Genomic DNA, 50,676 nt, shown 5'->3' with positions numbered 1-50,676 from the left:
CTTGTGGTGCCCCCGGCAGGAATCGAACCTGCGACCAAGAGATTAGAAGGCTCCTGCTCTATCCGCTGAGCTACGGGGGCGGACTCGCCCACGATACCGTGCCGAGTCACGCGGCCCGGTAGCGGCCGAGTCCGGCTCGGCACCGCGTCTCGTGCACGTCGCCCGGACTAGTCGCGGTGCGGTGCACGAAAGGCGGTGCGACACGTGGTGCATGCCGGGTTCCGCGATGGCCCGTCACGTCGGGCCGGTGGTCAGACCGCCAGTGCGAGGGCGCCCAGCAACCGGTCGAGCGTCGGCACGCCGGGCGAGCGGAAGACGACCTCGCCGTCGTCGCGCGTCACCACGAGGGTCGGCGTGCTGCGGACGCCGCGTCGTTCGGCCTGCTCTGGTCGGGCGGCGACGTCGGCCTCGTCGACCACGAGTGACGGGACGAGGGCCCGGGCCTCGGCCACGACCGCTCGAGCCGCGTGGCAGGGACCGCAGAAGGCGGACGTGTACAGCTCGAGCATCATGCCGGGCACAACGAGGAGGCGCAGGGGATTCTTCCCCCGCGCCTCCTGCGGTCTCGTGCGTCGTCGCGGCCGGGGCCGCCGGCGTCAGTTGTCGCGGTCGTCGTTGCGGTCTTCGGGGTCGTCGACCGGGTCGCTGTCCTTGGCGTCGAGCGAGTAGTGCACCTGCAGTTGCTCGCCGACCATCTTCGCTTCGGTGGCGGTGTAGACGATGCCCGTCTCCATGCCGTCGATCAGCACGAAGTCGGTGATCTGCTCGTCGTACGAGCCGTCGGTGCTGATGCGGGTGTCGGTGGAGCCGTCGCTCGGACCGCCGTCGAAGAAGACGACGTACTCGGAACCCTCGGCCACGGTGGGCTTGCTGTCTGTCATGCCCACAGGTCTACCAGGAGGCGCGGAGTCGGCGTCCAGTCTTCTCGCCCACCCGAGACCGAGATCGGTCCCGAGATAAGATAGCCAAGCTATATAGCTTGGCTATACACTGGGCGGATGACTTCTCAGCCGACAGACATCTTGGAATCCCTCCTGACGTCGACCCATCGCCTGACGCGGATCGCCGCGCAGGAGACCGGCCGCACCACCTCCCCCGCCGTCTGGCGCACGCTCTCGATCCTGACGACCGACGGCGACCTGCGCGTCGGCGACCTCGCCCGGGCCAGCCGCGTCTCACAACCCACCATGACCAAGCTCGTCCGCGGCCTCGCCGACGACGAGCTGGTCAAGCGCATCGCCGACACCGACGACTCGCGCGCCTGGCTCATCGCCATCACCGCCAAGGGCACGGCGGCCCTCACCGAGTGGCGAGGCCAGCTCGCCGACTCCCTCGGTGACCTCTTCGCCGACCTCGACGACGACGACTGGGACGTGCTCGAGCGAGCGACCCGCCTCCTGGCCTCGCGCTTCGGCACCCGCGCAGACGTCCGCGCCGACAGCGAGGCGGTGTTCGCATGAGCGCCGCGACCCCGACCGCGCACGAGCCGAAACCGAGCATCCTCAAGCAGCCGACGGCCGTCTGGGCCATCGCGTTCGCCTGCGTCGTCGCCTTCATGGGCATCGGGCTCGTCGACCCGATCCTCCCGGCCATCGCCGAGTCGTTGAAGGCCAGCCCCACGCAGACCGAACTGCTCTTCACCAGCTACCTCGCCGTCACGGGCGTGGCCATGTTCTTCACCAGCTGGGTCTCGAGCCGTCTCGGCGCCAAGCGCACCCTGTTGATCGGGCTCGCCCTGATCGTCGTCTTCGCCCTGTTCGCCGCCACCAGCGGCGACGTCTGGTCGGTCATCGGGTTCCGTGCCGGGTGGGGACTCGGCAACGCCCTGTTCATCTCGACCGCCCTGGCCACCATCGTGGGCGCGGCGTCGGGCGGGACGGCCTCGGCGATCATCCTCTACGAGGCGGCCCTCGGCCTCGGCATCGCCATCGGCCCCCTGATCGGCGGCCTGCTCGGCTCGGTCAGCTGGCGCGGACCGTTCTTCGGCGTCACCACGCTGATGGCGATCGCGTTCATCGCGATCGTGCTGTTCCTCAAGGGCGGCGCCACCGAGAAGGTCGCCCCGACCAAGCTCTCGGCACCCTTCCGGGCCCTGGGTCGTCCGGCGCTCGGTGCCCTCGCCGCGACCGCGCTGTTCTACAACATCGGCTTCTTCGTCCTGCTCGCCTACACGCCCTACCCCCTCGGCTTCGGCGCGCTCGGCATCGGGTTCACGTTCTTCGGCTGGGGCGTCGGCCTGGCCGTCACCTCGGTCTGGGTCGCGCCCCTGCTGACCGCGCGCCTGCGTCGGACGACCGTGCTGCGCATCGCCCTGCCGCTGCTGGCGCTCGACCTGGTCGCCGCGGCCGTGTTCGTCGGCACCCCCGCTGCCCTCGTGGTCTGCGTCGTGGTCGGCGGCCTCGTGCTCGGCGTCCTCAACACGGTGCTGACCGAGTCGGTCATGGAGGCCACCGACCTGCCCCGCTCGGTCGCGTCCAGCGCCTACTCGGGCGTGCGCTTCCTCGGCGGCGCGGTCGCCCCGCCCGTCGCGACCCTGCTGGCCGACACCATCGCGCCGAGCGCCGCCTACGTGTTCGCCGCCGCCAGCGTCACCGTCGCGTTCGTCGTCGTGGTCGCCGCCCGCGGTGCCCTCCGCCGCGTCGACGACGGCCCCGAACCGGCCCGCGTCGAAGCCGAAGCCATCGGAGCCGGCGAAGCCCTCTGAGCCGGGCGTCCCCCGCGTCCGCACCCGCGCCTCCTGGTCCGACCACGGGTCGAGCACAGGAGGCGCGGCCGCGGACGGGCACCGGACTAGACTCGCCCAATGGCTACGAGCAACGACCGACTGGTCTGGATCGACTGCGAGATGACCGGGCTCGACCTCAGCGTCGACGAACTCGTCGAAGTGGCCGTGGTGATCACCGACTTCGATCTGAAGCCCGTGCACCCCGGCTTCACCATCGTCATCAAGCCCGACCAGTCGGCGCTCGACAACATGGGCGAGTTCGTCACCGAGATGCACCGCTCGTCAGGCCTCATCGACGAGATCCCCGACGGCGTCAGCCTCGCCGAGGCCGAGTTCGAAGTACTCGAGTACATCCTCAGGTACGTGCCCACCGAACAGCACGCACCCCTCGCCGGCAACACCATCGGCACCGACCGGGCCTTCCTCGCCAAGTACATGCCCCGCGTCGACGGCCACCTCCACTACCGCAGCGTCGACGTCTCGTCCATCAAAGAGCTCGCCCGCCGGTGGTTCCCCCGCGTGTACTTCAACGCCCCCCAGAAACACGGCGGCCACCGCGCCCTCGCCGACATCCTCGAATCCATCCGCGAACTCGAGTACTACCGTCGCGCCGGCTTCGTCGCCGACCCCGGCCCCACCACCGACGACGTCCAAGCGATCTCGAAGGCCGTCGTGGACGAATGGGCCCCCCGGCTGTAGTAGAGTCTTCTCGTTGCGATCGCCTCGGTGGTCACACATGGTGGGTATAGCTCAGCTGGTAGAGCGCCTGGTTGTGGTCTAGGAGGCCGCGGGTTCAAGCCCCGTTACTCACCCAAATGGAAACCCCTGCCCTCCGATGGGCAGGGGTTTTTTTGGGCTCCTGCGCCTTCTTGTCTTGGATGCGCGAGCGCATCCAAGACGTCGCGGGTGGGGGACTTCGCTGCGCTCGTCACGGTCGGGGCATCGCGGTGGGACTTCGCTGCGCTCGTCACGGTCGGGGCATCGCAGGGTGGGACTTCGCTGCGCTCGTCGCGGTCGGGGCAGCGCCCAGCGACAGGCCGTGTGGGCGTGCGAGAGTGAGGGAGTGGACGACTCCCTCGAGCACGACGCCGACGAACCGCGCGACGACGACCGTCCGACGGGCATCGACCCCTGTGAGGTGAGCGCCGAGACGTTCGACTCGATGGTCGTCGACCAGCTCGACCTGCTGCCCGACGACATGGTCGACGGGCTCGACAACGTCGTGTTCGTCACCGAAGACCGCCCCGAGGACGGCACCCTCGACCTGCTCGGCCTGTACGACGGCGTCGCCCTCACCGAACGCGGCCAGTACGGCTTCGGCGAACTGCCCGACCGCATCATCCTCTACCGCGAACCACACCTCGCCGCCGTCGACGACCTCGAGCAGCTCGGCGACGAGATCCACGTCACCCTCGTTCACGAGATCGCGCACTTCTACGGCATCGACGACGACCAACTGCACGAACTCGGCTGGGCCTAGGCCTGCACCACCACGTCGGCCAGCGAGCGGGGGTCGTCGGCCGCCAGGTGCGCCTCCTCCTGCTCGGACCAGACGTCCCACCACGGTTCGTACGTCGCCCCGTCGCGGGCGAGCGCCCGGGCCCGCCGCGACCCCGCGTCGAGCTCGAGCCACACACGCACGTCCGCCAGGGCCGAGGAGGCGCGGGTCACCGCCCCGGCCCCCTCCACGACCAGCGAGACGGTCGGGTCGAGAGCCTCCCACCCGCCCGCACGGTCGGCGGTCCAGTCCCACCGACGCCACCCGGGGTCGACCGGCCGGAGCACCGTCGTCTCGACCGTCCGCGACGCGGCGGCCAACCCGTGCCAGCCCGGGTAGACGTCGTCGAGGTGCACCAGGCGCACGGGGCCCAGCCGGTCGGCGGGCCACGCGGCGGCCACCGCACGGCCGAGCGTCGTCTTGCCCGAACCCGACCGGCCGTCGATCAGCAGCACCACGCGGCGCGACCCGGCCCGCGCCTCCTCGGCCCGGCGCAGCAGGACGCCGACGGCGTCGTCGACGGCGACCCGCTCAGGCAAGGACGAACTCCCACGTCCCGGCCAGCACGGCCGCGGTGACCGACGTGGCGGCGATGACGACGCCGAGGGCGACCAGCACGCCGTCGCGCAGCCCGAACGTCGACGGGCGGGCCCACGTGCGCGGGGTGTCGGCGCCGAAGCCCTTGGCCTCCATGGCCGTCGCGAGCTTGCTGCCCCGTCGCACCGACAGCACCAGCAACGAGAACGCCTGCTGACCGAAGCGCCTCAGCGCGCCGACCGGGCCACCCGAGTCGGCGACGCCCCGGGCGCGACGGGCCCGGGCGAGCTGCCGCCAGTCGTCCATGAACAAGCCCACCAGCCGAAGCCCGGCGAGCCCCCCGAGCACGAACCGCGCCGGCAGTCGCAACACCTGACCGAGACCGTCGGCGAGGTCGGTCGGGTCGGTCGTCGCGAACAGGACGATGCCCGGCACGCCTACGGCGAGGATGCGCAGCCCGATCGCCCCGGCGAGGGCGAGCGACCCCTCGGTCACCGAGACGAGCCCCCAGTCGACGACGGCCGCACCGCCGTCGCGGCCGTAGAGCGCGATCGCCACCACCGACGTGGGCGCGGCGACCCAGAGCGGCGCGGTGCGGGCGAGCAACTGCCGGGCCGACAGACCCGCGAAGGGCAGCAGAAGGGCCTCGAGCAGCAGGGCCGTGCCCGCCGAGACCCAGTCGATCGAGAGCAGCAGGGCGAGCGCGAGCACGACCGCGGCGAGCAGCTTGGCGACCGGGTTGACGCGCCCGACGACTCCGGTGGCGACGACGGGAGTCAGCACGCTCATCGTGGCGTCCCGGTGGCGTCGACGCGTCGGGCGTGCGCGCTCAGGTCGAGGACGTCGTCGGCGAGCGCCTCGACGAACTCGGCGTCGTGGGTGACGGCGACCACCGCCCGCCCCTCGTCGAGCAGCTCGGCGAGCAGGGCGACGAGTTCACGCCAGGTGCGGGCGTCCTGCCCGAAGGTCGGCTCGTCGAGCACGAGCAGCGACGGGCGCGACGCGAGCACGGTCGCGACCGACAGCCGGCGCTTCTCGCCGCCCGAGAGCGTGAACGGGTTAGCACCGGCGAGGTGGTCGAGGCGCAGCCGGTCGAGGAGGTGGTCGACGCGCGAGGCGACCTCTCTCGGGGACGCGCCCAGCGCCTCCGGACCGACCGCCAGCTCGCGCCGGACGGTCGCCGTCAAGAACTGGTGCTCGGGGTCCTGGAAGACCGTGCCCACGCGGGTCAGCAGCTGCCGGGGCTTCCAGCGGATCGGCGACGGGCCGGCGCCGTCGGCGAACGACGGGCTGGCCTCGAGGCGCCCGCCGACGGGAGCGAGCAGCCCGGCGACGGTGAGCGCCACCGTGGACTTGCCCGACCCGTTCGTCCCGGTGACGGCGAGGGCGCGCCCCTCGGTGACGGCGAGATCGACGCCCGAGGCGACCGCACGCCCCTTCGGCCCGTGGTGCCCGACGGCGAGCTGGGTGGCGGTGAGCAGCAGGTCGCCCGTCGTGCGCGACCGGACCGGCCCGGGAGGCGCGGCGCCGGGGACCCACACCCCCGCGTCGACGAGGCGGTCGCGTTCGGACCGCAGCACGTCGTCGGGTCGGCCGTCGGCCAGGACTCCCCCACCCGCGTCGAGCACGACGACGCGGTCGACGACGGGCAGCCAGACCGAGACCCGGTGTTCGACGACGACCAGCGTCGCCTCGGTGTCGGCCAGGACGCGGGCCACGGCGTCGCGCACCTCGACGACGCCCTCGGGGTCGAGGTTGGCCGTCGGCTCGTCGAGCAACAGCAGGCCGGGCCGCATGGCGAGGGCGCCGGCCAGCGCCAGGCGCTGCTTCTGGCCACCGCTGAGCTCCGAGGTCGACGCCGACAGCGGCAGGTCGAGCCCGACCGCGTCGAGGGCATGGCCGACCCGGCGCCAGATCTCGTCGCGGGGCACGCCGAGGTTCTCGCAGCCGAACGCGACGTCGTCGCCCACGCGGGCGAGGACGACCTGCGAGTCGGGGTCTTGCAGGACGAGCCCGACCCGGCCGCGCTGGTCGGCGGGCTCCCGCCCGTCGACGAGCAGGTCGCCGGCCTCGTCGCCCTCGTCGTCGCCGCCGAGCACACCGGCGAGCCCGGCGAGCAGCGTCGACTTGCCCGCACCGGACGCACCGAGCAGCAGCACGCGCTCGCCGGGGGCGACTTCGAGGTCGAGCTGCGAGACGGCGGGCAGACGGCGGCCGGCGTGACGCCAGCCCCAGCCGCGGGCGGTGACGCGTGCGCCGCGGACCTCACCGTGGGCCGGACCGCGTGCGTCACCCGACCCGTGGGACACGGAGGACACGAGGAGGCGCGCCTAGACCCGGGCGTCCGCCGAGCGTCCCGAGGCGAACCGCGACAGCGCCCCGGTGCGGGCCAGGCCGCGGGCGGCCAGCCACGAGAGCAGACCGGCGATCACGGTGCCCGACACGACCGAGGTGACGACGTAGACGGTCTTCGACCCCGCGGCGTACGCGGCGGCCGAGGCGAAGCTGGTGTCCATCAGGCCGACGGCGAGGCCGGCGACGGCGCCGGCGAGCAGCACCGTGCCGAGCCGCCACGACGTGTAGAGGAAGACCGCGAGCACGATCTCGGCGCCGAGCCCCTGGACGATGCCCCAGATGAGCACCGAGAAGCCCCACTGCGTGCCGATCAGCATCGAGACCACGGCGGCGACCACCTCGGTGTAGACGGCGGCGCCGGGCTTGCGGATGACGATGCCGCCGAGCACGCCGGCGAAGAGCCAGCCGCCGTTCAAGATGCCCTCGAAGCCGCCCGAGAAGCTCAGGACGCTGTCGATGGGCGTGTAGGCCAGGCCCCAGGCCCAGAAGACGACGCCGGCGGCGACGCCGATGACGCTGGCGACGACGATGTCGACGACCCGCCAGCGGCGGGTCGGGGTGGTGCGGGCCTTCGGCGTGAAGCCGGTCGAGCTGTCGCGAGCCGCCGTGGAACGGTTTTCGGGCGTGGACGTGGACATCTGTTCTTCTCCTCCCTGCGCTGGCATGACCCAGATCAGGTTCGACGGTCGAAGCGTGGTTCGCTTCCTCTCAGCCCGGCTCACCGGACTCCCGTGTGTTGTGGGGACGATCATAGCGCCGGATGACGACCCGAGAACGGCCGACCTCGGGCCCTGCGGTGTCACGCTTGATACCATCCAGCCATGCCCATGACCCTTCGCCTCGACGACTCCGAGGCCGATGCCCTCCGCCGACGTGCCGCGCTCGAATCGCGGTCCATGCAAGACGTCGCGCGTCAGGCAGTCCGCGAATACGTCGAGAACCACAGCCGCGACGACCTCCTGGACGACGTCCTCGAGACCGAACTGCCCCGCTACGCCGAAGCCCTCCGCCGCCTCGGCGAATGATCCACCTGACCTTCGACGAGATGCTGCGAGTCGCCCGCCGGGCGATCGATGCCGAGGTGGTCGTCCGTGACGCCGGATTGCTCGAATCCGCCCTCGTCCGACCCCGCACCTCCGTCATGGGAGCCGACGCCTATCCCACCCTCGAGCTGAAGGCGGCGGCCCTGGTTCATTCTCTCGTCGGCAACCATGCGCTGGTCGACGGGAACAAGCGCCTCGGTCTCGCCGGTCTCGTCGCCTTCCTCGGTGTGAACGGTCGCCGCCTGACGATGACCAACGACAGCGCCTACGACTTCATCGTGGCGATCGCCGACGGCAGCCTCGACGACGTCGAGACGATCGCCGACTGCATCTCGTCGCACAGCGGGCCGAGGCCCACCCGAAGCCGCTGACGCGCGTCGGCGGCATGCCGACCCGGCCGGGGTCAGAGCCCGGCGGCCTTGCGGACGAGCGCGGCCACGGAGGCGCGGGTCGCGTCGTCGTCGTCGGTCACCGCGTACGAGGTGGCCCAGATCGACCCGTCGTCGAGTCGGGCGGCGTCCTGGAAGCCGAGCGTCGAGTACCGCGTGCCGAACTTGGCGCCCGGCTGGAAGAAGACGACGACCTTGCCGTCGGCGTTCGCGTACGACGGGAAGCCGTACCAGGTCTTCGGGGCGAGGCCCGGGGCGTGCTCGGAGACGACCTCGTGCACCATCTGGGCGATCGGCCGTTCGACGTCGGTCATGGCCGCGATGGCGTCCACGGCGTCCTGCGCCTCGGCGGCCGCCTTGTCGGCCACCTTCTGGCGCTTCGCCTCGGCCCGGAGCTCGGCGGCGCGCTGCTTCATCGCAGCCTTCTCTTCTGTGCTGAACCCGGCGTCCGCCATGGTCGTGCCCTTCTCGTGCCTGCGCGCTGTGGGTCGGCCCGGTCGGGTCGGCATGGGCCCCATGATGACAGGCAGGATGGTCGTCATGCACCTGAACACCACGACCACCGGCGACGGCGAGCGCCACGTCGCGCTCGTCCACGGGCTCGGCGCCGACGGGGCGACCTGGCGGCCGATCGTCGACCGGCTCGTCGCGACCGGGTCGTACACCGTCACCACGGTCGACCTGCGGGGCCACGGCGAGAGCGACCGGGCGTCGTCGTACCGGCTCGACGACTTCGCGGACGATCTCGCCGAGGCGCTCCCCCAGGGCCTGGACGGCGTCGCCGGGCACTCGTTGGGCGGCTCGGTGCTCGTCCGTGCCGTCGACCGGTTGCAGCCTCGCACGGCCGTCTACCTCGACCCCGGGTTCTCGCTCGCCCTGCCGACGCGGGGACTCGCCGGGCGGCTGTTCTGGGCCGTGCCGACCGTCACGATGGGTGTCGCGGCGCTCGCCCAGGCGCGGAAGGGCGCACGACTGCGGGCCGGGTACGACGACGCGACCCGCGCCTCCCTGGACGACGCCCGTGCCCGGTTCGACTCGCGCATGGCGACGGGGGTGTTCCGCGACGTGGCCTTCCACCCGGTGGAAAGGACGGCACCCTCGGTGCCTTCTGTCGTCGTGCTGTCGGACGACTCCCCCGCCGTCGTGCCCGAGCGTCTCGTGTCGGGCTACCAGCGCGCCGGCTGGCAGATCCGCCGCCTGCCGGGCGTCCACCACGACATGCAGCTCGAGGCCCCCGACCGCACCTTCGCGCTGCTCGCCGAACTGCTCTGACGTCCGGCGGCCGGTCACGCGGTGGGCAGGGCGCGTCCGTCGGCGTCGAGGTGGTCCCGCCACGACCGCGTCGGCGTCCAGCCGAGCAACCGACGGGCCTTGGCGGTCGAGATGCCCGAGGCGTCGACCCGGTCGAGCTCGCGCAGCTCGATCCGGTCGCCGTGGTGCTCGCGCACGGTGGCGGCGAGGTCGTGGCCGCCCGCGTTGTCGAACGCTGCGACGTAGAAGACCTCGTGACCGGGCAGGTCGCTCTCGGCGGCGAGCAGGAGGGCGTCGGCGAGGTCGTCGGCGTCGACGTAGCTGCCGAAGTTCGCGCTCTCGGGGTCGGCCCGACGCACCTGCGGCCCGAGGTTCGCCTCGTAGTTGGTCTCGTCGTGGACGGTGCTCGGGCGGATCGAGATCGCCCGCAGGTCGGAGCGCCGGACGGCGGCGTCCATCAGCTGTTCGCCGAACGCCTTCGACAGGGCGTAGGGGTCTTGCGGGTGCAGGGGGTGCTCCTCGTCGACGGGGACGTAGTCGGGCAGGAAGGGCCGTTCGGGGAAGAAGTTGCCGACGATGCTCTCGCTCGACACGTTGACGAAGCGCGGCACCCCGAACCGGACGGCCGCCTCGACCAGGTTGAAGGTCGACATCAGGTTGGTGTGGAAGACGACATGGGCCGGGTTCGCGGTCGGCTGCGGGATGGCCGCGACGTGCACCACGGCGTCGACACCCGCCACGACCGAGAACGCGGTGCCGGCGTCGGTCAGGTCGCCCATCACGTAGCGGCCGGGCTCGTCGACGCCCGTGTCGAAGACGGGCCGCGCCAGGTCGACGCCGAGCACGTCGTGGCCGGCGTCGACGAAGCGGCGGACGGCCGCCCGGCCGACCTTGCCGCGTGACCCCGTGATGACGACCTTCATGACGCGCTCCCTCGATCGAGGGATGCGCCGAGGGCCGGAGCATCCACGCCCGTGACGCTACGCCGCGTGGGCCCGAGGAGGCGCGCCCGCCTCGACCACCGACCCGCCCGGGCACGGCGCCTGTCAGGATGCAGCATGACCGTCGTCCGGATCGTCCTGCTCTTCGCCCTCGCGGCCGTCGCCGAGATCGGGGGTGCCTGGCTGATCTGGCAGGCCGTGCGCGAGAACCGGGGCTGGCTCTTCGCCCTGCTCGGCATCGTCTCGCTGGGCGCCTACGGCTTCGTCGCCGCGTTCCAACCCGACGCGAACTTCGGCCGGGTGCTCGCGGCCTACGGCGGGGTGTTCGTCGCGGGCTCGCTCGCCTGGGGCATCGTGGTCGACGGGTTCAAGCCGACGATGTGGGACTACGTCGGTTCGGCCGTGAGCCTTCTCGGGGCGGGCATCATCGTGCTGGCCCCGATCCTCACGGGCACGGCGAGCGCCGAGGCCGAGGCCTGAGCGGGGACGACGCGCCGCGGCGTCACGACGCGTGTCGGGCCGTCCAGTCGGCGAAGGGTGCCGTCGCGTTGTCGGCGTGACCCTGCTCGGACCGCAGGGTGCGCTCGTCGATCGGCTTGGCGTACTCGTCGTAGAAGGTGCCGAGGGTCATGAGTCGGTTGCCGTCCTCGTAGTGCTCGCCCTCCTGCTCGCGCGACACCGCGTAGACGACGCGGTCGGGTTGGGCGTAGTACAGGGCGCCGAGGCACATCGGGCACGGATAGGCCGTGACGTAGGCGTCGATGCCGCGGAGGTCGGTGATGCCCTGCTCGGCGGCGAGTCGGATCGCGAGGATCTCGGCGTGCGCCGTGGGGTCGCCGGTCTGCGCGACGTGGTTGGTCGCCTCGGCGATGATCTCGCCGTCGCGGACGAGCAGGCAGGCGAAGGGCTTGCCGCCCTCGTCGACGTTCTGCTGCGCGCGCTCGACGGTCAGGGCGGTGAAGGTGTCGTCTCGTTCGGTCATGCCTCGACAGTGCACCGTCGACCGGCCGCGGGCGCGGTCCGCGCCCGACGGTGCGGTTTCCGGCCCGACGACACGGCGTCCGGCTCAGGCCAGGGTCAGCTGCCCGTCGGCCTCGAGCCACTCGAGGCCCTCGACGACGGCCTGCACCGAGGTGTACCGCGGCGCGTAGCCGAGCAGGCGACGCGCCTTGGCGATGCTCATCGAGTGGCTGCGCGACGCGTGCTGCCACGAGGCGTCGGCGTGCTCGTCGGACGTCTGGTCTCGGAACTCGGCCCACGAGACGAACCGCAACCGCGCCTCCTGCCCGTAGTGCCGGGCGACCGCCTCGGCGAGCCCGCGCAGCGTGATCGCCCGGTCGCTGACGACGTGGAACGCCTCGCCCACGACCTGCGAGTGCCGCTCGGCGGCGAGCTGGAAGGCCTGCGCGACGTCGTCGGCGTGCACGTGGTGGACGGTCTCGAGGCCGAGGCCCGGCACGGCGATCTCGCGACCGGTGGCGAGGGCCTCCCACACGGTGAGGTCGAGGTTGCCGACGGCGTTGATCATCGGCCAGCCCGGGCCGGTGATGTGACCCGGGTGCAGCACGACGGACCGGACCCCGCCCGGACGTCGCGACTCGCGCAGCAGCAGCTCTTCGATCGCGGCCTTCTGCGTGCCGTACTCGCCGAACGGCGTGCGCTCGGCCTCTTCGGTGATCGGCACCTCGCGCGAGGGGCCGTGCACCCACACCGTGCCGCAGTGCACGAGCACGGTGCCCGTGCCCTGCAACGCGTCGACCATCTTGCGCGCCGACGAGACGGTGAAGCAGATCATGTCGACGACGACGTCGGCGCCGAGGCCGGCGATCTCACGCGCGAACGTGCCGTCGGCGTCACCCGCCTCGCGGTCGAGCAGGAGGCGCGTCACGCGTGACCACGCGGCGTGCCGTCGGTACGGCTCGGACTCGCCGCGGCTGACGGCGACCACCTCGTGGCCGGCCTCGACCAGTCGCGGGACGAGGAAGCCCCCCACGTGGCCGGTGGACCCGATGACGACGATCTTCACGAGGCCGAGCCCGAGATCGTCGACAGGGCACGGCAGGGAGGAGTGGTGGCGGCTCGTCGAGCGGCAGCGGAGGTCATGAACCGACGCTACCCGGCCCACCCGTGACGGGCGTACCCCGAACGGGGGTCACGAGGCGTCCCCCCAAGTGCCCACTGTGCCCGGGCCGAAGATTCTTCAGACTTCCTGTGAGGAGCACGGCGGCTCGTCGGATCACCGGGCGCGGCCCGCGACGAGCCACCGGCTCCCCGCGCGTCCCACCCGGCACGCGTGACCCGACGAGGAGAACCATGACCTTCACCGACCCCCGCCCGCGCGGCACCCGCCGCCGCGCCACCACCGTCTGCGTCGCGGCCGCCCTCACCCTGGGACTCGTCGCCGTGGGCTCCGGTGCCGCCGTCGCCGCGCCTCCCGGGGCCGCCCCGTCGGCGCCCGCCGCACCCGGCCGGCCGGGCCCGGCGCTGCCCGTCGTCGAGGGCGCGGTGATGAACTACGCCGTGAACGCCACCAAGGCGAACCCGGGCGCGACGAAGCAGGTCGAACGCGCGGTCGCCGCCGCGGGCGGCAGCGTGATCGCCGCCTACGCCGACCTCGGCGTCGTCGTGGCCCAGTCGAGCAACACGAACTTCGCGGCCTCGGTGCGCGGCGACAAGGCCGTCCTGTCGGCCGGAGCCACCCGCACCGCCGCCGTGGCCGAGACCGACCCGACCTACGGCGTGGGCACGACGGCCCCCGGTCCGGGCAAGCCCGTGAAGCCCGGCACTCCGGGCGGGCCCGGCACACCCGGCGGCCCGGGGCACCCCGGCGGACCGAGGGCCGCGACCTCGCCCGAGCAGCGGCTCGACGAGGTCACGACCGTCGTCGCCGACCCGCTCGAGGCCCAGCAGTGGGACCTCGCCGCGATCGGGGCCGACCGGGCGCACCAGGTCACCGACGGCAGCCGCGACGTGCTCGTCGCCGTGCTCGACTCGGGCATCCAGGGCGACCACCCCGACCTGCAGCCGAACATCGACGTCGCCGCCTCGGCGAGCTGCCTGACCGGCACGCCCGACCGGGCCTACGCCGCCTGGCAGCCGACCACGAGCGACCACGGCACCCACGTGGCCGGCACGATCGCCGCCGCCCGCAACGGCGTCGGCATCGTGGGAGTGGCCCCCGGCGTGACCATGTCGGCCGTCAAGGTCGTCAGCGACGACGGGTTCATCTACCCCGAGGCCGCCATCTGCGGCTTCATGCAGGCCGCGGCGACCGGTGCCGACATCACGAACAACAGCTACTACGTCGACCCGTGGCAGTTCTGGTGCGGTTCGGACGTCGACCAGGCGGCCGTGCTGACCGCCGTCGACCGCGCCGTGCAGTTCACCCAGAAGAAGGGCATCGTCAACGTGGCGGCGGCCGGCAACTCGTCGATCGACCTCGCGAACAAGACGGTCGACACCGACAGCCCGAACGACACCACGCCGACGACCCGCCCCATCGACTCGCGCTGCCTGGACATCCCGACCGAACTCGACGGCGTCGTCACCGTGTCATCGACCACGTCGGCCGGGGCGAAGTCGGGCTTCTCGAACTACGGCCAGGGCGTCATCGACGTCGCGGCACCGGGCTCGGCGATCCTGTCGACCGTGACCGGTGGCGGCTACGGCACCAAGTCGGGCACCTCGATGGCCTCGCCGCACGTCGCCGGCGTGCTCGCCCTTCTGAAGTCGACCCACCCGCGCCTGAGCGGCACCGCCCTGACCGGCCTGCTCGAGCGGCAGGCGACCGACACCCCGTGCCCTGCCGGCACCACGACCTGCACGGGCACGCCCGCCGACAACGGGTGGTTCGGCGAGGGGATCGTCGACGCCCTGGCGGCCGTCACGAAGTAGCGGACCCGGCCCTCGACGGGGCGTCCGCCCGGCCCCAGCGGCCGGGTGGGCGCCCCGTCCTCGCGCGGACGGCGCGGCCGTTCGCCCCTAGGCTGAGCGAGTCCCAATCGGAGGTTCGATGCACACCTGGCCCGGCAACCCCTACCCCCTCGGCGCGACCTACGACGGCAGCGGCACCAACTTCGCGATCTTCAGCGAGGCAGCCAGCAAGGTCGAGTTGTGTCTGTTCGACGACCACGGAACCGAGACGAGGGTCGAGTTCACCGAGGTCGACGCCTACGTCTGGCACGCCTACCTGCCCACCGTGCAACCCGGCCAGCGGTACGGCTACCGCGTGCACGGCGAGTACGACCCGGCGAAGGGCGTCAGGGCCAACCCGAACAAGCTGCTGCTCGACCCCTACGCCAAGGCCACCTGCGGCGAGATCGACTGGGACGAGGCGCTGTTCGCCTACACCTTCGGCGACCCCGACTCGCGCAACGACAAGGACAGCGGCCCGCACATGATGCTGGGCGTCGTCATCAACCCGTTCTTCGACTGGCAGGGCGACCGCGCCCCCAAGTACAGCTACGACGAGACCGTCATCTACGAGGCCCACGTCAAGGGCCTCACCGAGACGCACCCCGACATCCCCGAAGAAGAACGCGGCACCTACGCCGGCGTCGCGAACCCGGCGATCATCGAGCACCTCAAGAAGCTCGGCATCACCACGCTCGAGTTGATGCCCGTGCACCAGTTCGTGCAGGACAACACGTTGCTCGAGAAGGGCCTCAGCAACTACTGGGGCTACAACACCATCGGGTTCTTCGCCCCGCACGCCGCCTACTCTGCGACCGGTGACATCGGTCAGCAGGTGCAGGAGTTCAAGACGATGGTGCGCGTGCTGCACGAGGCCGGCATCGAGGTCATCATCGACGTCGTCTACAACCACACCGCCGAGGGCAACCACCTCGGGCCGACCCTGTCGTTCAAGGGCATCGACAACGCCGCCTACTACCGGCTGATGGACGGCGACCAGCAGCACTACATGGACTACACGGGCACCGGCAACAGCCTGAACGTGCGGCACCCGCACTCGTTGCAGCTGATCATGGACAGCCTGCGCTACTGGGTCACCGAGATGCACGTCGACGGGTTCCGCTTCGACCTGGCCGCCTCGCTCGCCCGCGAGTTCTACGAGGTCGACCGGCTCTCCACCTTCTTCGAGCTCGTGCAACAGGACCCGATCGTCTCGCAGGTCAAGCTGATCGCCGAGCCGTGGGACGTCGGCCCCGGCGGATACCAGGTCGGCAACTTCCCGCCGCAGTGGACCGAGTGGAACGGCAAGTACCGCGACACCGTGCGCGACTTCTGGCGCGGCGAGCCCTCGACCCTCGGCGAGTTCGCCAGCCGCATCACGGGCTCGGCCGACCTGTACGAACGCGACGGCCGCCGCCCGGTGGCGAGCATCAACTTCGTCACGGCCCACGACGGCTTCACGATGCGCGACCTGGTCAGCTACAACGACAAGCGCAACGACGCCAACGGCGAGAACGGCAACGACGGCGAGAGCCACAACCGCTCGTGGAACTCGGGCGTCGAGGGCGAGACCGACGACGGTGACATCCGTGCCCTGCGTGAACAGCGTCAGCGCAGCTTCCTGGCGACGCTGTTGCTCAGCCAGGGCGTGCCGATGCTGCTGCACGGCGACGAGCTGGGTCGCACCCAGGGCGGCAACAACAACACCTACGCCCAGGACAACGAGATCAGCTGGATCGACTGGCCGAACGCCGACCGCGAGCTGATCGAGTTCGTCGCCGAGGTCATCAAGCTGCGCCACGACCACCCGACCTTCCGTCGCCAGCGCTACTTCAACGGCCGACCCGTCACGAGGGGCGAGGGCGAGCCCCTGCCCGACATCGTGTGGTTGACCACCGAGGGCGACGCCATGCACGAGGGCGAGTGGAACGAGTCGTACGCCAAGGCGATCGGCATGTTCTTGAACGGCAACGGCATCCGCGGGCGCGACGCCCGCGGCGGCCGCATCACCGACGTCAACTTCGTGCTCTACTTCAACGCCAGCGCCGAGACGGTCACGTTCGTCCTGCCGCCCGACGAGTACGCCCAGGGCTGGGAGGTCGTCGTCGACAGCACCGTGACCGCGCCTCCGCCCCCGGCGAACGCCGCCCCCCGCACCCCGACGGCCACCCGGGCCGCCACCACCCCCCAACCGCCCTCGACACCGCAGGCCCCCGCGGCCCTGCGGGCCGGTGACCGACTCCCCGTGGTGGGTCGCTCGCTCGTCGTCCTGCGTGCCACGGCCGAGGAAGAACTGTGACCCGACACGAACCGACCATGCACCCGCGCTCGACGTACCGCCTCCAGGTGCGCGCCTCCTTCGACCTGGAGGCCGCCGCCGAACTGGTGCCGTACCTGCACGACCTCGGGGCGGACTGGGTGTACCTGTCGCCGATCCTCGCCGCCGAGCCGGGCAGCGACCACGGCTACGACGTCGTCGACCACAGCCTGGTCGACCCCGAGCGCGGCGGCGCCGAGGGGCTCGACGAGCTCTCGACCCGGGCCCACGCCGCGGGCCTCGGCGTGCTGGTCGACATCGTGCCGAACCACGTCGGCGTCGCCACGCCGAAGGCGAGCGTCTGGTGGTGGGACCTGTTGACCCACGGCCGTGAGTCGCGCTACGCCGACGCGTTCGACGTGGACTGGGCGGCCGGCGGCGGCAAGGTGCTGCTGCCCGTGCTCGGCGAGCCCGCCGCGTCCGACGGCTCGATCGAGGGCCTGAGCGTCGAGGGCGACGAGCTTCTCTACTACGACAACGTCTACCCGATCGCCCCGGGCACGAGTGCGCCCGGCGACGACGCGACCGCGGTGCACGCGCGCCAGGCCTACGAGCTGGTGCACTGGAAGCGCGCCGACACCGACCTGAACTACCGCCGCTTCTTCGCCGTCAACACGCTGGCCGGCATCCGCGTCGAAGACGAACGCGTCTTCGACGAGTCACACGCCGAGATCGGTCGCTGGTTCGCCGAGGGCCTCGTCGACGGCCTCCGCGTCGACCACCCGGACGGCCTCGCCGACCCGAAGGGCTACCTCGACCTGCTCGCGACCCTCACGGGCGACGCGCACGTCCTCGTCGAGAAGATCCTCGAGGGCGACGAGCGCCTGCCCGAGGACTGGGCGACCGCCGGCACCACGGGCTACGACGCCCTCGCCGACCTCGACCGCCTCTTCGTCGACCCGAACGGCGCGCCGGCCCTCGACGCCCTCGACTCGCGCCTGCGCCGGGCGCGCGGGGTCGACGGCGACGAACGAGCCGCCGGGGCCGACGAGACCGGTGGCGACGAGCCCGCCGACTGGCACGAGATGATCCTCGGCACGAAGCGCGGCATCGCCGACGGCATCCTGGGCAGCGAGATCAACCGCCTGGCCCGCCTGATCGCCGACGGCGGCACCGTCGACCCGGCCGTCGTCGACGCCCTGGCCGAGCTCGCCGCGGCGTTCCCGGTCTACCGCAGCTACCTGCCGCAGGGCGCCGCCTGGCTCACCGAGGCCGCCGAGGTCGCGATGTCGCACCGGCCCGAGCTGACCGACGCGATCGACCAGGTCGTCGCCGTGCTGCGCGAGGAGACTCACCCGGCGTCCGTGCGGTTCCAGCAGACCAGCGGCATGGTGATGGCCAAGGGCGTGGAAGACACGGCCTTCTACCGCTACAGCCGCCTCGCGACGCTGACCGAGGTCGGCGCCGATCCGAGCGAGTTCGCCCTGACCCCCGACGAGTTCCACGCCCGTCAGCAGGTCCGCCTGGCCGAGCGCCCGTTCGGCATGACCACCCTGTCGACGCACGACACGAAGCGCAGCGCCGACGTCCGTGCCCGCATCTCGGTGCTGGCCGAGGTCGCCACCGAGTGGGCGGCGACCCTCGAACGGCTGCGCGAGCTCGCCCCGGTCGGCGACGGCCCGTTCGAGAACATCCTCTGGCAGACGATCGTCGGCTCGTGGCCCGCGTCGCGTGAGCGCCTGCACGACTACGCCGAGAAGGCGTCCCGCGAGGCGAGCACGTCGACCACGTGGACCGACCGGACCGACGAGGCCGAGGCCTTCGAGGTGCGGATGCACGCGGCGGTCGACGCCGCCTTCGACGACGACGAGGTGCGCCACGAGGTCGAGCGCATCGTCGACGTGCTGCGCACCCCGGGCTACAGCAACTCGCTCGGCGTCGCGCTGATGCAGCTGGCCGGGCCCGGCAGCCCCGACGTCTACCAGGGCGGCGAGCTGTGGGACTTCTCGCTCGTCGACCCCGACAACCGACGCGAGGTCGACTTCGGACTGCGCCGGCGCCTCCTGGACGAGGTCCGCGCCGGGGCGACGCCCGCGATCGACGACACCGGAGCGGCCAAGCTCGTCGTCACGCACCACGCGTTGACGTTGCGCCGGGACCGCCCCGACCTGTTCACGCGATACGCGGCGCTGCCGGTCCTCGGCGAGCAGGCGGCGTCGGCCGTGGCCGTCGACCGCGGTGGCGCGCTCGCGTTCGCCACCCGCCTCCCCGTCGCCCTCGAACAGGCCGGCGGCTGGGACGACACCGTCGTGCTGACCGCAGGAGGCGCGTACCGCGACGTGTTCACCGGCCGGCGGCACGAGGGCGGTCGCCTCCGCCTGGCCGACGTGCTCGAGACGTACCCCGTCGCCCTGCTGATCCCCGCAGAGGACTGACCCCGCCGGCTCGCGCCCGACTACCGTCACCGGCAGCGAGCTGTCACCGTGCCGCTCACGTCTCGACGTGGGCGGCACGTCGTGACTCCTCGGCCCCCTCCCCCGCCCCTTCCGAACCCGAGGAGACCGATGAGCGTCTACGACGTCTGGGCCCCTGAAGCGACCACCGTGCACCTCCACCTCGACGGCGAGCTGCTGCCGCTGACGTCCGAACCCGAGACCGGCTGGTGGCGGGCCCCCGCCGACCTCGACCGCGGGCCGGGCCACCGCTACGGCTTCGTGCTCGACGGCGGCGACTCACCCGAGGGCGAGACCCCTCTGCCCGACCCCCGCTCGCGCCGCCAGCCCGACGGCGTGCACGGCCTCAGCGAGACGTACGACCCGTCGGCCTTCGCCTGGACCGACGACGCCTGGACGGGCCGTCAGCTGGCCGGGTCGGTCGTGTACGAGCTGCACGTCGGCACGTTCACGCCCGACGGCACGCTCGACTCGGCGATCGAGAAGCTGCCGCACCTCGTCGACCTGGGCGTCGACCTCGTCGAGCTGCTGCCGGTCAACGGCGTGAACGGCCGCTGGAACTGGGGCTACGACGGCGTCGACTGGTTCACGGTCACCGACAACTACGGCGGGCCCGAGGCGTACCAGCGCTTCGTCGACGCCGCGCACGCGGCCGGCCTCGGCGTCGTGCAGGACGTCGTGTACAACCACCTCGGCCCCTCGGGCAACTACCTGCCGCTGTTCGGCCCCTACCTGTCGAGCAAGCACGCCAACACCTGGGGCGACAACGTCAACCTCGACGACGACGGTGCCCACGAGGTGCGCGAGTTCATCCTCGACAACACGGCCATGTGGCTCGACGACTACCACGTCGACGGCCTGCGCCTCGACGCGGTGCACGCGCTGAAGGACGACAGCGACGTCCACCTGCTGCAAGAACTGGCCGAGCGGACGGCCGCGCTCAGCAGCCACCTGCGCCGCCCGCTGTCGCTGATCGCCGAGAGCGACCTGAACGACCCCCGGCTGATCACGCCTCGCGACGGCGGCGGCTTCGGCCCCGACCACCGCCAGGGCTACGGCCTCGATGCGCAGTGGAGCGACGACTTCCACCACGCCGTCCACGTCGCGCTGACGGGTGAGACGACCGGGTACTACGCCGACTTCGAACCGCTCGGCGCCCTCGCGAAGGTGCTGACCAAGGGGTTCTTCCACGACGGCACCTGGTCGTCGTTCCGCGAGGCGGAGCACGGCCACCCGGTCGACACCGAGCACATGCCGACCTGGCGGCTCGTCGTGGCGAACCAGAACCACGACCAGATCGGCAACCGGGCGATCGGCGACCGCCTTGCCGCGACGCTCGACGACGGTCAGCTGGTCATCGCCGCGACGCTCACCCTGGCCGGCCCGTACACGCCGATGCTCTTCATGGGCGAGGAGTGGGCCGCCTCGACCCCGTGGCAGTTCTTCACCTCGCACCCCGAGCACGACCTCGGAGAGGCCACGGCGAAGGGCCGCATCGAGGAGTTCGCGAAGATGGGCTGGGACGAGTCGTCGGTACCCGACCCTCAAGAGCCCTCGACCTTCGAGGACAGCAAGCTCGACTGGTCCGAGCTCGAGACCGGCCGCCACGCGGTGCTGCTCGACGCGTACCGCCGCCTGGGCGCGCTGCGCCGCAGCGAGCCGGCGCTCACCGACCCCCGCTTCGGCGAGACGAGCGTCGAGTACGACGGCGACGCCCGCTGGCTCGTGCTGACGCGCGGCGACCTGAAGATCGCGATCAACCTCGCCGACCAGGAGGCGCGGGTCGCGGTGAGCGCCGAGACCGTCCTGTTCGCCAGCGACGAGTCGATCGCCCCCGGGTCGAGCCTGCTGCTGCCGGCGCACTCGGTCGCGATCGTCCGCTGACGCCGCACCGCGGTAGCCGCACCACGCACGACGCACGACGCGCGCGCCCGGGGCTGACCACCCCGGGCGCGCGCGCTGTGTGTCGCCTCCCTGCTAGCGCGTCGACACGCCGCCCCGCACGGGCCCGACCCGGTGCGAGGTGGCGCGGACGCTCGGCAGGCGACGGTGTCGCACGACCAACTCGACGACGGCGCGAGACCGTCGTCGCAGACCCCAGAGGGTCACCTTGGTCAGCGACTCCCTGACGATCGAGCCGCTCATCTTCGAGGCGCCGTGGATGCGCTCGGTGAACGTGATCGGAGTCTCGACGACCCGCAGGCCCGCTTGCAGCGCGCGCCAGAGCAGGTCGACCTGGAAGCAGTAGCCGCGCGACTCGACCCGGTCGAGGTCGATGCGACGCAGCGCCGACGACCGGAAGACGCGGAACCCGCCGGTCGTGTCGGCCACCCGGATGCCCAGGGCGCCCCGGGTGTACCAGCTGCCGCCGCGGCTGAGCAGCTCGCGCCGCAGCGGCCAGTTCTCGACGGCGCCGCCGGGCACCCAGCGCGAGCCGAGCACCAGGTCGTTCTCGCGCAGCAGCTCGAGCATGCCGGGCAGGTACTCGGGGTGGTGCGAGCCGTCGGCGTCCATCTCGACGAGCGCGTCGTAGCCGCGCTCGAGCCCCCAGGCGAAGCCCGCCAGGTAGGCGGCGCCGAGGCCGGCCTTCTCGGTGCGGTGCATCACGTGCACGCGCGGGTCGCGCGCGGCGTAGGCGTCGGCGAGCTCGCCGGTGCCGTCGGGCGAGCCGTCGTCGACGACGAGCACGTCGACCGAGGCGCCGGCGGCCAGCGTGCGCCCCACGATCCAGTCGAGGTTCTCGCGCTCGTTGAAGGTCGGGATGATGACGAGGGCGTCGTTCATGAGGGGGTCCTTTCCCGTCGGGTGGGAGTCGGAGGTGTCGGGTGGTGCTCGTCGGGTGTCGCGTTCCGGCCGTCGGGTGCCGGGGGTGGGTCGGTGCGCCGGGTTCAGGAGGCGCGGTGGGGGCCGCTGGTCACGAGGTGACCAGGTCGGCGAACACGATCAGGTTGTCGACGTAGTGCCCCGTCGACCGGTCGAAGGTGCCGTCGCAGGTGATCAGGCGGAGGCCGGGCGTGGGGCTCGCTCCGTAGACGTCGCTCGTCGGGAACGTCGCCTTCGGGGTGCGCTCGCTGCCGGTGACGCGGAAGGTCTCGACCGAGCCGGTCGAGAGCGTCACCGTCACCTCGTCGCCGGTCGTGAGCTTCGCCAGGTCGACGAAGACGGCCGGGCCGCTGCCCGAGTCGACGTGGCCGGCGATGACGGCGGGGCCGACGGCGCCGGGCACGACGCCGTCCTGGTACCAACCGGCCGACTGCCACGCCTTCGGCGGGTCGAGCTCGCCCTGGGCGCCGAGGCCGAGGGCCTCGAGGCCGGAGTCCACGCCGATCGAGGGGATCTGCACGCGGACGGGTGTGGCGTCCGCCGGGGGCGCCGTGTACGACGGCGCCGCCGGGTCCTGGAACGCACCGGCCGACCCGCGGGCGGCGTCCGGCGTCGAGGTGGGCGAGGGCGTGGCCGCGGTCGAGGTCGTGGTCGTGGCGTCGTCGGGCTGTGCGGCCACGGCGGCCGCGGTCACGCCACCGGCCACGAGCACCAGAGCCGCTCCGGCCGCGAGGACGGCCACACGGTGGCCCGCCACGAAGGTCGCGAGGCTCATCGGGCCACCGCCAGGGGCGAGCAGGCACCGAGGCTCGTGCCCTCGAGCTGGAGGGCGGCGAGGGCCGCCCAGGCGGAGCCGTAGTAGGTGGGGGTCGACTGCGACAGGTCGTCCGCGGTCCGCAGGTCGGCGGCGGCGCGGTCGTGCTGGCCGTCGCTGGCCTCGGCCGCCGCCCGCGCGGCGTAGGCGAGTGGGCTCTGGTCCGAACCGACCGACTGTCCGCCGAGGTCGAGTTGCATGGGCAGCTCGTCGTAGCGCTGCAGCACGGTGGCCATCGACGCGGCCAGGGCCACGTCCTCGGGCCGGCACGACTCGGCGTAGCGCAGGGCGAGACGGCCGGCGTCGTAGCTGTACTGCACGCTGCCCGACGACCCGTCGGCGCTCGGCAGCGGCACGGTGGTGCCGTCCTGCCGAACCTGCGCCCAGTCGCTCGGCAGTGCGGTCGAGGCGAGGATGTTCGTGGTCACGGCTCGCGACCCGGCCTCGAGCTCGGCCCAGCGGGGGTCGCCGCTGGCCTCGCCGAGCTGCGCGAAGGTGGCCGGCGACGCGTACGAGGGGTTGTACGACCAGGGGCCGGCGCCCATGGCCCAGGGGCCCGGCAGCAGGATGCGTCCGACGTCGGTCGAGACGGTCATCTCGTCGAGCACGTCAATGCCGAGGTCGACGCCCGAGGTGGTGAGGTCGGGGCGGTCGAACGTCGAGCCGGCGAGCACGAGGGCCCGGGCGGCGTCGACGTCGGCGTCGCTGGCCGGCATGTCGTCGACGACGGCGCCGTCCTTCCACTGCCAGGCGAGCAGGCCGTCGGGGCGGACGAGCTCGTCCTCCGTCCACGACCAGATGGCGTCGAACCGCTTCTCGTCGCCCACGGCGACCGCGACGAGCATGCCGTAGGCCTGCCCCTCGCTCACGGTGTCGTCGCCCTGGTCGCGCCGGACGACGCGGCCGTCGTCGTCGACGTAGTCGTCGAGGAAGTCCTCGCCGATCTCGGTGGCGGTGCGGGCCTGCGGGGTCGGGATGCCCGTGCCGGGGGTGCCGGTCGCGCCGGCGCCTGCCTGGTCCGTCGACGGGCCGCCAGACCCTCCGACGACGAGGGAGGCGATGCCGGCCGTGACGGCCAGGGCCACCACGACGGCCGCTGCGAGCAGCGCCTTCGTCTTCTTCGTCATGTCGTTCTCTTCTTCGTCTCGGTGCTGCGGGCGGTCCGCCGGGCGGACCGTCGTGCGGGTGCGGAGGGAGCCGGGGAGGCGCGGTGTGCACGAGCGCTCACCGCGCCTCCTCGTCCTGCCGCGGTGGTGCGGGGCGTCAGACCCCGAACCAGCCGAGCACGGTGGCCCAGAGGCCCTTGGACTCGCTCTTCTGCGGGTGCTCGGCGAGGTAGCCGCCGCCCGTCTGGACGCCGCCGACGGGCGCCTGTGCCGTGGCGGCGCTGTCGACCACGGGGACGATGGTGATGCCCCCGGTCGAGTTGTCGAGCACGAACAGCGTGTTGATGCTGCCCGCGGCGAGGTCGACGTCGCTGGTGCCGCTGACCTTCTGGCCGGTGAGGTCGAGGGTCCACGGGCCGGCGGCCACCTGGGCGTAGCCGCTGGCGCTGCCGAACGGCGCGTCCTCGGCGATCGTCGTGCCGGTGCTCGTGGCGACGGTCACGGTCTTGCTGACGTTCGCCGCCTGCACGAGGCGGACCTTCGCCTGGCCCTCGGCCGGAGCCGTCAGGTCGTCCTTGAAGACCTGCGTCTTGAGGTCGTCGTTCGGGCCGTAGGCGACGGCGGTGATCGGCTGGCCGCTGTCGACCGTGATGTTCGACGTGATGACCGGCTTGGCGGCGGTGGGCGCGTCGGCCGCGGTCATCGAGACGACGTACGTCCCGGCGGGCAGGGCCTGGTACGGGCTGACCTGGCCGTAGGTGACGTCGTCGAGGTCCATGACGACCTGCCCGCCCTTGAGCGAGGTGAGGGTGACGTCGACGGCCTTGGTGTCGGGCGACAGGTGGCCGACGCGCACCCAGCCGTCGCCGTCGGCGGCGTTCGCGGGCGAGACGCCGACGAGCGAGCCGGCGAGGGCGACGCCCGCCGCAGCGGTGAGGGCGAGCACCGCCGCGAGGCGACGACGCCGGACGGGCTGTGCGGGAGCGGTGGCGGCGAGGGCGCCGGTGGTGCGTGAGAGGGAAGCCATGTGGCTGGTCCTTTCCGGTCGGGTGTCCCACCCGGGGGTGGGACGCGGTGAGGAGGTGCCGGCGCCCGCTGCGGGGGCGGACGCCGGCGTGGCGATCAGTTGCTGAGCACGCCGCTCGGCGCGACGGCCGAGAAGGTGACCTGGAGCCCGTCGCCCGAGGGCACGACCGACTCGGGCACGTAGACGCTGCCGAGCCCTTCGAGCGTCGACCGGAGCTCGTCGACGGACTGGCCGCCCTGCGGGGTGACGTCGAACTGGCGGAAGAGCGCTTCTTGCTCGCCCGGCAGCGCCTGGGGGTCGGCGACCGAGATCGGCCCCATGGCGGCCAGCTGCCCGAGCACGATGATGGCACGCGGGTCGAGGCGGCCGTCCGAGAGCGCGGTGCGGAGCGTCGACGAGATCTGCAGGTTCGGGTTCTGCGCGAGCTCGGCACCGGCCTGCGACCGCGCCGACGCGGCGTCGTCCGCCTCGGTCTGCGCCTGGGCCTCGCCCTGGCTGTCGATCCGGCGGATGTTCACCTGCTGGTCGCCCTCGCCGAAGGTCGCGACGACCGTCGAGTTGGCGAGCGCGTCGCGGATGTCGGCCGAGGCCGCTCCCGAGGTGCGCACCGACTCGGTCTCGAACAGGTAGTCCGAGTCGCGCCAGCCGTTCGGCGACTGCGCCTGGACGGCGCCGTCGGTGTCGATCTTGTAGAACCAGATGACGTTCTCCCGCGAGAAGCCGGCCTTGACCAGGTCGACCCACACGGCGTCGTCCACGAGCAGACGGCTGTCCTTCGGCACGTTGGTCTCGACCCAGGTCTCGGCGTTGCGCATCGGCGCGTCGAGGTCGCTGTCGAGGAACCCGCGCAGCTGGACGGCCCAGAGCGGCACGATCGCCACGACGGCGGCCAGCGTGAGCGCCAGCCAGGCGACCGAACCGGTGCGGGTGGCCGCGGTCGAGAGGGCGCCGGACCGACGGGCCCGGAACGCCTTGACGGCGTGGTCGGTGACGGCCGCGACGAGCAGGGCCGCGAACGGCAGCAGCATGATCACGTAGGGCACCGGCAGGTACCCGCCGGGGCGGAACATGAACGCGATCAAGAACACCATCATCACGCCGAGCGGACGCAGCTTCTTCACGAACACCGCGACGATCGAGGCGAGCGTGCCGAGCACGATGAGCACCTGGTCGAGCTGCCACCACTGCGACACCGTCGCGAAGAACAGGCTGCCGGTGTCGAACACCGAACCGCTGGCCTCACGGGTCGCGAGCTGGAACTGGATGCCCTCGAGCAGGCTCACCCGGCCGGCACCCGGCAGCAGCTCGCCCTTGACCGCGGCGAGCGCGACGTAGCCGAGGCCGACGAGCACGAGCAGGCTGGCCGCGATCGACAGGGTGTAGCGGCGCGTCGCCTTGTCGGCACCGCGCCACATCATCCAGGCCAGGAAGGGCAGCGCCAGCAGGTACGTCTCCTTCGAGAGCACCGCGATGCCGAACGACAGCGAGGCGGCTGCGAAACCGGCGAGCTGGTACCGCCGGCTCAGGGCGAAGACGAACGCGGCGAGCAGCCAGGGGGTGGCGACGTTGTCGAGGTAGACCGTGCGGTGGAACTGCAGGGCCAGCGGCGACACGGCGAACACGAGGCCCGCGACGGCGGCCGCGGGGCGGCTGAGGCCGAGCTTGCGACCGAGCAGCCAGACGAGGACGACCGAGACGAGGGTGAAGAAGAGCATCGCCTCGCGGGCGGCCAGCACGGCCACGTCGTACCGCGAGAAGGCTCCGGTCAGGGCCGTGTAGGCCGAGATCTGCAACCAGCCGACGGGCGGGTGGTCGTACCAGTAGGTGTAGTGGGCGATCTCGCCGAGGTTCTGGATGGCCCAGGCCTGGGCGGTGTAGGTGCCCTCGTCGTCGATGCGCTGCGGCGAGCCGTCCATGTTGAAGGCCTGGACGACCGCGGCGATCGCCAGGACGGGCAGCAGCCAGGCGAGGCCCGCGCCGTGTCGGCGCAGCCACGAGGCCGGCTTGGCCCCGCGGAGGTCCTTGGTGGGCACCACGGGGGCGCCCGGGGCGTTCGACACGGTGGTGTCGGCCGCGCGGGGGCGGTTCAGCGTGGACGTCATCGGTCACCTCCGGTCATGGCCATGGCGGGCTCCTGCTGGGAGGCGCGGGGCGCCTCCTGCGGTTCGGTCGCGACCTCGTCGCGGTGGGCACCGGTGTGCTCGGTCTTCTCCCAGGCGTTGAGGCCGCGCAGCTGACGGAAGACCGCCCGGACCGCGGCGAGCGCGAGGAAGATCTGGTACGGGAGCAGTCCCCAGACGAGGCGGAAGTAGTCGCGGGCACGCACCTTCTGCCCGTACACCCGACCGAACTCGCGGAGGCCGGTGAACTCGACGGCCAGCAGCACCAGGGTCGGGGCCAGGGGGACGAACGAGACGAGGGCGATGGCGGTGGGCACCTTGGTGGTCAGGATGAGGATCACCGAGATGGGGATCAACAGACCCGTGGCCGCCTGGATGAACGGCATGGTGAGCAGGTAGCGGGCCATCAGGCGCTGGCGCAGACGCGGCAGCTTCTTCCACTCGCCCTTGCCGTAGACCTGCATGAAGCCCTGGTTCCAGCGCGTGCGCTGCTTGAGCAGCGAGACGAAGGTGCCGGGGGTCTCCTCGCGGGTGACGACCTCGGGGCTGTAGGCCACGACGACCTTGGCGCCGGCGCTCGAGAGACGGACCCCGAGCTCGCAGTCCTCGGCGAGGCACTCGGCGTCCCAGCCCTGCGACCAGTCGAGCCAGTCCTTGCGCACGAAGACCGTGTTGCCGCCGAGGGGGATGAACTTCTCCTTGGCGTGGAAGTGCAGGCGCGAGCGGAACCAGAAGTAGTACTCGAGCACGTTGCGGAGGCTCCACCAGCTCGACTGGAAGTTCATCAGCTGCACGCCGCCCTGCACCACGTCGGCGTCGGTCTCGGTGAACCGCGAGTCGACCAGCGTCAGCAGGCGGGGGTGCACCTCGTCCTCGGCGTCGAAGACGCCGACGATCTCGCCACGTGACGTCTGCAAGGCGAGGTTGAGCGCCTTCGGCTTGTTCTTCGGCACGCTCGAGTCGACGATCACGCGGATCAGCTCGGGGTGGCGGGCGGCGGCCTCACGGGCGACCCGCTCGGTGCCGGGGTCGTCGTGGCCGACGATCGCGATGATCTCGAAGTCGGGGTGGTCCTGCATCGCGAGGCGGTCGAGGGTCTGGCCCATGACCTCCTCCTCGTGCCGGCCGGGCACCAGCAGGGTGAACGAGTGGGCGGGGTCGAGGGGGTTCGCGCTGAACTGGCTGTCCTCGAGGTTGTCCTTCGAGCGCCAAGCGTGCAGCATCCACCAGAGGGTGGACACGGCGACCGCGGTGAGCAGGATCGTCACCACGATGAGCGACGAGTAGCCGATCCACTCGAGGGGCGACCAGTCGGGCAGTTGGAACCCGATCATCGACTCGGTGGCGCCGGTGGTGCCGCGGTTCGGGACGAACTGCGACGGGTCGGACGGGGCTTGGGGGGTGAGCAACGGGGCGGGTTCGCCCGCTGCGAGATGTGATGTCGGGATCTGGGTCGGGTCAGTCGACACAGGATCACTCTCCAGTCAGTGGGTCGGGTGCAGGTGGGCCTGCGGGGTGTTCTGTCGGGTGGGGTCGTCGGTCGGCACGGGGCCGACGACGGTGGCGAGCGCGGCCGACGCTTCGGGGGTGTCGGCCGAGGAGGCGACCGCGGGCGAGCCGCGGAAGACGAGGTGGCGGTAGGCCAGGTAGCGGAACACCGTGCCGAGCACGAGCCCGACGCCGTTCGCCGCGACGTTGTCCGCGAGCTGGCTCGTGAAGCCCAGCAGGTAGTGCGAGACGAACAGGCACGCCGAGGCGACCAGCAGGCCGCCGACGTTGACGAGGCCGAAGGTGACGGCCTCCCGGACGACGGCCTGGTTGCGTCCTTCACGGAACGTGAGGTAGCGGTTGCCCAACCAGGCGACCACCGTGGCGACGACCACCGAGAGGACCTTGGCCCCGATCGGCTTGTCGTCGAGCAGGGTCGAGCGCAGCAGGTTATAGACGCCGACGTCGACGACGAAGGCGATGCCGCCCACGGCGCCGAAGGTCGCGAGCTCCTTCACCCGGGCGACGAGGCGCAGGGGTGGGGTCGGGTTCGTCGAGGCGGCGCGGTCGGGACGCGTCCCCCGGACGGGGTACTCGGTTTCGGGCATGTGACCGGTTCGGGGGGCGTCGGCAGATCGGTTTGGTCGGGGTACGCCCGTCTCGGTCAACTGCCAGGTGGGCGACATCTGCCGTTCATCTCGTCGCGGGCTCGTCGACGCGGGCGGGCCGGACGCCCGCCGCGGGAGCACTCGGGACGGGCGCCGCCGTCGCTCGCGCGACCCGCGGGCCGGCGCCCGTGAGCTCGGCCCCGATCGCGGCGACGACGGCCACGAGGGTGACGAGTCGGCTGGGTACGGCGCCGACGACCACCAGGAGGCGCTCGCGGGCCGTCGCGCGCCTCCCCTGCTCGGCGGCCGCCTCCGTGGTCGCCCCGACGTCCAGCAGCTGCGCCAGGGCGGCGGGCAGCAGCGGCACCAGGGCCAGGCCGATCACGACGGCCGGCGCTCCGACCAGGACCGTCGACGCGACGACCGCGGTGCCGACGATCGTCGCGCCGGCGTCGAGCAGCGGTTCGGTGAGCACGCCGAGGGCGTGGCGCCGCGCCGTCGGCCGCAGCCGCCGCCAGTCGCCCTTGCCGAGCACCTGCAGACAGCCCCTGGCCCATCTCGTCCGGGCACGGAACAGGTCACGGAGCCCCCCGGGCGCCCGCTCGACCGTGGTGGTCCCGGGCGAGGTGGCCACGACGACGCGGGCCCCGGCGACCGTCATGCGGACGCCGAGGTCGAGCCCCGCCTCGACGCAGGCGGCGTCCCAGCCGCCGGCCCAGGCGAGCCAGGAGTGACGGACGAAGAGCGTGCTGTCCGACAGCGGGACGAAACCGGCGCGTCCGTGCGAGCGCACGACCGACCGTGCCCACCACCACCGGTCGACCGCCAGCCGGGGCGACCACCACGGCGACGGTTCGAGGGCCGGGCGGCTGGCGTGCTGCACCGCGTCGGCGTCGGTGCGGGTCAGGACGGAGTCGACGAGGGCGAACAGCCGGGGGTGCGGGCGGTCGCCCGGTGAGAAGACGCCCACGACGCCGTCACCCACCGCCGCGAGCGCGCCGGCGAGCGCCGAGGCCACGGTCGAGGCCGGGCCGGCGGAGGGGCGGGTGGTCACGATCCGGACTCGTCCGGGGTGACGACGGACGGCCGACGTGGCGACGTCGTGCGTCAGGCGGTCCTCGGGGTCGACCGCCACGAGGACGTGCACGTCGGGGTGCTGTTGCCGCGCGAGCAGGTCGAGGGTCACGGCCAGCCCGGCCGGACCGAGCGCCGGCACGAGCGCCGTGAACGAGTGGGCCGGGGGCAGCACCGGCCCGTCGAGGTCGCGGTGGCCGAGCTCTTCCCGTTCGCGGACGAGGTACAGCCGCCGGGCCGTGCGTCGGAGCGACAGCACCACCACGAGGGCGACGAGGACGGCGAGCACCCCGACGCCGACCCACTGCACGCTCGACCAGTCGGCCCAGGGCAGGGCCGCCGAGACGCCGTCGACCGAGCCCACGGGCGAGCCCCCGCGGTTCGGCGCGAACGGCGTGGGGGTCGCGGGCAGCGTCGGCGTCAGCACGGGGCCGGGTGCCGCCAGGGTCGGGTCGGAGGTCACGGTGGTGCTCCAGTCGGGTCGGGTCTGCAGGAGCCTCGGACGCCCGCCCCGAGCTGGGACCGCGACGTCCGACGGGTCGTGTCCCCCACGCGGGGGACACGACCTGATGAATCGTCACTGTACGCCACGCGAGTCCGCCGCACACCCCCTCGCCCCGGCCGTGGGGACGCGTAGCGTGGGGCCATGGAATTCAGACACCTCGGCGACAGCGGACTCAAGATCTCGGAGATCACCTACGGCAACTGGCTGACGCACGCGTCCCAGGTCGAGAACGACGTGGCCACGCAGTGCGTCCGCGCGGCCCTCGACGCCGGCATCTCGACCTTCGACACCGCCGACGCGTACGCGAACACGGCGGCGGAGCAGGTGCTCGGTGACGCGCTCGCGGGCGAACGTCGCGAGAGCCTCGAGATCTTCACGAAGGTCTACTGGCCGACCGGGCCCCGTGGCCACAACGACGTCGGCCTCAGCCGCAAGCACGTCCTCGAGTCGATCGACGGGTCGCTCCGCCGCCTCGGCACCGACTACGTCGACCTCTACCAGGCCCACCGCTACGACCACGAGACCCCGCTCGAAGAGACCATGCAGGCCTTCGCCGACGTGGTGCGGGCCGGCAAGGCGCTCTACGTGGGCGTGAGCGAGTGGACGGCCGAACAGATCCGCGCCGGGCACGAGCTCGCGGTGCAGCACGGCATCCAGCTCATCTCCAACCAGCCGCAGTACTCCATGCTCTGGCGCGTCATCGAGTCCGACGTCGTGCCCGCGAGCAAGCAGCACGGCGTCGGTCAGATCGTCTGGTCACCCGTCGCGCAGGGTGTGTTGACCGGCAAGTACAAGCCGGGCGCCGAGCTGCCCGCGGGCAGCCGGGCCACCGACGACAAGGGAGGCGCGGACACGATCAAGCGCTTCCTCACCGACGAGGTGCTCACGGGGGTCGCGAAGCTCGAACCGATCGCGGCCGACCTGGGGCTGTCGATGGCGCAGCTCGCCATCGCATGGGTGCTGCAGAACGACAACGTCGCGTCGGCCATCATCGGGGCGTCGCGCCCCGAGCAGGTCGCCGACAACGTCAAGGCGGCGGGCGTCACCCTGCCGGCCGACGTCATGACGCGGATCGACGACGCCCTCGGCGACCTGGCGGAGAAGGACCCCGCGAAGACCGTCTCACCCGAACGCCGCCCGGCCTGAGCCCGGCTCGGCGCATCCGACACCGGCTCGACACGTCTCGGCCACCTCGGGAATGTTGTCCCTTTGGATGCGCTTGCATATACTCGTACCAGCTTCGATGACACGTCATCGACCTCGAACTCACAGATACTGGAGAACACCATGACCATCACCGCAGAGAAGATCCCCGCCGGCACCTGGAACCTCGACCCCACGCACAGCGAGGTCTCGTTCAGCGTCCGCCACCTCGCCATCAGCAAGGTCAAGGGCTCGTTCGAGTCGTTCGACGCCTCGCTGGTCACCGACGAGGACCACACCGCCTCGAAGGTCACCGCCTCGATCGACGTGGCCTCGGTCAACACCAACCAGAAGGACCGCGACGGTCACCTGCAGACCGGCGACTTCTTCCTCGCCGAAGAGCACCCCAAGATGACCTTCGTGTCGACCAGCATCGAGGAGAAGGGCGACGACGCGTTCCTCGTGCACGGCGACCTGACCCTCCGCGGCGTCACCAAGCCCGTCACCCTGAAGAGCGAGTTCGGCGGCCTCGTCGTCGACGGCTACGGCCAGACCAAGCTCGGCTTCTCGGCCACGACCAAGATCGACCGCACCGAGTTCGGCGTCACCTGGAACGCCGCCCTCGAGGCCGGCGGCTTCACCCTCGGCAACGACGTCACCGTCACGCTCGAGATCCAGTTCACGCTCGCCGCGTAGGCGACCGCAGCACCCCGAAGGGCCCGCTCTCGCACGGCGAGGGCGGGCCCTTCCGCGTGCGGGCGGTCCCGATCCGGGCCCGCACGCGGCTCAGGCCGGCGCGAGCACCCGGCGCAGCACCGCCCGCTCCCCCAGCGTCCAGGCCGCGCTCGTCACGAGGTAGAGGCCGGCGGCCAGCGGGGCGGCCGCCGCGAACGCCACACTGACGAACGGCAACCAACGCAGCATGCCCGCCGTGCCGGCCGGCGCCTCCTGCCCGTGCCCTCGACCCGCCGTCGTGGTCGCCCCGGGGCCCGTGAAGCGCAGGGTCGCGCGCCGACTCAGCTCGACGACGAGCGCGAGCAGCACCAGCAGCACCAGGTACGGCCAGACGGCCGCGAGCCCCGTCCCGAGCGTGACGAACAGGTTCGCCCCGAGCGCCGCGCCACCGAGGGTGTGCGACAAGAGGGCGTTGGCGTGACCGGCGATCTCGGAGTGCGCGAACAGCGAGTAGACGGCGGTGAGGACGGGCGCCTGCGCGAGCGTCGGCAGGCAGCCGGCCAGCGGCGAGACCTTCTCCGAGGCGTAGAGCGCCATCAGCGCCCGGCTGCGGGCCTCGGGGTCGGTGATGCGCCGGTTCAGGTCGGCGATCGCCGGGGCCAGCCGGCGACGGGCGATCTCGGCGCGCACCTGCGAGACGCCGACCGGCACGAGCACGAGCCGGACGAGCAGGGTGAACAGCACGACGCCGAGCGCGGCGGCGGACGCGCCGGCGACCGGCTCGACGAACGCGCCGAGGGTGGTGACGAGCGACTGCAGGCCGTCGAGGACGACGGCGATCGGGTGGAGGGTGGACAGGTCCATGCGGACTCCTTGGTCAGAGAGACGGTGGGTGTCTTCTGGCCGCCGAGGGGCGTCGGATCGACGCGGGGCGTCGGATCGACGCGGGGCGTCGGATCGACGCGGGCGCGGGTGCGCTCAGGCGGCCGGGACGGCCCGCCCCGGGGCCCGTGACCGCACGTGCCCGCGGGCGTCGGGGTCGCGGCGCCAGACGAGGAGGCGCGTGCCGGCTTCTTCACGGAGCGTCACCTCGGGCACCGCCCCGGCCAGCCCGCAGAGGGTCAGCACGACCCGGGCGACGCCCAGCGCGACCACGGCGGTCGCGGCGCCGAGCAGGCCGACGAGCACGACCGCGGACGGCGGGGCCCCGCCGGACGACAGGACGGCCTCGACGAACGCCACGAGGGGCGCGAGCACCGACAGGCCGTGGGTCATGCCGACGACCCTAGCCGAACCGGCCGCCCTGGCATCATGGGCAGCGCCCTGCGGAACAATGCGCCGACGACGGCGGTTGACGCCGAGAGCCACCGCCCCACCCCGAGAGGACTCCCGATGACCGTCGACTGGATCACCCTGCAGAAGACCGCCCACGACGAGTTCGCCCGCCGGGTCGAGGCCGTCGCCGACTGGGACGCCCCGACTCCCGACACCGAGTGGAAGGTGCGCGATCTCGTGCGCCACGTCACGCGCGAGCAGCAGTGGGTGCCCCTGCTGCTCGAGGGCGGCGACCCGGCCGAGGCCGAGAACTCGATCGAGCCCCTCGGCGACGACCTGGTCGAGGCCTGGCACCGTTGGTCGGGCGCCGCCACCGCCGCCTGGGGCGAGGCCGACCCCGACGCCGAGGTGCGGTTGAGCGCCGACGTCGTGCCGGTGCACGAGTACCTCGCCGAGCAGGTCGCCGACGTCACGATCCACACCTGGGACCTCGCACGGGCCGTGGGCACCGACGAAGAGCTCGACGACGACCTCGTCGAGGCCGTCTGGGGCGTCTTCGCGCCGCAGAAGGACGCCCTCGAGGCCTCGGGGCTGTTCGCCTCGCCGGTCCCGGTCGACGACGACGCCCCGCTGCGCATCCGACTGCTCGCGCTCACCGGGCGCGACGCCCGCTGAGCCGTCCGGCAGGCGGCGGGCGGCGCGTCGACGACGTCACCCGCGCCTCCCGGGGGTTCATCACCCTGCCCTGCCACAGTGGTGCCATGACCGACCCGATCGCCCGCCCGTGGCTGCACAGCTACGCCCCCGACGTCCCCGCCGACATCGAGCCCGTCACCGGCAGCCTCGTCGACCTGATCGACGACGCAGTGTCGACCTACCGGCAGAAGCCGGCCCTCGAGTTCTTCGGGCGCGAGACCAGCTACCGCGACCTGGGCGACCAGGTCGCCCGCGCGGCCGAAGGGCTCAGGAGGCTCGGCGTGGGTCGCGGTGACCGGGTCGCGTTGATCCTGCCCAACAGCCCGCAGCACGTGGTGGCGTTCTACGCGGTGCTGCGCCTCGGCGCCGTCGTGGTCGAGCACAACCCGCTCTACACCGACCGCGAGCTGCGCCACCTCTTCGAGGACCACGGCGCGACGATCGCGGTCGCCTGGGACAAGCTCGTCGACCGCCTGCGTGCCCTGCCCGCCGACATCGGCTTCTCGACCGTCGTCTCGGTCGACGTGACCAAGGGCATGCCGCTCGCCACCCGCCTCGCCCTCAAGCTGCCCGTGCCCGCGGCGAAGAAGAGCCGCGCCGCCCTCACCGACGGCGCCGAGGGCGACGTGACGTGGCAGGGCCTGCTGGCGAACCGTCCGCTGCGCAAGAGGCACCCCCGCCCCGACGTCGACGACATCGCCCTGCTGCAGTACACGAGCGGCACGACCGGCTCCCCCAAGGGTGCGATCCTCACCCACCGCAACCTCCGCAGCAACGCGGCGCAGGGGCGCGCTTGGGTGCCGGGCCTCGTCGACGGCGACGAGACCGTCTACGGCGTGCTGCCGTTCTTCCACGCCTACGGCCTGACCCTCTGCCTGACCTTCGCCATGAGCATCGGGGCGCGCCTGGTGCTGTTCCCGAAGTTCGACGTCGACCTCGTGCTCAAGGCGGCGAAGAAGCACCCGCCGACCTTCCTGCCGGCGGTGCCGCCGATCTACCAGCGCCTGGCCGACGCGGCCCGCGAGCGCGGCGTCGACCTCTCGAGCGCCCGCTTCGCCATCTCGGGCGCCATGAACCTGCCCACCGCGGTCGTCCAGTCCTGGGAGGGCGTGACGGGCGGACTGCTCGTCGAGGGCTTCGGGCTGACCGAGACCTCGCCGGTGGCGCTCGGCAACCCGATCGGCCCGACCCGCCGCGTCGGCACGGTGGGCGTGCCGTTCCCGTCGACCGAGGCGATGGTCGTCGACCGCGACGACCCCGACCCGGGTCGCCCGGTCGTCGCCGGCGCCGCGGGCGAGTTGCTGCTGCGCGGGCCGCAGGTGTTCCGTGGCTACTGGAACCGCCCCGACGAGACCGCCGACGCCTTCCTCGAGGGGGGCTGGTTCCGCACGGGCGACATCGTCACCATGAGCGCCGACGGCTACGTCACGATCGTCGACCGCATCAAGGAGCTCATCGTCACCGGCGGCTTCAACGTCGCACCGTCCGAGGTCGAGGAGGCCGTGCGGAACGCCCCCGGCGTGGCCGAGGTGGCCGTCGTCGGCCTGCCCCGCTCGGGCGGCGGCGAAGACGTCGTGGCGGCCGTCGTGCTCGAACCGGGTGCGAGGTTCGACCCCGAGGCGATCCGCGACGCCTCGCGCGGGCAGCTCGCCGCCTACAAGGTGCCGCGCCGGGTCGTGCAGCTCGACGAGCTGCCGAAGTCGCTGATCGGCAAGGTGCTGCGCCGCGAGGTGCGCGACCGTCTCATCGCCGCGGGCTGAGCTCGGCCGGACCCGGGTGGCGTCCGCGTCAGAGGCGTTGCCACCGGTCGATCGGCCAGGCGACGACGAACGCGCGTCCGACGACGTCGTCCACGGGTACGAAGCCCTCGTAGGGTCCGGTCTGGTGGGCGCGCGAGTCGGCCGACCGGTCGCGGTTGTCGCCGAGCACCCAGAGCGCCCCCTCGGGCACCGTCACGTCGAAGTCGGTGGCCGAGGCCCGGGGGCCGCCGTCGACGAGCGTGAGGTACGGCTCGTCGAGCGGTTCGCCGTTGACGAGCACGTGGCCGGCGGCGTCGCAGCAGCTGACGTGGTCGCCGGGCAGCCCGATGACGCGCTTGACGAGGTCCTGACCGGCGGCGTCGCCGTAGCCGAGCCACCCGCCCGGGTCCACGAAGACGACGACGTCGCCCCGGTGCAGCGGCAGGACGCGCGGGGCGAGCTCGTTTACGAGGATGCGGTCGCCGATCATCAGCGTCTGCTCCATCGACCCCGACGGGATCGAGAAGCTGCGCACCAGGAACGCACGCACGCCCCACGACAGCAGCAGCCCGACGAGCACGATCGCCAGCAGTTCGAGCAGCCACCGTCGCGTCGCCCGGGCCGAGGAGGCGCGGGTCGCCTCGTCGTCGTCGGTCTCGTCGGCGAGGGGGCGGGCTGCGGTCACCGGCTCATCCTGCCAGCGGGTGCGCGCCCCCGCCCTCCCCGGTCAGGGGGCCGTGCGACCCCGCCGCCCGAGGGTCACGCCGCCGTGCGACGCCGCCGGGCGAGGGTCACGGTGCCGTCCAACCGATCCGGTCGAGTCGGGCGAGGGCGTGCCCCTCGGCGACCGGACGCTTGCCGAGGACTCCCCCGACCCCGGCGAGCATGGCCTGGGCGGGCGCCCGGGTCGGCAGGTCGATCGGCCCCACGTGCGGTGCCCGCAGGCCGAGCAGCTCGCGGAAGCGCGGCTGCAGGGTGCCGACGGCGCCGTTGAACAGCACCGGGTAGCCGACCTTCAGCGCGGGGAAGAGCGGCGGCCGCTTGATGAACTTCACGACGTCGTCGGTGCGGGCCGTGCGCTCGAGCACGCCCCGGCGGTCGAAGTCCATCAGCTGCTGCTGCATCTCGGCGACGCTGCGCGGCGGGTTCGGCACGCCCATCAGCTCGCCCGCCGTCGCCCATTCGCGGACGTACGCGTCGGGCCCACCGGGGACGGGCTCGCGACCCCACTCGAGGTAGGCGGCCAAGAAGGAGTCGGCGAACGCCATGTGCACCCAGCTGAGCAGCTCGGGGTCGTTCGCGGCGTAGTCGTGGCTCACGCCGTTCCGGTCCTCGTAGCTGCCGACCACCTTGGTGTGCAGGCGCGACACCCAGTTCGACGCGTGGGTGGCGGCCTCGCGGCTGCCGTACGAGACGGTGTAGATCCAGCGGATCGTGCCGGCCAGGCGCCCGAGCGGGTCCTCGCGGAAGCGCGAGTGGTCGTGGACGCCGGCGAGGGCTCCCGGGTGCAAGGCCTGCACCAGCAGGGCGCGGACCCCGGCCGGGATCGTCGACATGGCACCGTGGACGGCCCAGACCGCCGACCCGGGCAGGAAGAACCCCTCGTCGTCGCCCTTCTCGAGGTCGGTGACCCACTCGGGCGTGCCCGTGTACTGACCGTTGAAGGTGTACTGCAGACGGGCGCGGAGCGGTTCGGTCAGAGCGGGCATGACTCGATCATGCGCCGCGGAAGCTGGACGCTCGCGGCAGGCGGGGCGGGCCGTCCTGACGGACGGACGCCGCGCCTCCTGCGCCCGGGGCGGGGGCAGTAGGCGCGGCGTGCGTGCCGCGGACCGGCGTCAGTTCCCGTGCGCCTCGATCGAGACGGGCTGCCACTCGTTCCAGGTCGCGAGACGCGACTCGTAGTCCTTCGTCGCGATCTCGAGCGGTGCCTTGCCGAAGAAGATGCGCAGCGGCGGCTCGTCGGCGTCGACGACCTTGAGGATCGCGCCGCGGGTGGCCGTCGGGTCGCCGGGGTCGGCGGCCGAGGGGCGCTTCGACGCGGCCTCGCGCACCTCGGCGTAGGCCTCGAGCTCGTCGCTGCGCGAGGCGGAAGGCCCCGACCAGTCGGTCGAGAAGCCACCGGGCTCGACGAGGGTCACCTTGATGCCGAAGCCGGCGACCTCTTGCGCGAGCGACTGGCTGAAGCCCTCGAGGCCCCACTTCGACGCGTGGTAGATGCCGACCGTCGGGAAGGCACTGATGCCGCCGATGCTCGACACCTGGACGATGTGACCCGAACCCTGTTCGCGCATGATCGGCAGGGCGGCCTGCGACACCCAGAGGGCGCCGAACAGGTTCGTCTCGATCTGCGCACGGGCCTCGTCCTCGGTGATCTCCTCGATCATGCCGAAGTGGCCGAAGCCGGCGTTGTTGATGACGACGTCCAGGCGGCCGAAGTGCTCGGCGGCCCGCTTCACCGCCTCGACGTCGGCCTCGCGGTCGTTCACGTCGAGCTGGATGGGGAGGAAGGCGTCGCCGTACGCGTCCACCAGGGGCGTGACGTCGTCGATGTTCCGTGCGGTGCCCGCGACCTTGTCGCCGCGCTCGAGGGCCGCTTCGGCCCACTCGCGGCCGAAGCCCTTGGATGCACCGGTGATGAACCAGACCTTGCTCACGATGTGTCGTTCCTCTCTTCGTGATGTCGAGGACCATGCTGCGCCGCGCCTCCCGGGACGTGGTCAGGCTGCCAGCCCGCATCGAGCCGACGGGGTACGCCCGGCGGGTCGATAGAGTGGCCCGGTGACCACCGACAGCGCTCGTCCCTGGCTCGACTCCTACGCACCCGGCGTGCCGCACGACCTCGAACCGGTCGACGGCTCTCTGCTCGACCTCGTCGAGGCCTCCGCGGCGAGGTACCCGAAGGCGGTGGCGCTCGAGTTCTTCGGGTCGACCACGACGTACTCCGAGCTCGTCGACCAGATCTCACGGGCGGCCGAGGGCCTCCGCAAGCTCGGCGTCGGGCACGGCGACACCGTCGCCATCGTGCTGCCGAACGGCCCGCAGCACGTCGTCGCCTTCTACGCGGTGCTCCGCCTCGGGGCGATCGTGGTCGAGCACAACCCGCTCTACACGCCGCGCGAGCTGCGCCACCAGTTCGAGGACCACGGCGCGAAGGTCGCCATCGCCTGGAACAAGGTGGTCGAGACGATCCAGGCGTTCCCGGCCGACGTCGCCGTCGAGCACCTGGTCTCGGTCGACGTCACCCGGGCCATGCCGTTCGCCACGCGCGCGGCCCTCGCCCTGCCGATCAAGAAGGCCCGCGAGTCGCGCGACCGGCTGACGACCACCGTGTCGGGCACCACCCCGTGGGAGAAGGTCGTCGGCTCGTCGCGCATCAAGGCGAAGCACCCCCGTCCGGCCACCGACGACCTCGCGGTCATCCAGTACACGTCCGGCACGACGGGCACGCCGAAGGGCGCGCAGCTGACGCACCACAACCTGCTCGCGAACGCCGCCCAGGCGCAGGCCTGGGTCCCCACCATCGAACGCGGCACCTGCGTCGTCTACGCGGTGCTGCCGATGTTCCACGCCTACGGCCTCACGCTCTGCCTCACCTTCGCCATGAGCATGGGGGCGCGCCTCGTGCTGTTCCCGGCCTTCGACCCGGCCCTGGTGCTCAAGGTGATGAAGAAGCACCCGCCGACCTTCCTGCCCGCCGTGCCGCCGATCTACGCCCGCCTGCAGAAGGCCGCCGACGACGCCCGGGTGTCGCTGAAGGGCGTCGACGTCGCCATCTCGGGTGCCATGCCGCTCTCGGCCGACGTCGTCGAGCCGTGGGAGGCCGAGTCCGGCGGTTGGCTCGTCGAGGGCTACGGGCTGTCGGAGTGCTCACCCGTGCTGATGGCGAACCCCGTCGGGCCCACGCGGCGCGCCGGCACGGTCGGACTGCCCCTACCGGGCACCGAGGTGAGGGTCGTCGACCCCGAGAACCCCACGGTCGACGTGCCCGCCGGCGAACGCGGCGAACTGATCGTGCGCGGCCCCCAGGTCTTCAGCGGCTACTACCGCAAGCCGAAGGAGTCGGGCGAGGTGTTCGTCGACGGCGACTGGTTCCGCACCGGCGACATCGTGACGATCGACGACGACGGCTTCGTGCGCATCGTCGACCGCATCAAAGAGCTGATCATCACCGGCGGGTTCAACGTCTCGCCGTCCGAGGTCGAAGAGGTGCTCACCCGATTCGAGGGCGTGGCCGAGGCGGCCGTCGTCGGACTGCCCACCCCCGGCGGCGAGCAGGTGGCCGCCGCGATCGTCACCAAGCCCGGCGCCCACGTCGACGTCGCGGCCCTGCGCACCTTCGCCCGCGGGCACCTCACGCCGTACAAGGTGCCGCGACGCATCGTCGTCGTCGACGATCTGCCCAAGTCGCTGATCGGCAAGGTGCTGCGGCGCAAGGTGCGCGACTCGCTCGCCGAGCGCTGAGACCGCACCCGCGCCTCCTCGGCCGCATCGGCACGGAGGCGCGGGTGGCGTCCTGCGACGCGGGGCCGAGGAGGCGCGGGTCAGCTGGGCGAGACGCGGTCGGTCACGCGTCCCTCGGCCAGCCAGGCCAGGCGCTGCAGCGCCTCTTTGTTGCGCCAGTGCAGCGGAGGGTCGAGCAGGGGCTTCGGCACCAGCCGCCCGGGGCCCGCGACGGCGTACTCGGTCATCGAGACGAAGCAACCGCCCATGCGGTTGCGCACGTCGATCTCGATGCGAGCCTCGCCCATCGGCCAGCCCTTGGCGTGGAACACGGCCCGGACGGGAGGGTCCCACTCGAGGATCGTCGTGACGTCGTCGACGACGAGTGGCCAGACGCCGAAGGAGTGGTGGATGGACGCCTCGACGCTCGGCCAGGTCAGGTCGACGTCACGGATGCGCGCCGACCCGACGACCCAGCTCGGGAAGAGCCAGCCGTCGCTCAGCACGTCGAAGACGTCGTGGGGGGAGGCCTCGATGAAACGGTGCGTCGTGCTCATCCGTCGATCCTGGCAGTGAACCGGTCGGTCCGCGAACGGGTCTCGCCTCCGGAGGAACGACCCGCCACGGCAGGACGCGCCGTCGCGGTCAGGCGTCGACGCCCAGGTAGGGCAGCCGGTCGATGCCGAACTCGTTCTTCAGGGCGCTGCGGGCGGCGTAGGCACCGCCGAGGCCGTGCACCGACGGACCGGGAGGCGTCGACGACGAGCACAGGTAGATGCCGGGGGTGGGCGTCCGCCACGGCTCGCTCGACAGCGTCGGACGCGCGGCGAGCTGCCACACGCTCGGAGCCCCCGAGGCGATGTCGCCGCCGACGTAGTTCGGGTCGTGCTCCTCGAGCTCGACGGCCGTCCGGCTGTGCGTCGCGAGGATCGTGTCACGGAACCCGGGGGCGAAGCGTTCGATGCCGGCGATGACGGTCTCGGTCTGGTCGACCGTGGACCCGCGGGGCACGTGGGTGTAGGCCCAGAGCGACTGCTGCCCCTCGGGCGCCCGCGTGCCGTCGACGACGCCGGCCTGGGCGACCAGCACGTAGGGCGTCCGCGCGTGACGGCCCGAGGCGACGTCGTGCTCGCCCGAGGCGATCTCGGCCCGCGTCCCGCCGAGGTGCAGGGTGGGGCTGCGTCGGGCCTCGTCGGCGGCCCACGGCACGGGCCCCGACAGGGCGAAGTCGACCTTGGCCGCGGCGTTGCCGTACCGGAAGCGCCGCAGCGCCCGTTCGTAGCGCGCGGGCAGTCGGCCGCCGGCGATGTCGGCGAGGGCCCGGGCGCTCGTGTCGAAGATCGTGGCGCGGGCGCGGGGCAGTTCGTCCATCGACGTGACGTCCACGCCCGTCGTGATCGTGCCTCCGTGCGCCCGGACGTCGTCGGCCATCGCGTCGACGATCGACTGGCTGCCGCCCGTGGGCACCGGCCACCCGCGCGCGTGCGCGTGCACGGCCAGGACCAGCCCGGCCGCCGAGGTGGACAGGCTGGGCATGGGCCGGATGGCGTGGGCCATCACCCCGGCGAGCATGGCGGGGGCCTCGTCACCCGAGAAGCCGGCGTTCCACCACGGGCCGCTCTGCGACAGGGCGGCGAGCCCGAAGCGGACGAGGGTCGCCGGGTCGTCGGGCACCCGGACGAGCTCGCGCATCGTGAACTTCGCCATGCGCGGCTCGCGCTCGACGAGCCCCCGCAGGAGGCGCGCCCACGCGGCCCCGTCGGCACCGAGCCCGTCGGCCGTCCGCTCGAGGTCACGGTAGGCGATGCCCGCCCGACCGCCGTCGAGCGGGTGGGCGTACGAGATCTCGGGCACCGTCAGCTCGATGCGCCGGTCGAGCTGGAAGCGCTGGAAGAACCCCGAGGCGAGCGCCATGGGGTGCACCGCCGAGCAGATGTCGTGACGGAAGCCCTGCAGCGTGGCCTCCTGGGTGCGGGCGCCGCCGCCGATCGTGTCGGCCCGTTCGACGACCTCGACGCGCAGGCCCGCACGGGCGAGCACGACCGCCGCCGCGAGCCCGTTCGGGCCCGCGCCGACGACGACGGCGTCGACCTCGGGAGCGCCGCTCACGCGCGACCGCCCCGCGTCACCCGGCCCACGACGGCGGCGGTGGCGGCCACGGCGGCCCCGAGCCCGGCACCCACGGTGAGGGCGCGGTGACGGGTGTACCAGACCTGCGGGCTCGTGCTGCGGGCGCGGTCGCTGAAGATGCCGCGGGCACCCTGGTCGCCGGCCGTGGGCTCGTAGAGGTTGTCGGGCAGCATGGGTTCGGTCTTGTCGGGCGCCTGCTGGCCCGAGTAGCCGCTCTTGGCGAGGTAGACGTCGAGGAAGTTCGCGACGAACCGGTTGCCGAGCACCGTCATGACGGTGGGTTCGCCGAGCCAGGTGCGACGACGCGGCTTGTCGGCGACGTCGGCGATGGCGTGCGCCCCGACCTCGGGCTCGAAGATCGGCGGCACCGGTTGGGGGTGCTCGGGCAGGCGCGACCGCACCCAGTTGAACTGGATCGTGTTGAGGGCCGGCATGTCGACGGTGCTGATGCGCACCGAGCTCTTGTGGTGGATCAGCTCGGTGGTGACCGACTCGGTGAACCCCTGGACGGCGTGCTTCGCCCCGCAGTACGAGGCCTGCAGCGGGATGCCGCGGTGGGCGAGGGCCGAGCCGACCTGGATCACGTGGCCGCGGTCACGGGGCACCATGCGCGACAGGGCGGCACGGGTGCCGTTGACGAAGCCGAAGTAGTTGACGGCGGTGGCGCGCTCGAAGTCGTCGGGGTCGGTCTCGAGGAACTCCCCGAACACGCCGACCATCGCGTCGTTGACCCAGAGGTCGATCGGGCCGAGCTCGGCCTCGACCCGGTCGGCGGCCGACTCGACCTGTGACCGGTCGGCCACGTCGGTCGAGATGCCGAGCGCCCGGCGCCCGGCGACCTCGACGTCGCGGACGGCCCCGTCGAGGCCGTCCTGGCCCCGGGCCAGGACCGCCACGTCCCAACCCCGTGAGGCGAGCTCTCGGACGGTGGCCCGGCCGAGACCGGCCGACCCCCCGGTGACGACGGCGACTCTGGTGCTGGTCATGGTGCTCCCTGGGCCTGGCGGCGGGTGGTGGGCGGACCCTCGACGCTAGTCCGCACCGACGGGCCCGGCCCGGGCCGACGTCCAGGTCGGGACGCCGACGTCGCCGCCGACGGCTCCGGGCTCAGATGTCGAAGTCGCCGCCGCCGAAGTCGCCGAAGCCGCCTCCGAAGTCACCGCCGCCGAAGTCTCCGCCGGTGTCGGCACCGAAGTCGCCGCCGCCGTCGCTCGCCGTCTCGGTGCCGGCGTCGGCCCCGGCGTCGGCGCCGCCGTCGCCCTCGGAACCCTGGTCGGCGCCGGCGTCGTCACCCGCGCCTCCGTCGGCCGTCGCACCCGCGTCGGGCAGGAACGCGCTCATCAGGGTCGACCCGATGACGTAACCGGCGACGGTGCCGAGGATCGACCCGCCGATGATCGAACCCATGCCGGGGCCCTGGCGCATCGGCTGACCGTTCTGGCCGACCTGCTGCGGGCCGTTCGCGCCGCCGCCGAGGGTGCGCTCGAGGGTGCCCGGGCGGCGCAGCTCGGAACGCGTCGCCGCCTGGGCGAGCGAGCCGGCGTCGTCGCCGCGCGGCGCCTCGCCGGGGCTGGACTCGGCCGTCAGCTGGTCGAAGACCAGGCGGCGCTGCTCGGGGCTGAGCTTCGCGAAGGCCTCGGCGTGCACCTGCTCGATCGTCTCGGGCGGGGCGGTCTTTAACAGGTAGCGGTAGCGCTCGACGGCGATCTCGTCGTCGCTGCGCGCGGGCCCGCCGGCCGGACCGCCCGTGGGCTGCTGGCCGTAGCCCTGCGGCTGGCCGTAGCCCTGCTGCTGTCCGTAGCCCTGCGGCTGGCCGTAGCCCTGCGGGGGCTGAGCCTGCTGCGGGGCGGCGGGCTGTTCGTAGCTCTGCTGCCCGTACTGGTAGCCCTGCGGGTAGGCCTGCTGCTGACCCTGCTGCGGCTGGCCCTGCTTCGGCTCGCGGCCGAGGAGTCGGTCGAGGAATCCCATGGCGGTGTCCTGTCGGTTCGTGTGCTCGGGGACGCACGCGTGGTGCGACGTCGGTCTGAGGCCCACGCTACGGACCGACCCGGCCCGCCGCCTGGACGCGGACGGGGCGTCAGCCGCGAACGTCCTGATCGACCGCGTCGCGGGACGCGTCGTCGACGCCGGCCCGACGGCGACGCACCGACCGGACGACGAGGAACACCACGACGCCCGCGATCGCCGCGTAGACCGCGTAGTCGAGGTACTTCGCGTACCGGTCGATGAGCTCGTACTGGGTGCCGAGCGCCGCACCCAGGCCGATCAGCAGGCCGTTCCAGATGCCGCTGCCGACGATCGTGAAGACCGAGAAGACGAGCAGGGGCATCCGCTCGGCGCCGGCGGGCAGCGAGATGAGGCTGCGGACCCCCGGGATGAACCGGCCGAAGAACACCGCCGAGCGCCCGTGCCGCTCGAACCAGCCGGCGGCCTTCTCGAAGTCGTGACGGTCGACGAGCGGCAGCTTGGACAGCCAGCGGATGCTGCGGTCGAGACCGAGGCCCACGCCGAGGCCGTAGAGCACGAGGGCGCCGAGGTACGCGCCGAGGGTGCTGAGCGCGACGAGCAGCACGATGTTCATCGATCCGGCCCCCGCGAGGAACCCGGCCAACGGCAGGATGATCTCGCTCGGGATCGGCGGGAACACCGTCTCGACGAAGGTGAGCAGGGCGACGCCCCACTCGCCCAGGGCGTCGATGATGCGGGCCGCGAACCCGACGAGGCCGTCGAGGTCGGCGACGACGTCCTGGCTCGAGGACGAGGAGGCGCGGAGGACGGAGGCGGTCGAGGTCATGGGTCCCAGGTGGTCGGTCGGGCGCTCGGGGGCGCAGCGGATCGGCAGTCCCGAGTATGGCTCGACAGCCTGCACGTCCGCCCACAACGCCGCCGTCGGCGCCGGCGACCCCTCCCCCGGAGCCCGGACGCGTCGGCCCGACGTCAGTCGGCGCGGACGGCCGGACCGAGCCCCGTGACCGCACCTCCGACGGCGGACGTGGTGACGCCGTCGGGCCAGCGGAGCCGGACCCCGCGTTCGATCGAGAGGGAGCCGACCTCGGCCGTCACCGCGTGCGGCGAGTGCATCCGCGAGGTGCCGGGCCGGTCGGCGGTGAGCATGCCGAACCCCGGAAAGCAGCCCAGCCAGTCGCCCATGGTGACGTCGACGGCCGCCGGCCCCGCGCCTCCGGGCGTCGGCACCGACGCGACGTCGACGACCGCGCCGTAGCCGCTCGCCTCGGCGAGCATGCCGACCGTGCCGACGACGCCCGCCATGCTGACGTCCTTGGCCGCGGCCGGCCTCGCCCGGGCGACGGTGCCGGCGAGGTCGCGCAGCTCGTCGCCGCGACGCCCCTCGGTCGAGTTCCATTGGGTGCCGTGGTGCCCTTCGCGCCACGAACCGGACACGTCCACCGTGAGGCTCAGGGCGTCGCCGAGACGGCCCCCGCCACCCGGCACGGGGTGGTCGGTCCGCCCGAGCGCGGTCACGCTGAGCGCGGCCGGCACCCCCACCTGCGTGTGGCCGCCGAGCAGCGGGACGCCCCAGGCCTCGGCCCCGCGGCGCAGTCCGGCCAGGACGCGACGGACGAACGCCGCGTCACGGCCACCGACCGCGTCCAGCAGGCCGACGGGGGTCGCGCCCATCGCGCTGAGGTCGTTGACGTTGACGAGCACGCCGCACCAGCCGGCCCACTCGGGATCGCGCTCGACCATCGACGGGAGGATCGCGTCGCAGGCGGCGACGACGTCGGTGCCTGGGACGGGCGCCCCGTCGTCGCCGACCCAGCCGCTCCCCCCGAGGGCACCGGTGGGTGACGAGGCCCAGGCGGTCTGTGGTTCGAGCACCGTCTCGAGCATCGACTTCGTCGCGTCGACGAGGCGCCGGTACCGGTCGATCGGCCAGCGCATGCGCAGGTGGTCGACCCCGCCGATCACGCACCGGCCCGTCGTCTGCCAGCCGAGTCGGCGGAACAGCACCGACGACCGCTCCTGCACGGTGGCGTCGAAGCGGATGACGCCGAGCTGTTCGGCGAGCGCCGACGCGGCCCGGACGAGGGCCGACCCGACGCCGAGTTCGCTGCGGGCCGCGGGCGCCACGACGAGTCGCGACCCCGTCCACCAGCCGATGTCACGGGTGCCCACCGGCGCCAGGCGGACGCCGCCGACGACCTCGGTGCCCGACCGGGCGACGAGCACGACGGTTCGCGGATCGTCGTCGAGGTCGTCGCGGTCGGTGCCGGAGAAGAGGCCCTGTTCGTCGACGAACGCGGCGCGGCGCAGCGTCCGGTAGGCGTCCAGGTCGCGCGCGTCGGCCTGCACCACGAGGAACCCGGCGGCCGGGGCCACGACCCGGGGTCCCATGAGGGCGGGCACGTCGAGCAGCGCCACGTCAGCCGCCCGCCGTCTGCAGCGCCGAGCAGGCTCCGCACGCCGCGCAGCCGGCGGTCTGGTCCGAGCCCTTCATGCCGGCGGCGATGAGGGCTTGCGAGACGCGGAACGTGACGTCGTGCAGCACGGAGCCGTGCGGTGCCGTGGCCCCGTCGACGTCGGTCGCGAGCGTGCCGCGCAAGGGGCGGAACGGCACGACGAACGGGTAGACGCCCATCTCGATCAGCTCCCGCGCACCGGCGACCATCTCGTCGGGGTCCTCGCCGAGGCCGACGAGCAGGTACGTCGACACCTGGTTGCGTCCGAACACGCGGACGGCTTCGCGCCAGGCGGCACGGTACTCGTCGAGCGAGACGCGCGACTTGCCAGGCATCCAGCGCTGCCGCACCGCGTCGTCCATCGACTCGACGTGGATGCCGATCGAGCGGGCACCGGCCTCGTACAGGTCGGTGATCGTCGAGAGGTCCCCGGGCGGTTCGCACTGCACCTGGATCTCGAGCCCGGGCACGGCGGCCTTGATCGCTCGGACGCAGCGGGCGAGGTGCCTGGCCCCCCGGTCGCGACCCTTCGACGTGCCCGTGGTCATCACCATCTGCTCGACGCCGTCGAGCCGCCAGGCGGCCTCGGCCACCTCGGCGATCATCGCCGGGGTCTTGACGGCGACGGTCGCCCCCGAGTTCAGCGACTCCTCGATCGAGCAGAACCGGCAGCGCTCGGCCTCGTCGTACCGGACGCAGGTCTGCACGACGGTCGTCGCCAGCACCTTGGCCCCGTGGAGCCGCGCGATCTTCTCGTACGACACACCGTCGGCGGTCACGAGGTCGTAGAACCGCGGCCGGTCGACCGGGGACACCTCGATGCCGGTGTCCACGCCGTCCAGCAGCAGCTTGCCGTCGTCGACGAGGTACGGGCTGTCCTGGTTCTGCGGGATCGCGGACTGCAGACCCTGGAACAGGACGTGCCCGTCGTCGCTCGGCCCCGCGCCTCCCTGTCGGTTCACGGGGGCGGCGACGCGGATGCCGCGGATGGCGACGTCGACCCGGGTCGAGAGGGTGCCACCGTTCGTGATCGTCACGGACGCACCGGCTCAGACCATGTAGGTGCTGTTGATGATGGCGCCCTTTCGGGCGTAGTGGATGACGGCGTCCTGGACGTCGAGCGGGTGGCAGGGGATGACCCCGGCGATCAGGTCCTCCTCGCGGTTGCCGTGCAGGGCCAGGCCGAAGCGGCAGCAGAAGACCGTGCCCCCCTCGGCGATGAAGGTCTCGAGCGCGTTGTTGATGTTGTTCTCGCCGGGGAACCCGTCCGCGCCGGTGGTGGGGAACCCCCGGTTCGCGATGCAGTTCATCGAGCCGGGGCCGTAGAAGTACAGCACGCTCGTGAAGCCCTTCCGCAGGGCCCTGGTCGCCTGGAGCACGGCGACGAAGCTCACCGACGACTCGTGGGCGATGCCGTGGACGAGCTGGAAGTAGTACTCGTCCGACGTGGCGGTGTAGTCGGGGAAGATCTTCGTCGATCCGTAGATGGTGCTGCCCTTCGGCAGCGACGGGTGTGCGATCTCGTTGCGGCTGGTCTCGATGTTGTCGAGGATCTGCTGGTCGAAGTCGATGTCGCTCATGGTGCGGGCTCCTTGCGGGGTCGGATGAGGAACTGCCGGTCGATCTGGCACGAGTCTTCGGTCGTCGTGTTGCCGATGGATTACGAAAGATCGTCGTTTTGTTTCGGCGCGGCTCGGCGGACCTCTCTATTGCGACCCCGGTCGGCGAAACGATCTCTTATTCCGGCGGTAACCAATCCGAAACACGTCCTGACGTTCACTTGATGCACCGCAGGCCCCTGCGCACCCCGTCCCACCGACGCACCGCAAGGAGACACGATGGCAACGACCGTCGCGGCCGTCTCGGCAAACTTCACCCGAGACCTCGACCAGAACTTCGCGCTCATCGAGAGCCTCGTCCGCGAGGCCCGTGAGGCCGGCGTCCAGCTGCTCGCCTTCCCCGAGGCCGCGATCGGCGGGTACCTCTCGTCGCTCGGCAACCACGGCGACACCCTGAAGACCACCTCGCGGTCGCTGCCCCCGGCGATCGCCCTCGACGGTCCCGAGCTGCGCCGCGTGCAGCAGATCGTCGGCGACATGGTCGTCTGCATCGGCTTCTGCGAGCTGGCCGACGACGGCGAGACGCGCTACAACGCCGCCGTCTGCCTCGACGGTTCGCGGATCTACGGCTCGTACCGCAAGGTGCACCAGCCGCTGGGCGAGGCCATGTCGTACTCGGCGGGTGACGTCTACGAGGCCTTCGACACCCCGGTCGGCCGCCTCGGCCTGCAGATCTGCTACGACAAGGCCTTCCCCGAGGCAGCCCGCTCGTCGGCGATGGACGGCGCCGAGATCATCGTCAGCATGTCGGCCTGGCCGGTCGCGCGCACGGCCACCGCCGAGAACCTCCAGGACGACCGCTGGACCTACCGGTTCAACCTGTTCGACACGGCCCGCGCCCTCGACAACCAGGTCTTCTGGATCGCCTCGAACCAGGCCGGCACCTTCGGCTCGCTCCGCTACGTCGGCAACGCCAAGGTCGTCGACCCCGGGGGCAACGTGCTCGCCACGACCCTGCTCGACGCGGGCCTCGCCGTTGCCGAGATCGACGTCGAGGGCACCTTCCGCGCGATGCGCGGCGGCATGTTCCACCTGCGCGACCGCCGCCCCGACGCCTATCGCACCGGCGAGGCCGAAGCCGCACCCGAGAGGAGCCTGGCCCGTGCCTGAGATGACGTTCCGGGTGCGCTGGCCCGACGGCAGCGAGACCTCGTGCTACTCACCCAGCCTCGTGGTGCACGACCACCTCGTCACCGGCGCCGAGTACCCGCTCGCCGAGTTCGTCGACCGCTCGACGACTGCCCTCCGGCTCGCGAGCGAGCGGGTCTCCGCCGCCTACGGCTTCGCCTGCACGTCGGCGATGCACCAGGAAGCCGAGATCGTCGCGGCGGCGGCGACGCACCGAGGAGGCGCGGTGCGGGTCCTCGAGATGCACCCACCGCTGCCGGCGCTCGCGACCGCGCCCGCGCCTCCTGCGTCCGCCGCCTCGACGGGGCCCGCCTCGTGACGGCGCCGCGCCGCGTCGTCGACGGGACGCACGTGTCCGTGGCCGTCGTCGGCGGCGGCCAGGCGGGCCTGTCGGTCAGCTGGCACCTCACCCGGCGGGGCGTCGACCACGTCGTGCTCGAACGCGACACGGTCGCGCACGACTGGCTCGACCGCCGCTGGG

General features: G+C 72.4%; 51 protein-coding genes, 2 tRNA genes and 1 riboswitch (1 of these 54 running past the window's edge). Of the genes, 21 read left to right on the top strand and 32 right to left on the bottom strand.

Going from position 1 to position 50,676, the window contains the following annotated elements:
• Window positions 1–4 precede the first annotated feature (4 nt).
• The 3 genes from ITJ55_RS11310 to ITJ55_RS11300 all read right to left on the bottom strand — a co-directional run bounded on the left by ITJ55_RS11310 (window position 5) and on the right by ITJ55_RS11300 (window position 881).
• Window positions 5–80: transfer RNA gene (locus ITJ55_RS11310), tRNA-Arg, on the bottom strand.
• A gap of 171 nt (window positions 81–251) precedes the next feature.
• Window positions 252–512, bottom strand: a complete 261-nt coding sequence (locus ITJ55_RS11305; protein ID WP_194595414.1) for a thioredoxin domain-containing protein — start codon at window positions 510–512, stop codon at window positions 252–254.
• Window positions 513–596: 84 nt separating this feature from the next.
• Window positions 597–881, bottom strand: coding sequence for a hypothetical protein (locus ITJ55_RS11300; RefSeq protein WP_043597121.1), 285 nt, complete (start codon window positions 879–881; stop codon window positions 597–599).
• A 117-nt stretch (window positions 882–998) separates the two neighbouring features.
• Here ITJ55_RS11300 and ITJ55_RS11295 point away from each other — a divergent pair, with 117 nt between their 5' ends.
• From ITJ55_RS11295 to ITJ55_RS11275, 5 genes are all read left to right on the top strand, one after another.
• Window positions 999–1,460, top strand: a complete 462-nt coding sequence (locus ITJ55_RS11295; RefSeq protein WP_194595413.1) for a MarR family winged helix-turn-helix transcriptional regulator — start codon at window positions 999–1,001, stop codon at window positions 1,458–1,460.
• A complete protein-coding gene (locus ITJ55_RS11290; RefSeq protein ID WP_194595412.1) occupies window positions 1,457–2,704 on the top strand; it encodes an MFS transporter in 1,248 nt (415 codons plus the stop codon). The genes ITJ55_RS11295 and ITJ55_RS11290 overlap by 4 nt, the downstream gene beginning before the upstream one ends.
• Before the next feature lie 99 nt (window positions 2,705–2,803).
• Window positions 2,804–3,424, top strand: a complete 621-nt coding sequence (gene orn, locus ITJ55_RS11285; protein ID WP_194595411.1) for an oligoribonuclease — start codon at window positions 2,804–2,806, stop codon at window positions 3,422–3,424.
• Between the two features lie 40 nt (window positions 3,425–3,464).
• Window positions 3,465–3,537, top strand: a tRNA-His gene (locus ITJ55_RS11280).
• A 350-nt stretch (window positions 3,538–3,887) separates the two neighbouring features.
• Window positions 3,888–4,205, top strand: a complete 318-nt coding sequence (locus tag ITJ55_RS11275) for a metallopeptidase family protein (RefSeq protein WP_194595643.1) — start codon at window positions 3,888–3,890, stop codon at window positions 4,203–4,205.
• Here the strand turns inward: ITJ55_RS11275 and ITJ55_RS11270 are convergent.
• The 4 genes from ITJ55_RS11270 to ITJ55_RS11255 form a co-directional block, all read right to left on the bottom strand.
• A complete protein-coding gene (locus tag ITJ55_RS11270; RefSeq protein ID WP_228498124.1) occupies window positions 4,202–4,762 on the bottom strand; it encodes an ATP-binding protein in 561 nt (186 codons plus the stop codon). The genes ITJ55_RS11275 and ITJ55_RS11270 overlap by 4 nt on opposite strands.
• Window positions 4,755–5,549 carry an energy-coupling factor transporter transmembrane protein EcfT gene (locus tag ITJ55_RS11265; RefSeq protein WP_194595410.1) on the bottom strand — a complete coding sequence of 265 codons (795 nt, stop codon included), beginning with the start codon at window positions 5,547–5,549 and terminating at the stop codon, window positions 4,755–4,757. The genes ITJ55_RS11270 and ITJ55_RS11265 overlap by 8 nt, the downstream gene beginning before the upstream one ends.
• Entirely contained in the window at window positions 5,546–7,069 is a 1,524-nt protein-coding gene (locus ITJ55_RS11260; RefSeq protein WP_194595641.1) for an ABC transporter ATP-binding protein, read from the bottom strand. Before ITJ55_RS11260 ends, ITJ55_RS11265 begins: the two co-directional genes overlap by 4 nt.
• Window positions 7,070–7,090: 21 nt before the next feature.
• Window positions 7,091–7,753 carry an ECF transporter S component gene (locus ITJ55_RS11255; RefSeq protein ID WP_194595409.1) on the bottom strand — a complete coding sequence of 221 codons (663 nt, stop codon included), beginning with the start codon at window positions 7,751–7,753 and terminating at the stop codon, window positions 7,091–7,093.
• Window positions 7,749–7,857: riboswitch (TPP riboswitch) on the bottom strand. Its footprint overlaps the gene before it by 5 nt.
• Before the next feature lie 79 nt (window positions 7,858–7,936).
• Here ITJ55_RS11255 and ITJ55_RS11250 point away from each other — a divergent pair.
• Together ITJ55_RS11250 and ITJ55_RS11245 are read left to right on the top strand one after the other, a co-directional pair.
• Complete coding sequence (locus ITJ55_RS11250) at window positions 7,937–8,140, top strand: ribbon-helix-helix protein, CopG family (RefSeq protein WP_228498122.1); 204 nt, start codon at window positions 7,937–7,939, stop codon at window positions 8,138–8,140.
• Window positions 8,137–8,529 carry a type II toxin-antitoxin system death-on-curing family toxin gene (locus tag ITJ55_RS11245; RefSeq protein WP_194595408.1) on the top strand — a complete coding sequence of 131 codons (393 nt, stop codon included), beginning with the start codon at window positions 8,137–8,139 and terminating at the stop codon, window positions 8,527–8,529. Before ITJ55_RS11250 ends, ITJ55_RS11245 begins: the two co-directional genes overlap by 4 nt.
• Before the next feature lie 32 nt (window positions 8,530–8,561).
• Here the strand turns inward: ITJ55_RS11245 and ITJ55_RS11240 are convergent, their stop codons facing one another.
• A complete protein-coding gene (locus ITJ55_RS11240) occupies window positions 8,562–9,002 on the bottom strand; it encodes a hypothetical protein (RefSeq protein WP_194595407.1) in 441 nt (146 codons plus the stop codon).
• 85 nt (window positions 9,003–9,087) lie between these two features.
• Between ITJ55_RS11240 and ITJ55_RS11235 the strand changes: the two genes are divergently transcribed.
• On the top strand, window positions 9,088–9,819 hold the full coding sequence (locus ITJ55_RS11235; protein ID WP_194595406.1) for an alpha/beta fold hydrolase: 732 nt from the start codon (window positions 9,088–9,090) through the stop codon (window positions 9,817–9,819).
• Window positions 9,820–9,833: 14 nt separating this feature from the next.
• On the opposite strand, the gene ITJ55_RS11230 is transcribed toward ITJ55_RS11235, so the two are convergent.
• Window positions 9,834–10,721, bottom strand: coding sequence for an NAD(P)-dependent oxidoreductase (locus tag ITJ55_RS11230; protein ID WP_194595405.1), 888 nt, complete (start codon window positions 10,719–10,721; stop codon window positions 9,834–9,836).
• A gap of 135 nt (window positions 10,722–10,856) precedes the next feature.
• Between ITJ55_RS11230 and ITJ55_RS11225 the strand changes: the two genes are divergently transcribed.
• Window positions 10,857–11,219 (top strand): YnfA family protein, encoded by a 363-nt coding sequence (locus ITJ55_RS11225; RefSeq protein WP_194595404.1) that lies wholly within the window; start codon window positions 10,857–10,859, stop codon window positions 11,217–11,219.
• 22 nt (window positions 11,220–11,241) lie between these two features.
• Here ITJ55_RS11225 and ITJ55_RS11220 read toward each other — a convergent pair whose 3' ends face one another.
• Window positions 11,242–11,721 carry a nucleoside deaminase gene (locus tag ITJ55_RS11220; RefSeq protein WP_194595403.1) on the bottom strand — a complete coding sequence of 160 codons (480 nt, stop codon included), beginning with the start codon at window positions 11,719–11,721 and terminating at the stop codon, window positions 11,242–11,244.
• Between the two features lie 84 nt (window positions 11,722–11,805).
• On the bottom strand, window positions 11,806–12,765 hold the full coding sequence (locus ITJ55_RS11215) for an NAD-dependent epimerase/dehydratase family protein (RefSeq protein WP_194595402.1): 960 nt from the start codon (window positions 12,763–12,765) through the stop codon (window positions 11,806–11,808).
• A 287-nt stretch (window positions 12,766–13,052) separates the two neighbouring features.
• Between ITJ55_RS11215 and ITJ55_RS11210 the strand changes: the two genes are divergently transcribed.
• From ITJ55_RS11210 to treZ, 4 genes are all read left to right on the top strand, one after another.
• Window positions 13,053–14,633, top strand: coding sequence for a S8 family serine peptidase (locus ITJ55_RS11210; protein ID WP_194595401.1), 1,581 nt, complete (start codon window positions 13,053–13,055; stop codon window positions 14,631–14,633).
• A gap of 118 nt (window positions 14,634–14,751) precedes the next feature.
• Window positions 14,752–16,950 carry a glycogen debranching protein GlgX gene (gene glgX / locus ITJ55_RS11205; RefSeq protein WP_194595400.1) on the top strand — a complete coding sequence of 733 codons (2,199 nt, stop codon included), beginning with the start codon at window positions 14,752–14,754 and terminating at the stop codon, window positions 16,948–16,950.
• A 17-nt stretch (window positions 16,951–16,967) separates the two neighbouring features.
• Window positions 16,968–19,343 carry a malto-oligosyltrehalose synthase gene (gene treY, locus ITJ55_RS11200; RefSeq protein WP_194595639.1) on the top strand — a complete coding sequence of 792 codons (2,376 nt, stop codon included), beginning with the start codon at window positions 16,968–16,970 and terminating at the stop codon, window positions 19,341–19,343.
• A gap of 129 nt (window positions 19,344–19,472) precedes the next feature.
• The gene (gene treZ / locus ITJ55_RS11195) at window positions 19,473–21,245 is read left to right on the top strand and encodes a malto-oligosyltrehalose trehalohydrolase (protein ID WP_194595399.1); all 1,773 of its coding nucleotides are present in this window, start codon (window positions 19,473–19,475) and stop codon (window positions 21,243–21,245) included.
• A gap of 93 nt (window positions 21,246–21,338) precedes the next feature.
• On the opposite strand, the gene ITJ55_RS11190 is transcribed toward treZ, so the two are convergent.
• The 8 genes from ITJ55_RS11190 to ITJ55_RS11155 all read right to left on the bottom strand — a co-directional run bounded on the left by ITJ55_RS11190 (window position 21,339) and on the right by ITJ55_RS11155 (window position 30,884).
• Complete coding sequence (locus ITJ55_RS11190) at window positions 21,339–22,145, bottom strand: polyprenol monophosphomannose synthase (protein WP_194595398.1); 807 nt, start codon at window positions 22,143–22,145, stop codon at window positions 21,339–21,341.
• A 130-nt stretch (window positions 22,146–22,275) separates the two neighbouring features.
• The gene (locus ITJ55_RS11185) at window positions 22,276–22,959 is read right to left on the bottom strand and encodes a class F sortase (RefSeq protein ID WP_194595397.1); all 684 of its coding nucleotides are present in this window, start codon (window positions 22,957–22,959) and stop codon (window positions 22,276–22,278) included.
• Window positions 22,956–24,125 (bottom strand): glycosyl hydrolase family 8, encoded by a 1,170-nt coding sequence (locus ITJ55_RS11180; RefSeq protein WP_194595396.1) that lies wholly within the window; start codon window positions 24,123–24,125, stop codon window positions 22,956–22,958. The genes ITJ55_RS11185 and ITJ55_RS11180 overlap by 4 nt, the downstream gene beginning before the upstream one ends.
• A gap of 136 nt (window positions 24,126–24,261) precedes the next feature.
• On the bottom strand, window positions 24,262–25,131 hold the full coding sequence (locus ITJ55_RS11175) for a DUF4397 domain-containing protein (RefSeq protein WP_194595395.1): 870 nt from the start codon (window positions 25,129–25,131) through the stop codon (window positions 24,262–24,264).
• Window positions 25,132–25,226: 95 nt separating this feature from the next.
• Window positions 25,227–27,233 carry a glycosyltransferase gene (locus ITJ55_RS11170; RefSeq protein WP_194595394.1) on the bottom strand — a complete coding sequence of 669 codons (2,007 nt, stop codon included), beginning with the start codon at window positions 27,231–27,233 and terminating at the stop codon, window positions 25,227–25,229.
• A complete protein-coding gene (locus ITJ55_RS11165) occupies window positions 27,230–28,720 on the bottom strand; it encodes a glycosyltransferase (protein WP_235491532.1) in 1,491 nt (496 codons plus the stop codon). Before ITJ55_RS11165 ends, ITJ55_RS11170 begins: the two co-directional genes overlap by 4 nt.
• Before the next feature lie 15 nt (window positions 28,721–28,735).
• A complete protein-coding gene (locus tag ITJ55_RS11160) occupies window positions 28,736–29,347 on the bottom strand; it encodes a GtrA family protein (RefSeq protein ID WP_082486838.1) in 612 nt (203 codons plus the stop codon).
• An 85-nt stretch (window positions 29,348–29,432) separates the two neighbouring features.
• Entirely contained in the window at window positions 29,433–30,884 is a 1,452-nt protein-coding gene (locus ITJ55_RS11155) for a glycosyltransferase family 2 protein (RefSeq protein WP_194595393.1), read from the bottom strand.
• A gap of 183 nt (window positions 30,885–31,067) precedes the next feature.
• Here ITJ55_RS11155 and ITJ55_RS11150 point away from each other — a divergent pair, with 183 nt between their 5' ends.
• Both ITJ55_RS11150 and ITJ55_RS11145 read left to right on the top strand, forming a co-directional pair.
• Window positions 31,068–32,072 carry an aldo/keto reductase family protein gene (locus ITJ55_RS11150; protein WP_194595392.1) on the top strand — a complete coding sequence of 335 codons (1,005 nt, stop codon included), beginning with the start codon at window positions 31,068–31,070 and terminating at the stop codon, window positions 32,070–32,072.
• Window positions 32,073–32,213: 141 nt separating this feature from the next.
• A complete protein-coding gene (locus ITJ55_RS11145; protein WP_194595391.1) occupies window positions 32,214–32,765 on the top strand; it encodes a YceI family protein in 552 nt (183 codons plus the stop codon).
• A gap of 90 nt (window positions 32,766–32,855) precedes the next feature.
• Here ITJ55_RS11145 and yidC read toward each other — a convergent pair whose 3' ends face one another.
• Both yidC and ITJ55_RS11135 read right to left on the bottom strand, forming a co-directional pair.
• Window positions 32,856–33,608 carry a membrane protein insertase YidC gene (gene yidC / locus ITJ55_RS11140; RefSeq protein WP_194595390.1) on the bottom strand — a complete coding sequence of 251 codons (753 nt, stop codon included), beginning with the start codon at window positions 33,606–33,608 and terminating at the stop codon, window positions 32,856–32,858.
• Between the two features lie 114 nt (window positions 33,609–33,722).
• Window positions 33,723–34,019, bottom strand: a complete 297-nt coding sequence (locus tag ITJ55_RS11135; protein ID WP_194595389.1) for a DUF6412 domain-containing protein — start codon at window positions 34,017–34,019, stop codon at window positions 33,723–33,725.
• Window positions 34,020–34,136: 117 nt separating this feature from the next.
• On the opposite strand from ITJ55_RS11135, the gene ITJ55_RS11130 reads away from it, so the two are divergent.
• Window positions 34,137–34,694, top strand: coding sequence for a TIGR03086 family metal-binding protein (locus ITJ55_RS11130; RefSeq protein ID WP_056262378.1), 558 nt, complete (start codon window positions 34,137–34,139; stop codon window positions 34,692–34,694).
• Window positions 34,695–34,780: 86 nt separating this feature from the next.
• Entirely contained in the window at window positions 34,781–36,475 is a 1,695-nt protein-coding gene (locus ITJ55_RS11125) for a long-chain-fatty-acid--CoA ligase (RefSeq protein WP_194595388.1), read from the top strand.
• 28 nt (window positions 36,476–36,503) lie between these two features.
• Here the strand turns inward: ITJ55_RS11125 and lepB are convergent, their stop codons facing one another.
• The 3 genes from lepB to ITJ55_RS11110 all read right to left on the bottom strand — a co-directional run bounded on the left by lepB (window position 36,504) and on the right by ITJ55_RS11110 (window position 39,111).
• Window positions 36,504–37,139 carry a signal peptidase I gene (gene lepB / locus ITJ55_RS11120; protein WP_370544132.1) on the bottom strand — a complete coding sequence of 212 codons (636 nt, stop codon included), beginning with the start codon at window positions 37,137–37,139 and terminating at the stop codon, window positions 36,504–36,506.
• 106 nt (window positions 37,140–37,245) lie between these two features.
• A complete protein-coding gene (locus ITJ55_RS11115) occupies window positions 37,246–38,163 on the bottom strand; it encodes an oxygenase MpaB family protein (RefSeq protein WP_194595387.1) in 918 nt (305 codons plus the stop codon).
• A gap of 129 nt (window positions 38,164–38,292) precedes the next feature.
• On the bottom strand, window positions 38,293–39,111 hold the full coding sequence (locus ITJ55_RS11110) for an SDR family oxidoreductase (RefSeq protein ID WP_370544131.1): 819 nt from the start codon (window positions 39,109–39,111) through the stop codon (window positions 38,293–38,295).
• 124 nt (window positions 39,112–39,235) lie between these two features.
• Between ITJ55_RS11110 and ITJ55_RS11105 the strand changes: the two genes are divergently transcribed.
• Window positions 39,236–40,918, top strand: coding sequence for a long-chain-fatty-acid--CoA ligase (locus ITJ55_RS11105; protein ID WP_194595386.1), 1,683 nt, complete (start codon window positions 39,236–39,238; stop codon window positions 40,916–40,918).
• 80 nt (window positions 40,919–40,998) lie between these two features.
• On the opposite strand, the gene ITJ55_RS11100 is transcribed toward ITJ55_RS11105, so the two are convergent.
• From ITJ55_RS11100 to ITJ55_RS11065, 8 genes are all read right to left on the bottom strand, one after another.
• Window positions 40,999–41,454, bottom strand: coding sequence for an SRPBCC family protein (locus tag ITJ55_RS11100; RefSeq protein ID WP_194595385.1), 456 nt, complete (start codon window positions 41,452–41,454; stop codon window positions 40,999–41,001).
• 88 nt (window positions 41,455–41,542) lie between these two features.
• Window positions 41,543–43,006, bottom strand: a complete 1,464-nt coding sequence (locus ITJ55_RS11095; protein WP_194595384.1) for an NAD(P)/FAD-dependent oxidoreductase — start codon at window positions 43,004–43,006, stop codon at window positions 41,543–41,545.
• A complete protein-coding gene (locus ITJ55_RS11090) occupies window positions 43,003–44,013 on the bottom strand; it encodes an SDR family oxidoreductase (RefSeq protein WP_194595383.1) in 1,011 nt (336 codons plus the stop codon). Before ITJ55_RS11090 ends, ITJ55_RS11095 begins: the two co-directional genes overlap by 4 nt.
• A gap of 121 nt (window positions 44,014–44,134) precedes the next feature.
• Entirely contained in the window at window positions 44,135–44,995 is an 861-nt protein-coding gene (locus tag ITJ55_RS11085) for a hypothetical protein (protein ID WP_228498121.1), read from the bottom strand.
• Window positions 44,996–45,104: 109 nt separating this feature from the next.
• Window positions 45,105–45,821 (bottom strand): DedA family protein, encoded by a 717-nt coding sequence (locus tag ITJ55_RS11080; protein ID WP_194595382.1) that lies wholly within the window; start codon window positions 45,819–45,821, stop codon window positions 45,105–45,107.
• Between the two features lie 143 nt (window positions 45,822–45,964).
• The gene (locus ITJ55_RS11075; protein WP_370544130.1) at window positions 45,965–47,410 is read right to left on the bottom strand and encodes an MSMEG_0567/sll0787 family protein; all 1,446 of its coding nucleotides are present in this window, start codon (window positions 47,408–47,410) and stop codon (window positions 45,965–45,967) included.
• Between the two features lies 1 nt (window position 47,411).
• Window positions 47,412–48,485 (bottom strand): MSMEG_0568 family radical SAM protein, encoded by a 1,074-nt coding sequence (locus ITJ55_RS11070; RefSeq protein WP_370544129.1) that lies wholly within the window; start codon window positions 48,483–48,485, stop codon window positions 47,412–47,414.
• Between the two features lie 12 nt (window positions 48,486–48,497).
• The gene (locus ITJ55_RS11065) at window positions 48,498–49,028 is read right to left on the bottom strand and encodes an MSMEG_0572/Sll0783 family nitrogen starvation response protein (protein ID WP_194595381.1); all 531 of its coding nucleotides are present in this window, start codon (window positions 49,026–49,028) and stop codon (window positions 48,498–48,500) included.
• A gap of 258 nt (window positions 49,029–49,286) precedes the next feature.
• On the opposite strand from ITJ55_RS11065, the gene ITJ55_RS11060 reads away from it, so the two are divergent.
• The 3 genes in view from ITJ55_RS11060 to ITJ55_RS11050 are tightly spaced (at most 32 nt apart) and all read left to right on the top strand, a layout consistent with a single transcriptional unit that may run on beyond the window.
• On the top strand, window positions 49,287–50,177 hold the full coding sequence (locus tag ITJ55_RS11060) for a carbon-nitrogen hydrolase family protein (RefSeq protein ID WP_194595380.1): 891 nt from the start codon (window positions 49,287–49,289) through the stop codon (window positions 50,175–50,177).
• Window position 50,178: 1 nt separating this feature from the next.
• Window positions 50,179–50,514 carry an MSMEG_0570 family nitrogen starvation response protein gene (locus ITJ55_RS11055; RefSeq protein ID WP_228498427.1) on the top strand — a complete coding sequence of 112 codons (336 nt, stop codon included), beginning with the start codon at window positions 50,179–50,181 and terminating at the stop codon, window positions 50,512–50,514.
• Between the two features lie 32 nt (window positions 50,515–50,546).
• Window positions 50,547–50,676: the start of an MSMEG_0569 family flavin-dependent oxidoreductase gene (locus tag ITJ55_RS11050; protein ID WP_194595378.1), read on the top strand. It continues 1,151 nt past the right edge of the window; only the first 130 of its 1,281 coding nucleotides appear in the window; the start codon lies at window positions 50,547–50,549; its stop codon lies beyond the right edge, outside the window.

Source organism: Frigoribacterium sp. VKM Ac-1396 (assembly GCF_015350895.1).
Classification (GTDB): Bacteria; Actinomycetota; Actinomycetes; order Actinomycetales; family Microbacteriaceae; genus Frigoribacterium.
The sequence above is the reverse complement of the archived record's forward strand: the minus strand, read 5'-3'. Positions and strand labels throughout refer to the sequence as shown.

Excerpts from the sequence above, each read along its gene's own strand:
- ITJ55_RS11305 (WP_194595414.1), bottom strand. The coding sequence starts at position 512 with ATGATGCTCGAGCTGTACACGTCCGCCTTCTGCGGTCCCTGCCACGCG.
- ITJ55_RS11300 (WP_043597121.1), bottom strand. The coding sequence starts at position 881 with ATGACAGACAGCAAGCCCACCGTGGCCGAGGGTTCCGAGTACGTCGTC.
- ITJ55_RS11295 (WP_194595413.1), top strand. The coding sequence starts at position 999 with ATGACTTCTCAGCCGACAGACATCTTGGAATCCCTCCTGACGTCGACC.
- ITJ55_RS11290 (WP_194595412.1), top strand. The coding sequence starts at position 1,457 with ATGAGCGCCGCGACCCCGACCGCGCACGAGCCGAAACCGAGCATCCTC.
- orn (WP_194595411.1), top strand. The coding sequence starts at position 2,804 with ATGGCTACGAGCAACGACCGACTGGTCTGGATCGACTGCGAGATGACC.
- ITJ55_RS11275 (WP_194595643.1), top strand. The coding sequence starts at position 3,888 with ATGGTCGTCGACCAGCTCGACCTGCTGCCCGACGACATGGTCGACGGG.
- ITJ55_RS11265 (WP_194595410.1), bottom strand. The coding sequence starts at position 5,549 with ATGAGCGTGCTGACTCCCGTCGTCGCCACCGGAGTCGTCGGGCGCGTC.
- ITJ55_RS11255 (WP_194595409.1), bottom strand. The coding sequence starts at position 7,753 with ATGTCCACGTCCACGCCCGAAAACCGTTCCACGGCGGCTCGCGACAGC.
- ITJ55_RS11250 (WP_228498122.1), top strand. The coding sequence starts at position 7,937 with ATGCCCATGACCCTTCGCCTCGACGACTCCGAGGCCGATGCCCTCCGC.
- ITJ55_RS11245 (WP_194595408.1), top strand. The coding sequence starts at position 8,137 with ATGATCCACCTGACCTTCGACGAGATGCTGCGAGTCGCCCGCCGGGCG.
- ITJ55_RS11240 (WP_194595407.1), bottom strand. The coding sequence starts at position 9,002 with ATGGCGGACGCCGGGTTCAGCACAGAAGAGAAGGCTGCGATGAAGCAG.
- ITJ55_RS11235 (WP_194595406.1), top strand. The coding sequence starts at position 9,088 with ATGCACCTGAACACCACGACCACCGGCGACGGCGAGCGCCACGTCGCG.
- ITJ55_RS11230 (WP_194595405.1), bottom strand. The coding sequence starts at position 10,721 with ATGAAGGTCGTCATCACGGGGTCACGCGGCAAGGTCGGCCGGGCGGCC.
- ITJ55_RS11225 (WP_194595404.1), top strand. The coding sequence starts at position 10,857 with ATGACCGTCGTCCGGATCGTCCTGCTCTTCGCCCTCGCGGCCGTCGCC.
- ITJ55_RS11220 (WP_194595403.1), bottom strand. The coding sequence starts at position 11,721 with ATGACCGAACGAGACGACACCTTCACCGCCCTGACCGTCGAGCGCGCG.
- ITJ55_RS11210 (WP_194595401.1), top strand. The coding sequence starts at position 13,053 with ATGACCTTCACCGACCCCCGCCCGCGCGGCACCCGCCGCCGCGCCACC.
- glgX (WP_194595400.1), top strand. The coding sequence starts at position 14,752 with ATGCACACCTGGCCCGGCAACCCCTACCCCCTCGGCGCGACCTACGAC.
- treY (WP_194595639.1), top strand. The coding sequence starts at position 16,968 with ATGCACCCGCGCTCGACGTACCGCCTCCAGGTGCGCGCCTCCTTCGAC.
- treZ (WP_194595399.1), top strand. The coding sequence starts at position 19,473 with ATGAGCGTCTACGACGTCTGGGCCCCTGAAGCGACCACCGTGCACCTC.
- ITJ55_RS11190 (WP_194595398.1), bottom strand. The coding sequence starts at position 22,145 with ATGAACGACGCCCTCGTCATCATCCCGACCTTCAACGAGCGCGAGAAC.
- ITJ55_RS11185 (WP_194595397.1), bottom strand. The coding sequence starts at position 22,959 with ATGAGCCTCGCGACCTTCGTGGCGGGCCACCGTGTGGCCGTCCTCGCG.
- ITJ55_RS11180 (WP_194595396.1), bottom strand. The coding sequence starts at position 24,125 with ATGACGAAGAAGACGAAGGCGCTGCTCGCAGCGGCCGTCGTGGTGGCC.
- ITJ55_RS11175 (WP_194595395.1), bottom strand. The coding sequence starts at position 25,131 with ATGGCTTCCCTCTCACGCACCACCGGCGCCCTCGCCGCCACCGCTCCC.
- ITJ55_RS11170 (WP_194595394.1), bottom strand. The coding sequence starts at position 27,233 with ATGACGTCCACGCTGAACCGCCCCCGCGCGGCCGACACCACCGTGTCG.
- ITJ55_RS11160 (WP_082486838.1), bottom strand. The coding sequence starts at position 29,347 with ATGCCCGAAACCGAGTACCCCGTCCGGGGGACGCGTCCCGACCGCGCC.
- ITJ55_RS11150 (WP_194595392.1), top strand. The coding sequence starts at position 31,068 with ATGGAATTCAGACACCTCGGCGACAGCGGACTCAAGATCTCGGAGATC.
- ITJ55_RS11145 (WP_194595391.1), top strand. The coding sequence starts at position 32,214 with ATGACCATCACCGCAGAGAAGATCCCCGCCGGCACCTGGAACCTCGAC.
- yidC (WP_194595390.1), bottom strand. The coding sequence starts at position 33,608 with ATGGACCTGTCCACCCTCCACCCGATCGCCGTCGTCCTCGACGGCCTG.
- ITJ55_RS11135 (WP_194595389.1), bottom strand. The coding sequence starts at position 34,019 with ATGACCCACGGCCTGTCGGTGCTCGCGCCCCTCGTGGCGTTCGTCGAG.
- ITJ55_RS11130 (WP_056262378.1), top strand. The coding sequence starts at position 34,137 with ATGACCGTCGACTGGATCACCCTGCAGAAGACCGCCCACGACGAGTTC.
- ITJ55_RS11125 (WP_194595388.1), top strand. The coding sequence starts at position 34,781 with ATGACCGACCCGATCGCCCGCCCGTGGCTGCACAGCTACGCCCCCGAC.
- ITJ55_RS11115 (WP_194595387.1), bottom strand. The coding sequence starts at position 38,163 with ATGCCCGCTCTGACCGAACCGCTCCGCGCCCGTCTGCAGTACACCTTC.
- ITJ55_RS11100 (WP_194595385.1), bottom strand. The coding sequence starts at position 41,454 with ATGAGCACGACGCACCGTTTCATCGAGGCCTCCCCCCACGACGTCTTC.
- ITJ55_RS11090 (WP_194595383.1), bottom strand. The coding sequence starts at position 44,013 with ATGACCAGCACCAGAGTCGCCGTCGTCACCGGGGGGTCGGCCGGTCTC.
- ITJ55_RS11085 (WP_228498121.1), bottom strand. The coding sequence starts at position 44,995 with ATGGGATTCCTCGACCGACTCCTCGGCCGCGAGCCGAAGCAGGGCCAG.
- ITJ55_RS11080 (WP_194595382.1), bottom strand. The coding sequence starts at position 45,821 with ATGACCTCGACCGCCTCCGTCCTCCGCGCCTCCTCGTCCTCGAGCCAG.
- ITJ55_RS11065 (WP_194595381.1), bottom strand. The coding sequence starts at position 49,028 with ATGAGCGACATCGACTTCGACCAGCAGATCCTCGACAACATCGAGACC.
- ITJ55_RS11060 (WP_194595380.1), top strand. The coding sequence starts at position 49,287 with ATGGCAACGACCGTCGCGGCCGTCTCGGCAAACTTCACCCGAGACCTC.
- ITJ55_RS11055 (WP_228498427.1), top strand. The coding sequence starts at position 50,179 with ATGACGTTCCGGGTGCGCTGGCCCGACGGCAGCGAGACCTCGTGCTAC.